The following is a 57,671-nucleotide window of genomic DNA, read 5'->3' as shown; positions in this document are numbered from 1 at the left end:
GCCCGGTCGGCGGATGCCATCGGGCGCCCGCGAAACAGGATGTCTCCGCCGGACAACGGCAGCAGGCCCAGCATTGCCCGTCCGAGCGTGGTCTTGCCGGAACCGGAGCCGCCCACAACTGCGACCACTTCACCGGGGCGCACGCCAAGCGAAACACCCCTCACCGCAAGCTTCTTTTCCGCCGTGCTGAACATGTTGCCGGCGCCCGAGAAGGTCACCTCGACACCGCGGGCCTCGATGAGCGGCTCCGCTTCGGCGGGTGGCGCGCGGCCGTAGTCACGTTTCGGCAGGGCGTCGATCAGCGTGCGCGTATATTGCTCCTTCGGCCGATGCAGAACCTCCTCGACCGGACCCGATTCTATCAGCCTGCCCCGCTCCAGAACGAAGACCTTCTTCGCGTATTGGGCGACGAGACCGAGATTGTGGGTGATCAACAGAACCGAGGTGCCGAAGGTGCGCGTCAGATCGACCATGACCTCCATGACCTCGCGCTGGGTGAGCGTATCGAGCGCCGTCGTCGGTTCATCGGCGATCAGCAGCTTCGGCCGAAGCAGCATGACCGAGGCGAGCATGATGCGCTGGCGCATGCCGCCCGAGAACTGATGCGGAAATGCGGCAAGGCAGGCTTCCGGGTTCGGGATTTTCACCCGTTCCAGCATCTCGGACGCGCGCGCGCGAGCCGCCTCGACGCTCAGCTTCTCATGCAGCCGCAGCCCCTCGACCAGCTGTGCGCCGATCGTCATCGCCGGATTGAGCGATACCATCGGCTCCTGGAAGACCATGCCGATCTCGGCGCCGCGAACTTTGCGGATCTCGCCACCTGTCATCTTCAGGACGTCGTTGCCTTCGAACAGGATCTTTCCGGAGACCGGCGTGATTGCCTTGGGGAGCAGCCGCATGGCTGCGCGTGCGGCGACCGTCTTGCCGCTGCCACTTTCGCCGACCAGCGCAACGATGCTGCCCGCCTCGACATCGAACGACACGTCATGGAGGATAGGGTGCCCGTTCGATGTCGTGACGCGCAGAGCGCGAACGTCGAGCAGTGGCCGGGAAGTCTCTGCGTTCATCACCGTTGCTCCATTCTTGGGTCGAAGCGATCCCGCAGCGCATCTCCGAGCAAATTGATGCCGAGCAGCGTCATCGAGATGCAGATGCCGGGGGCGAGCCCGAGCCAGGGGGCCTTTTCGATATAGGTACGCGCCGCAGACAGCATGTTGCCCCAGGTCGGCGCCGGCGGAGGCACGCCGAGGCCGAGGAAGCTCAGGCCGCTTTCCGCCAGCACCACCCAGCCGAACATCGAGGTAGCGAGCACCACGATCGGCGCGGTGCAATTGGGCAGGACATGGCGAAACATGGTGGCGAATTCGGAATTGCCGATGACGCGCGACGCCTCGACATATTCCCGCTCTCTGGCCGACAGTACGCTTGCCCGCACAACACGCAGCACGGAGGGGGAATAGGCGATCCCGAGCGCCAGGATGATGCCGTATTTGTTGGGGCCGGAAATCACCATCAGGCCGAGCGCCAGCAGTGTGCCGGGAAAGGCGAGGAGCGCGTCGCTGAAGACCATCAGGATCCGATCGGCCAGCCCTCGCGTGTAGCCCGCGATCAGGCCGGTGATCGTGCCGACCGTGATCGCAAAAGCGACCGTCAGGATGGCGACCGTCATGCTCTGCACCGCCCCGGTCATCAGGCGGGAGACGACATCGCGGCCGAATTCGTCGGTGCCGAGCCAGAATTGCGCTGATGGCGGTTTCAGCTTGGCAACGAGCTTGATCGCCGCCGGCTCGTAGGGCGTCCAGAACAGAGCCAGGAGGGCCATGCCGCCGATGAAAATCAAAAGGGCCGAGCCGATGATCAGGTTTGCGGGCTGCCTGATCATGAGGCGGTGACCCGCGGATCGAACAGCGGATAACACAGATCGACGATCAGATTGACGATCACGTAGATCAAGGCCGTGAACAACAGACATCCCTGTACCACCGGATAGTCGCGAGCGAAGATCGAATCGACGAGAAGGCGCCCGAGGCCGGGCAAGGTGAAGACGGTTTCCAGGACCGCGATGCCGCCGAGGAGCCCGCCGAGCACCAGCCCGATCATCGTCCAGGTCGGGGCGAAGGCGTTGGGCAGGACGTGGCGAAGCAGGACCTTTCGTTCCGAAAGACCCTTGGCGCGGGCATGCATGACATATTCCAGCCGCAGGATCTCGATGGCGCTGGCGCGCATCATGCGGGTGAGCACGCCGACCTCGATCAGCATCAACGTCACGACCGGCAGGATGACGTAGGTGATGGCGGTCCAAGGCTTTTCGGTGAACGGCACATAACCGACGACCGGCAGCCATCCAAGCTTCAATCCAAAGACCAGCAGAAGGACGAGGCCGAGCCAGAAGCTGGGAACCGACATCAGCAGCGTCGAGGCGGTGACGATGGCGACATCCACATGCTCGTTCTGCCGCCATGCCGCCACAAGGCCGGCCGGAACCGCGATCAGCGTCGCGAGCGCTACGGCGACCAGTACGATTGTGGCGCTGACCTGGAAGCGGTCGAGCATCAGGGGCAGGACCGGCGCGCCGTTGGAGATGGAATGGCCGAGATCGCCCCGCAGGACATTGCCGAGCCAGTAAAGGAACTGCACCGCCACCGGCCGATCGAGGCCGAGATTGGCGCGCAGGCTGGCAAGCTCGTCCGGGCTGGCGCTATCGCCGAGGATCAACTGGGCCGGGTCGCCGGGGATCATCCGCACCAGGAAGAACACCATCACGGCTACGATCAGTAGCGTCGGAAGCGTCCACAACAGACGCTTCGCGACATATTTCGAAAGGGCGTGCATGAGCTATTTCCCTTGTGCGAAGGAAACGCCCCACATGCGCGGATAACCGACCGGCCATGTCTTGTATCCTTCCACATTGGCGCGCACGGCGCCGATACGGGTGCCGGAATAGAGCGGGATCAACGGGACGTCGGCGCGGATCATGCCTTCCAGCTTGTCGAACAGCGCCTGCCGCTCCTTGGCATCGCCGATCGTTGTGCTCGCGGCGATCAGCTTCAGGCCTTCCGGATTGTCCCACACCTTGTTCGGGCTCTTGTCCTTGCTGCCGCTGACCATGTCGTAGGAGAGCGAGGGATCGAGGCGTGCGGAATAGGTGAACGACATGGCGGAGTAGTTGCCGGCCGTGTAACGGTCGAGCAGCGTCGCCCAGTCGAGTGTCTCGATCTCGATATTGATGCCGGCTTCCTGCGCCATCGCCTGGACGAGAACCGCGGCATCGAAGAGCGACGGATAAAACTTCGTCGCCAGCCACTTGATCGGCTGGCCCTTGTAACCCGCGTCCGCCAACAGCTTCTTCGCCTCGTCGAGATTGCGGCCGGGGATTTCCTTCTGCAGCTTGCCGGAATAGGGGCTCGGGACCGGAATGACCGAGAGGTTCGCCGGCGACTGGCCGTTCGTCAAGGCTTCCGAGATCTGCGCGATATCGAGGGAAAGCAGTAGCGCCTTGCGGATACGGATGTCCTTCAGCAGCGGATCGCGGGTCTGAAAAAGAAGACTGGTCAGGCCCATGCTGGCGACCTTGTCCACCTTCAGCTTGTCGCTGCCGGAGAGTTCCTCGACATCGGCGTTGTTGACGTCGCTCAGCACGTCGATGTCTCCGGAATAGAGCGCGGCCTTGGCCGCAGCATCGTCCGGAATGACCATGAAGCGCGTGGCCGCGATCTTCGGCTGCTTGTCGCCGACATAGCCGGTTCGCTCGCCGCCGGGCGAGACGTAGTTGGGATTGGCGGCGAGCTGCACATACTGGCCGCTGCGCCATTCCTGCAGCATGAAGGGACCGGTGCCGACAGGCTTCACCCACTTGCCCTGTGCATCGAGCGAGCTCCTGTGGTAGATGCCGGTGCCGCCGCAATCGGTGCGGGCAATGGTGGCGAGGAAGAGGGCGGTCGGCTTTTCCAGCGTGAAGACGACGGTTGCGGCATCCGGCACAGCCACGTTGGTGACATTGGCGACGCCGGATCCCGTCACGTCCTTCAGGCACCGCCAGGCGGTCTTGGGATCGACGTAGCGCTGCCAGGAGGACAGGACATCGGCGGAGGTCAGCGGTTCGCCATTGCTGAACTTCAGCCCGTCACGCAGCTTGAACGTGTAGGTCTTGCCGTCGGGGGAAACATCGACAGACTTTGCCAGCAGCGGCGCGATCGAGGCGTCGTCCTTATACCCGACGAGGCCTTCGACCATGTGCAGGACGATGGCGTCACTATTGGCATCGCGGTTGACGCCGGGATCGGTCGAGCGGATGTCCGCATTGATGCGCACCCGCATCGTCTTGTCCTGCGCCATGGCCGTGCCCGCGGCGGTCGTGGCCAGCAGTGTGATCGCTGCCGTCGTCTTCAACAGACTTTGAATGTTCATTGGAGGCTCCCGTATTGTTCCCTTATTGATTTTGGTTAGGCCGCGTTCGTTTGAGCCTTGCGGGGCGCTTCGACGGGCCTGATGCTCATATCAAGGCTGTAGTTCCAGAAATGCGCCCCGAGCGCCGGCAGCAATGCGACCTCCATGCGGCCTTCGCCTGGCACCATGACGATCATGGCGACCGTTGCGGACTGATTGTTGGACAGCGATTTGCGCGGTGGGCGGCAGACCGACCAGGGACTTTCGAACGTATCGGAAAGCGCGCTCTTGACGGTGTCCACCGTGACCTTGCCGACATGCGGTTCGATCAGCTGGCGGACGCGCAGGTCTCGGTAGAGCGAGTCCGGCATGTTGACGACGCCCTTGTCGAGCAGCTTTGACAGCGCAACCTGGCTCTGGAAATGGTTGGCATGCACCAGCACGCCGTTTTCCGGGTGAACCAGAAAAGTTTCGTCGGGCGCACATTCGAAATCGATTGCGATGCCATGGGCGTGGCCGATCATCATGTTGTTCGATGCTGACTTGCGGGTTCCGTAAACCGCCTGCATCGACATCGCCAGATGGTCCTGTTCCAGAACCTTGCGGCGGATGATGGCGAGCGGCACGCCGAGCTCCCGGTAGTCCCGGTCGGTTTCGAGGTAGTTGCCGCTGATCGAGATGCCGGCGGAGTTGAAGCCCGTGCGCGCAAGGCCGCCGGCTTCGGTGAAGGTGATGATGTCCGGCCCATCGCTGCGCTTGATCTTGAGCACGATCGCCGTTTCGGCGCATTCAGCCTTCCAGTCCCAATTCTGGGCGTGGATGAAGACATTGTCACGCGTGGCGGAGGGCATGACGAAAACGCCGGTGCAGCCATCCGACTGGATGAAGTCCGCGTGGCCCTTTTCCCGGCGGCGCGCAAGCTTGAGGATTTCGGTGCGTGCGTTGAGCAGCAGGATTGCAGCCAGATCGGTGTTCACGGCCCTGGCGATGCCGCGCATCTCCTCGATATACTGGGGGCCGTAATCTTCGATCGCGCTGGCGAAACGGTCGATCATCGCCGCAAGGTCGCTGTCTTTCAGGCCGGAGGAATGCAGCTGGTCCTTGTAGTGCCCGATGCCCTTGAGGATACGCTCCGCGGCCTGTTCCCCATATTGTTGGCCGCGCTCGAATGGCGTACCAGAAATCTCGATGAGCGGGCAGGGAAGAGGCAAGGTCATGATGGCGTGATCCAGATGCTGTATGGCGGCAGGCCGAACGGTTGCCTTCGCCTAGAAAGTATTTCATATAACAAAAACCAAAATAATGGGAAAGGCAAGCGGAAATGTCAGACGCGTCCACGCCTCTTCAGCAGGACCTGATGCGTCGCATCATCGACGTCATCCATGAGGACAATCTTCAGCCAGGGGCCAGGCTGCGCCAGAACCAGTTGGCGGACCGGCTGCGCGTGTCCCGCACGCCGGTTCGAATGGCGCTCGAATTGCTGGAATCGCAGGGCTTCGTGCAGCATGAGCAAAACAGGGGGATGACGCTTTCGGCAATTCCTCCCAGGGTGGAGACACTAGAGGCGCCGCCCGCCGATGAAGAACTTCTCGTCGCGATCGCCAAGCTGCGGCGCGACGGCGAACTGTCGGAGCAGTTCGCGGAACTGGAACTGATGCGGCTGACGGGGCAGGAGCGGACGCCTGTCCGTCAGGCGCTGATCAAGCTGGAAGGTCTCGGCGTAATTCAGCGCCGAAAAGGTTATGGATGGCAGTTTTTCGACCCGGTCCGCGATGTGCGTGCTCGAGAAGAAAGCTATGATTTTCGGCTGCTTATCGAATGCGCAGCCATCCTGTCGCCGGATTTTTCGCTTTCCGCTGATTGGATCAAGTCGATGCGATCACGGCACGAGGCAATGCTGAGTGCGGCCTGGACGGACGCATCCAGCGTCACCCTGTTCGAAATGAACGCGGAATTCCATCTCGGCATCAGCGCGGCGTCTGGAAACCGCTATATAGAGGAGGCGATGAACCGCCAGAACCAGCTTCGCCGTCTATCCAACTACAACTGGCAGCATGGCGCGGATCGCGTAGCCGTTACCTGTCGGGAACATCTGGAAATACTCGAGCGACTCGAGGCGGGCGACAACGAAGTCGCAGCGGCTCTCATGCGCAAGCATTTGACCGGCGCCCGCGGGACCTCGAAAGCGAGAAATGGAATTTTGTAACATAAAAACCATAGTGAGGCTATCGCCCGCTACGGTGGCCCAATCTCGCGCTCCGTTCTCAAAAGCCCCTGAAAGAAAAGGTAAAACCTGCCGAGCGCTGTTCCCCCGCTCGCAGCACGAAAAGTCCTGAATCACTGCCAAGAGGAAAACCGAAGGCGCCGGCAACGTGCGACACGGGTTCGAGGCAGACATAGTCCGCGGTGCGATGAGCCACGAGGTGTTTCAGTTCCGGCCCGGCGGTCAAGGTGGCCTCGATGCCTCCGTTGGTGACGACCGTGGCCTGCTGCCAGTCCGAAAGAAAAAGGGTGTGGGTCTCGTTCGGCAGTGTTTCCGCACTCCGGGCTTCAGATCGGGTTCCGTCCGGAACGCCCGCGTCACCTGGCAGCCAAATCTTGCCGGCATCGCAGGATGCCGGCCTGCCGAGATTTGCCGCAAAATACGGATGCCAGCCAAATCCGCCGGGCATGGAGGCCCGTCCTGTATTGGTCATTGAAAGCTCGATATCGAGCCGGTCGTCGCTGAGCACCAAGCGCTGTACAGCCCGGAAGTCGAAAGGCCAGTCCGGATCGGCGCGGTAGTCCAGCACCAATTCGATCCGATCGGTGCCGAGCGATGCCACCTGCCAGGCGCGGCGATGGGCCGGGCCATGCTGGGCATCGGTCCGAAGTGCCGGGTGCGGCAGAACTTCATGACGCTTGCCGTCATGCATGAAAGCCGCACCGACGAGCTTGTTGTGATAGGGAAACAGCGGATAGGCGCCGGCCTTCGGCCAGTTCAGCGGCTCGAACTCCGGACCGGCGGTCGGCACGAGGATATCGCCCAGCCGGTCATGGACGAGATGGGTGATGCGGCCGCCGTTTTCGGGCAGGAAACGGGCCTCAAGCGGCCCGCTTCGAATGCTTGGCCAATGCTTTCCTGTCATTTCAGGCGAAGGCATAGGACCCGTCCGGTCGCTTCGGCACGCGACGTTGCCAATGGACGTAGCCGTCCTCCTGCATCGCCTTTTCGTCCATCTCGACACCCCAGCCGGGACGGTCCGGGCGAAGCTCGAGATAACCGTCCTTTGGCAGGTACGGATCGGCGACGTAACGCGCCGACGCTTCCCGTGTCTCGACTTCGGTCCCGCCATAGACGTAGGCCTGGCCCGTCGGCAGGCGGTATTCGAGGATCTTGAAATTCTGCTGGGCGGCCGAGAAATGCACGTTGACTGCGGTTGCCAGAGGCCCCATCGGGTTGTGCGGGGCCACGCCGACATAAAAGGCCTCGGCAAGCGTCGCGATGCGGCGCATTTCCGAAAGCCCGCCGACGACGCAGATGTCCGGCTGGATCAGATCCGCACCCTTCACCTGCAGCAGCCGCAGGAATTCGTAGCGGCTGTAGAGGCTTTCGCCCGTCGCCAGCGTGCATTCGAGTCCCTGCTTGAGTTCGCCCCATGCCTCGATGTTTTCCGGCCGCAGCGGTTCTTCGTAGAACAGCGGGTCGTAAGGTGCGAGTGCGTTGCCGAGCTGCCGGGCGGCGGCGGGCTCGTAGATCTTGGCATGCGCGTCGAAGGCGATCTCGTAATCGTCGCGAACCGTCTCGCGGAGTTGGCGAAAATAGTCGGCCGACGCCTTCACCACGTTACCCCAGCGATTGGTATGCATATCGATCCGCCAGGGGCTGAGCTTGAACGCAGTGAACCCCCAGCCTTCGTTCAGCCGGTCGAATTCGTCGCGCGCCGCCGGTGCGTCCGGCGCGGTGTAGACGCCGGCATACACCTTGATCTTGTCGCGCACCTCGCCACCGAGCAGCTTGTAGACGGGCAGGCCCGCAGCTTTCGCGGCCAGGTCCCAGAGGCAATGGTCGAGGCCGGCGATCGCCGCAAGTCCCATGGCGCCGGGAGGAAACCGGCTCTGCTGGATCATCAGATTGACGAGGTAGTCCACCCGCGTCGGGTCCTGCCCGGCAACAAAGCCGTAAAGATAGTCCAGAAGCGGCGGCAGCGCCTTGTCCGGCCCGTGGTTGTAGCATTCGCCCCAGCCGGTCAGGCCGTCGTCGGTGTCGAGCGCGACGATGACACGCGGGCGGTCCTTGTCACGGGTCATGAAAACCCGCATCCGGTCGATCTTCATCTTCTGTGTCCTTACTTGCCGAAATACTGCCGACGCGACACACGCGTCTGCACATAGAGATGTTCGCCCCAGGTGCCCGGCGCATAGGCGCCGCTATCCGGCTGAACCTGTACGGAAAGATTGCCCTGGCTCGGGTAGCGGGCAACGAATTCCTCGTCGATATCGCAGCCCAGTCCCGGCGCGTCCGGCACTACGATCAAGCCGTTTTCCTGGACCGGATGCGGCACGATCACGCTCTTGCGTCCCTCCCAGTCGTCGTCGAGGCGTTCCAGGATCAACGCATTCGGGATCGCGGCCATCAAATGCAGAGCGGCATATTCGGCGACCGGCCCGAGCGAGCCGGAATGCGGCGCGAACTGGATGTGGTGCGCCTCCGCCATGGCGGCAATCTTCTTCATCTGGGTAATGCCGCCGGCACGTCCGGTATCCGGCTGGATGATGTCGACCAGTTCCTTCTCGATCAGCTCGCGCTCACCGAAAATCGTGGCGCTCCGTTCGCCGGCGGCAAGCGGCACATGCGCTGCGTCGCGGATGCGGCGGTAGCCATCTACGTTCTCCGGCGCGATCGGGTCTTCCACCCACATCAGCTCATAAGGCTCGAGCTTGCGCACCAGCCGGCAGGCATCGGCGGGCGTCATCCATGGTGCACCGTGAAGGTCGATGGCGATATCCACCTCGTCGCCGACCGCTTCGCGCAACGCGGCGACCTTTCGGACTGGATCGGAAACGCCGCCGCATTTGATCGCCTTGATGCCGCGGCTCTTCACGGCAAGCGCCTGTTCCACGGTATTGGCATGCGAATAGATCGGAATATGGTCGCGAACCTTGCCGCCGAGCAGGTTCCAGACTGGCACGCCGAGCGCCTTGCCCTTGATGTCCCACAGCGCCATGTCGATGCCGGTCATGGCACCGCCGCCGACCGTGCCGAGCATGCCGTGGCCCATCATGGCGATCATCATCTTCTGCCACAGCTTTTCGATATGCGTCGGGTCTTCGCCGATCAGGAGCGGCGCGAGATCCTTGATCGCGGTCTCGATGACGCGAGGCCAGCCGGAGCATTCGCCGATGCCGGTAATCCCCTCGTCGGTATCGATCTTCAGGAACAGCCAGTTGCGGGTGCCGCCGAAATAACCTCGTTCGGACGATCCCGGACCGGAAGAAGCAGATGCGTCGTCGGACGCCCATTTCGAACGGTGCGGCTGACCCACATGCATGAGAAAGGTGCGGATTCCCGTGATTTTCATCGCGCAGAACTTCTATTCTTGACGTTGCTGGGATCGATGTGGGGGCTGGGTTCGATGTACCGGAACCGCTTGGAGCGATCACGATCGCGGGGATCCGGCCGGGGAATGGCCGAAATCAATGCCTGCGTGTAGGGGTGATCAGGGTTGTTGCAGACCTTGTCCGCTTCGCCGACTTCGACGAGCCGGCCGCGATACATGACGCCGACCCGGTCGCACATGTAGCGAATGACGCCGATATCGTGACTGATGAAGATGTAGGCGAGCTTGAGCTCGTCCTGCAGCCGCATCAGGAGATCCAGCACCTGGAAGCGCACCGAGACGTCGAGCGCCGAGGTCGCCTCGTCCGCCACGATGATGCGCGGATTGAGCGTGATCGCTCGCGCGATGCCGATGCGCTGGCGCTGGCCGCCGGAAAAGGCGTGGGGGTAGCGTTCCCGCCCTGCGGGATCGAGGCCGACCTGATCCATCAGGTGGCAGACCCGCTCGTCGAGTTCCTTACCCCTCGACAGGCCGTTGACCAGCAGCGGCTCACCGATCACCTGCGCGACCGTCATGCGCGGGTTGAGCGAGCCGAACGGGTCCTGGAAGACCATGCGCAGCTCGCGACGGGCTGCTTTCAGTTCGCGCCCCTCAAGCCTGGCGAGATCGACCACCCTGCCATCGGCGCGGCGATAGTGCATCTCGCCGGATGCCGGATCGTAGAGCCGCATGATCGAGCGGCCCAGGGTCGTTTTGCCGGAACCGCTTTCGCCCACGATGCCGAGCGTCTCACCGGGCAGGAGAGCGATCGAGACGTCGTTCAGCGCCTTCATCTCCCCGAAATGCATGGAGAGGTTGCGGATGTCGAGGATCGGTTCGGCGGTCGTGTCGAGCGGCGGCCGGGCGAGGCGGATTTCCGCCTTCTGCTCCAGCTTCAGCACGGAGCCGATAAGCATCTTCGTATACGGATCCTTCGGCGTATGGAAGATCTGGTCGACCGGCCCGTATTCCTTGATGACGCCGTGATGCATGACCAGCACGTCATCGGCAATCTGTGCCACCACGCCCATGTCGTGGGTGATGAACAGCACCGCCATTCCGGTCGTCTGCTGCAGGCGCTTGATCAAGTCGAGGATTTCCGCCTGGGTCGTCACGTCGAGCGCGGTGGTCGGCTCGTCGGCGATCAGCAGCTGCGGCTTGCACGCAAGCGCCATGGCGATCATGGCGCGCTGGCGCATGCCGCCGGAATACTGGAAGGCGTAGCGGTCGAGCGCCTGTTCCGGATTGGGGATTTCCACCTGCCGGAGCAGTTCGGCGGCTTCCTTGCGGGCCTGCGCCTTGCTCATGTTCAAATGCAGGCGCAGCACTTCGGTAATCTGGTCTCCGACGGTATGCACCGGCGAAAGCGACGACATCGGCTCCTGGAAGATCATCGCGATGTCGCGGCCGCGGACGGCGCGGATCGCCTTGCTGCGCGGATCAAGCCTCGCCAGGTCGACCGAAGTGCCGTCCTGGCGGTTGAGGATGATCGAACCGGACGCGATGCGGCCGGGCGAGTCGATGATCTGCAAGATCGAGCGGGCGGTGACGGACTTGCCGGAGCCGCTTTCGCCGACCACGCACAGGGTCTTGCCGGGCTCGATCGAAAAGGAGATGTCGTTGACCGCCTTGAAGATGCCGGTGCGAAGCGGAAACTCCGTCACCAGGTTCTTCACGTCGAGCAGCGTCTTGCCCGCTGCCATCGAAGGACGGGGCGTGATGGATAGGATATCGGTCATCCGCGCCTCACTTGTTGTACGGGTCGGCCGCATCACGCAGACCGTCGCCGAAAAGGTTGAGCGCCATGACGGCGATGACGACCGCGAGCCCCGGCATAAACAGCCATGGCGCGGTGGCGATGGAGCGGATGTTCTGCGCCTCGCGCAAAAGAACGCCCCAGGAGACTGTCGGCGGCTGCAGGCCGAGGCCGAGGAAAGAGAGCGATGTCTCCGCCAGGATCATCGCCGGCACGGCCAAGGTCATCGAGGCGATGATATGGCTCGAGAAACTCGGCAACATATGGCGGAAGATGATCCGGCCTTCCGAGACGCCGTCGAGACGAGCAGCGGCGACGAATTCCTCGGTTCGCAGCGACAGGAAGCGGCCGCGCACGACGCGGGCAAGCTGTGCCCAGCCCGTGAACGACAAGATGATGGTGATCATCATGTATTGCAGCGCTGCCGGCCACCCTTGCGGCAGGGCCGCGGCGAGAGCCAGCCAGATCGGAATGGTCGGCAGCGACAGCACGAAGTCGATGACGCGCTGCATGACGAAGTCGATCCGGCCGCCGTAATATCCGGAAATGCCGCCAAGCACGATGCCAAGCAGCAGCGACAGGAAAACGCCGACCAGGCCGATCGACAGCGAGATCTGGGCACCCTGCACCGTACGGCTGTAGACGTCGCGTCCGAGACGGTCGGCGCCGAAGAGATAGAGCGGCTTGGTGTTGTCCGTGGTGGCGACGAGGTGGATGTCGGTCTCGAACAGGCCAAGCACCGAATAGGTGTAGCCACGCCCGAAGAACTGGATCGGGATCTTGGTATTGGTATCCTCGACGAAGATGGCGGCGAGCGTGTTTGGGTCCCGCGTCAGCTTCATCCCGTAATAATACGGGCCAAAACTGAACCCGTCGGCGGTGTCGAGGAAATGAATGCTCTGCGGCGGATGGAAGGTCGAACGGGCGTTTTGCAGGATCGGGTCGTTGATCGCGAAGAAGCCCGGGAAGATCGCGACAATGTACATCGCGACGGTGACGACAAGGGCGGCCATGGCGAGCTTGTGCCGCTTGAAGGCCCACCAGATCAGCTGCCATTGCGCCGCGACGGCGACGCGATCGGGGCGATCGTTGAGGATGGTTGCATCGACCATTCGGGTCTCCTATTCGAGCCGGATGCGCGGATCGACCAGCGCAAGCAGGATGTCGCTGATCAGCGAGCCGATCAGCGTGAGAGCGCAGATCAGGAGCACGAAGGCGCCGGCGAGATACATGTCCTGCGCCATCAGCGCCTGGAGAAGCAGGGGCGCCGCTGTCGGCAGGTTGAGCACGATCGCCACGACGACCGAGCCGGAGATCAGGTTGGGCAGAAGCCAGGCGATCGTCGAGATGAACGGGTTGAGTGCGATGCGCAGCGGGTATTTGATCAGCAGCCGGAACTCCGAGAGCCCCTTGGCACGGGCAGTCGTGACATAGGGTTTGGGCAGCTCGTCCAGCATGTTGGCGCGCATGACGCGGATCAGGCTCGCAGTCGAAGACACCGCGAGGATCGCCACCGGCAGCCACAGACGCGACAGAAGGTCGAGCGTCTTGGCAATGCTCCAAGGCGCCGTCTCGTATTCCGGTGAGAAAAGGCCGCCCACATCCGCGCCGAACTCGACGGCGGCGACATACATCAGCACCAGCGCCAACAGGAAAGACGGGATCGACAGGCCGAAGAACGTGAAGGCCGTGAATGCATAGTCGCCGATCGAATATTTCTTCACCGCCGAATAGACGCCGATCGGCAGCGCGATCGCCCAGGTGGCAAGCAGGCTTGCGAGCGCGAGTACCAGGGTCAGCGCCATGCGCTCCCAGATAAGGCCGGAGACTGGTTGCTGCCATTCGAACGAGATGCCGAAATCACCGCGGGAAAGAATGCCCCAGATCCATTTCAGATATTGCACCAGCATGGACTGGTCGAGGCCGAACCGCTCGCGTAGTGCGGCTGCGGTGTTCTGATCGACCACTTCGTTGGAAGAGGCAAGCGTCGCGATATAGGTGGTGACGAAGTCGCCTGGCGGAAGCTGGATCAGAACGAAGGCGAGGAAGCTCACCGCAAACAGAGACGGGATCATCCATAGCAGACGTTTGATGATAAATTTCAGCATGCAAAGCTCGCAATTCGGATTGCATGGCATGCCAATACGAAAGCCTTCGACCATCGTTCGGGCAGTTGATGCAAATGGGACCGGAAGGGTGCCGCCGCCGGTCGGGCGGCGGCACAGTTGGAGTAGATCAGCTCGTGCCCGCTCAGCTCGTGAACGTGAACTGCTGCGGCAGGGCAGGGCCAGGGTTCGGCCAGGACCAGCTGTCCGGCTGTTTTTCCGGGACGTTGCGCAGATTGTTGCGGATCACGCCGAAGCCCCCCACAGCGAGGCAGATCCCCATGACTTCGAATTCTTCCGCAGCGATATCGAAGACCTGCTTCATGATCGCGCCGCGCTTGTCGACATCGGCCGTAGAACGAGCCTCGTCATAGAGCTTGAAGCGCTTCTTCTGGCTTTCCGGGGGCTCTTCGCCCTTGGCGCCGTTGGACGTGTACCAGAGCGTCCACGGAATGGCGTAACGCGATCCCTGCGGATGGAAGGCAAAGAAGTCGCGCGGATCGAGCATCGGGTCGAGGCCGCCGGGACCCGGCCAGACCTGCGCATCATGGGCATTGTCGTCGCCTCTCGTATAATAGAGCGCGCGTTCGATGGTGTTGACCTTCATGCTCACCCCGATCTTCGTCCAATGCGCCTTCACCAGTTCCAGCACGTCGACGAGGTCGGGATAGAGCGTCGGGATGACGTCGACCGCGAAGAAGAGCGGCTGGCCGTCAGGCCGGAGACGGATGCCGTTGGCATTCTTCTTGTCGAGGCCAGCCTTGTCGAGCATGGCATTGGCCTTGTCCGTCGCAAATTCGGTGAACTGCCGTGCCAGCTTCTCGTGATACCACGGGTGGCCGGGGCGCGGGCCGGTCTGGTAGCCCTCGCTCTGCCCGAAGTAGACGATGTCGATGATTTCCTGGCGATTGATGCCCATCGACAGCGCTTGGCGGAACGACTTGTCTGCAAAGATCTTCCGCAGCACCGGGTCCTTGTGGGTCATGTTGAGGTAGAGCGAGCACTGCTGCGCCGCGGACGGCACGAGCGACAGCAGTCGGTAATCGCCCTTCTTCATGTTCTGCGACAGCGTCGGCTTGTTCGCGAGCGAGTTGATATGACGCTCCTGAATGTCGATTTTGCCGGAGATGACGTTGAGCATCAGCGACTCGACGTCCTGCGAGATGCCGAAATTCAGTTCGTCGACATAGGGCAGCTGGTTGCCCTCGGTGTCGACCTGCCAGAAGTAGGGATTGCGAACCATCAGCACCCGGGTCGCGCCGCCGGAATAGGCCTCCTTGATCATCCACGGATCGAGCACCGGCTTCTCGGCATTGCCCCAGCGCTGCGGAATTTCGATATCGCCGCACTTGGCGCGGAAGAGGTCCGGCCAGCTCGATGAGCCGGCTGCCTTCACGTCCGCATCGAGGTTCGGGTTGTACTTCGGCAGGAACTTGCTGCAGTAGTGCTTGGCAAACAGCGTCGGATGCTGGCCGAGCGGGGTCGCAAGGTTTTCCAGATAAAGCGCGTTGGCTGCGGCGAAGGTGAACTTGACGGTGTAGTCGTCGATCTTTTCGACCACGACCGGCTTGCCGGCCACGGAAATCTGCGCCGGCGTCGAGCTGTAGAGTTCCTTGTTCTTGACGACATCCTCGATGGCGAACACCACGTCGTCGGCCGTGAACGGATGGCCGTCCGACCACTTCGCGCCCTTCAAGAGGTAGAAGGTAAACTGCGAAGCATCCGCATTGACTTCCCACCTCTCCGCGAGATTCGGCAGAGCTTGGGTGAAGTCCATGTTCCAGCGTACCAGGCCCTGATTGCCGACCATGCGCAGGATGCCGTTATGGTCAGACGAGCCGCGAAGGCCGCGCCGCAGCGTGCCGCCGTAGGTACCTATCTTTTCCCAGGGTTTCACGACCATCGGGTTCTTCGGAAGACGTTCGGCAAGCGGCGGAAGCTTGCCGTCCTTGACGAGAGCCGCAAGCTGCGGCGCCTCCTTGGTCGCAGCCGCGCTGGCGCTGCCGCCCGCAACTGACAGGGCAACGGCCCCGCCAACGCCTGCGAGGAACGTCCGGCGGGTAACGCCGGAAGACATATTTTCGTCGTCGCGCATTAATTTCCTCCCAAATGAACCGCCGACCTGAAAGGCGATCGATGACAGGTTCCCTACCGCCACGACCGCCGAGGACCTCCATCCCATCGGCTAAAACGACCATAAGCAGGTTTTCAGATGATTACAAGTATTGACAGATTTTTACAGGTTACATACTGCTGGTTTAAAAGAGCCATGTCGACAGGGAGGAGACGCATGACTTTCAGCGAAGACTCGCGCCAAAAATTGAAAAGCGTCTCGACAGCCACGCTTACGTCGGTGCTTCTGAAGCACCGCCTGCGGAACGTCTTCATTCGCAACGTGCACAAGATCAACAAGGGTGCTCCGCGCCTTGTTGGGCCTGGAGCCTTCGAGCAGACCGTTTTCGAGGATTTCGCCGAAGAGCGTGTGAGGGCGGGCGAGGGCATTTTCGGGCTTTATCCACCGGAAGCCGAAGCCGAGCAGGCCTTTCGCGAATGGAGACGTGAAAAGGGACGTTGATGAACCAATCGGGCGTGATAGCGGCCGCGAAGGCGGAACCTCGTTTCAGCGACATCATCTACGAGAAGATCGTAGGCATGATCGCCGACGGCCGTTTTCCCATCAACGAGCGCCTTCCCTCCGAGCCGAATCTTGCAGTCATGTTCGGGGCATCGCGGCCCGTGGTGCGCGAAGCCCTGGAGCGGCTTCGCAGGGACGAGTTGATCGTGTCTCGCAAGGGATCCGGCTCCTATGTCCGACAGCGGCCGGACTCGTCGGTGCTGAAGCAGGTTCCGGTCGGATCGCTTGCCGACGTGCAACGGTTCTTCGAGTTCCGCGCCGGACTTGAGGCGGAAGCGGCAGAACTGGCGGCACGCAACTGGCAGGCCAATGACAGGATTCGTATCCTTTCGGCGCTTGCGGCCCTCGAACACTGCCTGGAGATCGGCGAACTTGGTGCGGAGGAGGACCAGTACCTGCACGACGCCATCGCCGCGGCGACCGGCAACCAGTTCCACGTCACCGTCCGCGATTGGTTCAGGCCACATTTTTCGATCGGCATGTCGGTGACCCGCAGCCTCAGCCTGAAACGGACGCCGCTGCATGTGCGGCACGTGCAGGACGAGCATCAGGCGATCGTGGAGGCGATCCTGGCACGGCGGGAAACGGCGGCCCATGACGCCATGAAGAACCATATACTGAATGCGCGCGCCCGCATGTTTCAGGGTGTGGGAGGCTAGGAGACCTTCGATTTCATGCGATGCGAGGCATCGCGAGGAGGGGTGTTGAAACGGATTGCGATAACAGGTGGTGCGGGCAATATCGCCACGCAGCTTAGGGGATTTCTGCGCCCCGAGGCGGAACACATCAGGCTGATCGACATCAGGCCGGCGAAAGAACTCGCGTCGAACGAAAGCTTCTTCGAGGGCGACCTCGCGGATGCCGCCTCTATGCGTGCCGCGCTCGAGGGCATGGACGGCGTCATTCACCTCGGCGGGCTTCCCCGCGAGGCCGAGATCGGCGACATGCTGCAGAGCAATATTCTTGGCACCTACAATCTGTACGATGCCGCCCGCGCCAATGGCACGAACCGCGTCGTCTTCGCGTCCAGCAATCACGCCACCGGCTTCTATCCCCGGTCCCGGACGATCACGCCCCTCGACGTGCCGCGTCCCGACACGCGCTACGGCCTGTCGAAATGTTGGGGCGAGATGGTCGCCGGATTTTATTACGACAAGGCGGGTATCCGCACGCTGTCGATCCGCATCGGCAATGCCGGTCCTTATCCGAACAGCGAACGGGCGGCGGCGATCTGGATCAGCCCGCGCGACCTGTTCCAGCTTGTGAAGATCGGCCTCACCCATCCCGACATCGCTGCGGCGGTCGTCTACGGCATGTCGCGCAACGATGCCGGCTGGTGGAAGGATGAACTAGCCGAGCGGCTCGGCTACCGGCCACAGGATTTCTCCCGCGATCATCTGCGCCTTGAGCCGGTGGATGAAAGCCCGGCCGCCGCATTCTTCCAGGGTGGAGGTTTCTGCGATCCGCAACACGACGGTACAATCCGGCTCCGGGACGAGAACGGACTGATCGTATTCACGGAGGCTGCGCGTTGAGCGAAACAAAGATCATTACACCGAAGGTTCGCCGCGTCATCGACTTTCCCCTTAAGGTCGGAGAGTCCCCCACCTGGGACGAGCGCACCGGCGATCTCTGGTTCGTCGACATCCTGGCACCCGCGGCAATCTGCCTGCGGGCCGGCGGCGCTGTCGATCGGTTCGAGATGCCGGTGAAGATCGGCTGCCTGGCTCTTTGTGAAAATGGCGAGGTCGCGGTGGCGCTGGAAAGCGGCGTATATCTGCTGAACCCCCAAACCGGTTCGATGAAACTGCTCTGCAACCCGGACGGCGGACGGCCGGACAGTCGGCTTAACGACGGAAAGGCCGGGCCGGACGGTTGCTTCTGGGTCGGCACCCGCGACGAGGCGATGCCGCAGACGGGCAATGCCCGCCTTTACCGGGTGAAGCCGGACGGGTCGTTCGACACAATGATCGATGGCGACCTGATGACCTCCAACGGTATCGCCTGGAGCCCGGATGGGCGGACGATGTACCATTCCGACAGCAGTGGGCTCTACGCGCAGATCTTCGATTTCGATCCGGCGCACGGCGTCACAGGCCCTCCTCGCCGCCTGCATGATTTCACACCGGAGGAAGGACGGCCGGACGGCGCCGCCGTGGATGCCGATGGATTCTATTGGATCGCCGGCCAGCAGGGGGGACGGCTCAACCGCATCTCGCCGGATGGAACGGTTGTCGAGGCCTATCTGATGCCTGCCAAGGGGCCGAGCATGCCCTGCTTCGGCGGACCCGATCTCGCTACTCTCTACGTGACCACGCTCTCCACCGACAACAACGGCACTTTCGAAGACGGCACGATCTACGCCTTCGAGCCGGGGGTCCGCGGCACGCCTGTTCATCGCTTCGCAATCTGAGGAAAAGCTCATGGATATCCAGACATTTCGCGAAATCCTGACCGGCATTTCCGGCGTACCGATCACCGCCTACGGAGCGGATGGCGAGGTCGACATCGCTGTCACCCGTGCGATTTACGCGCGGGTGGCGAAAGCCGGCATCCACAACATCGTCGCGGCCGGCAATACCGGTGAGTTTTATGCGCTCACTCCGGCGGAAATCACGGTCGTTACCGAAGCGGCAGTGGCGGGCGTTGACGGCAAGGCGCCGGTGACGGCTGCCGTAGGGCGCTCGTTGCGAGAGGCGATTGCCATGGCAAGGACAGCCAAGACGATCGGTGCGTCCGCCGTCATGTCGCATCAGCCGGTCGATCCTTTCGCAGCGCCCGCCGCCCAGATCGATTATTTCCGCAATCTCGCCGATGCCTCCCCGCTGCCGATGGTCGCTTACGTCAGGGCGGATGGTTTCAGCCTTGACGACATGCTGCGGCTCGCGGCTCATCCGAACATCGCCGGCATCAAGTTTGCGACGACTGACATCCTGCTTCTATCTCGGGTCGTCGCGGCATCCGCTGCGGGCAACGCGCTGTTCGTTTGCGGCCTGGCGGAAAGCTGGGCGCCAGCCTTCACCGCTGCCGGCGCCCGGGGGTTCACTTCCGGTCTCGTCAATGTCGCGCCTCAAATTTCGCTGGCGATTCATGCCGCACTTGAGTCCGGAGATTATCAGGAGGCTCGCCGGATGATCGGAATCATCGAGCCCTTCGAGCGGATGCGCACGCAATACCGCAACGGCGCAAACGTTACGGTCGTCAAGGAAGCCGTGGAGATAGAGCTTGGCATTTCCGTCGGCGAAGTGCGGGTCCCGGGCCTGCCGCGGCTCGCTCCGGAAGACCGGATAAAATTGACCGAAACGCTCGGCAAATGGCCATCCCTGATTGGCCGAGCATCCGGATATTGAAGTCGGCTCGGGTGGAGCAGGTTTAATCGGAGGTTTAGCCGGTCTCTGGAGCATGAACTATCAGACAGTTCCGGCCGGCCTTCTTGGCAAGGTAGAGCGCGGCGTCCGCCTGGCGCTGAAGATGCTCCGCCGATACGAGTTCGCGGTCCTGCATCAGCGCCGCTACCCCGATGCTGACCGTGACATAAGGAACGACGCGGGAGGTGGGGTTGGGAAGCGACGCAGCTTCTACGCGGCTGCGAACTCTTTCAGCGACAATCCTGGCCTCCTGTTCATCAGCGCCTGGGAGGAAGACGAGAAATTCTTCGCCTCCGTAACGGGCGACCTGGTCCCGCTCGTCTCTCATGCTGCTCTGGATGATGCCGGCAACCTTCACCAGGCAGCGGTCGCCTTCGGCATGCCCGAGACTGTCGTTGAGGCGCTTGAAATCATCGACGTCGCACATCAGCATCGCCGCGCCTCTGGTTCGTGTTAAGTCCTCGTTCCAGAAACGATAGAGCGTTTCCATCATCGAGCGCCGGTTGGCGACACCGGTCAGCGGGTCGGTTCGTGCAAGCAGTTCCAGCTGGGAATTGGCGTCAGCAAGCTCGGCGAGGCGACTTCGGTCTCGCAACTCGAGCAAGAAACTCTTGTGAGCCAGGATCGTTGCGGTGCGTCGGGCAACAATGGTTGCTGCCACGCCGCTCGCGAAAAACAGAGCGCTGGCCAGCGCACTTCCCACCTCGATACCTGGATTGTGCAGTTGAAACACGAGGTAGATACCAAGGGCCGAAGCACCGATCGCCATCGCCCAGCCAAGCAGGATGGGGAATATGATGATGGCGGTGACGGCCACGAAAAGCATGATGGTCAGATGGCGCTCATAAAACTCGCCACCGGCGTTGACGCCCACCAAGGCTACGGACAGGAGGATGAAAAAGACAGCCGAGAGGAGGAAAACTCCCTGCAGCCACAAAGGGCGTGGCCGCAGAAAGACCATCGCGGCGACGAGAGCCGCGGGGGGAAGGATGGATGCCGGCCAAAGCATCGACATCACGGTTTCGGTCGGAAGCAAGATCGCGTAGAGGCCCAACGTCAGGACGTCGAGCACGCTGACCCAAATCATCCACGCGCGGATGATCTTGGCGGTCTGCGGCCAGGAGCGTTCGCGAAAAAGCCGGGCCAGCTCGCCGTTGAGCCGGATATTCCGCGTGCGCCCACCCAGTAGGCGCTCGACTTGTTCCACAATGGCCGGGCTCGGCCTTTGGAGAGGTTTCCGCGAAGACGGTCTTGCCGGTTTGGTAGAACCTGTGATTCGCTCAGCGTCCATGTGCCGGATTTAGGGCCCCGATGACCGGGGACAAGGCGGGCCATTGAACCGATCGGAGCCGGGTCCGCAATCCACCTCGAGCTTGCCTGTTGTTACTTTAGGGCTGAACCTCGATCGGCAGGCCTATCTGGTCGGTCAACGTTTGAGCCGCGTCCTTCTCCGTTTGCTCAGGCCTCGCGATCGGCAGCTTGATTGTAAACACGGTTCCTTCACCCTTCACGCTGTCAACGTGAATTTCGCCGTTATGCAACTCAATCACCTGCTTCACTAGGTTGAGGCCGATACCCGTCCCCGCGATGCCGGATGAACTTCTCGCCCGGAAATAGCGCCCGAACATCTTGGGCAAGTCGTCCGCGTCGATGCCGATGCCCTCGTCGCGAACGGTAATCTGGACACAGTCGTTTTCCTGCCACCCCGTCACATAGACGTCTGGAGAGTCCGGCGCGTATTTTACAGCATTTGAGAAGAGATTGGTGAACACCTGCTCCAGCGCCGCACCGTCGCCGTAGATCGTCGAGGGAAGCCGCTCCAGATCGAGCAGGAACCGGTGCGATTTGCGTATACTTTCCTGCCGCGCAATGCAGGTCCCAATGATGTCGCCCAGTGCGCATGGCTTGCGGACGATATCGATGTGGCCGTGATCCAAGCGCCCGACTGCGAGGATGCTTTCCATCAATTCCAGCATTCGCGAAACTGCGCTGCGGATCTGCTCCGTCTTCTCACTGATGAATTCCGAGGTCACCGCGTTCTTGCGGCGAACGAGACGCTGCGCCGCGCCGTCGATGATCGAAAGCGGCGTCCGGAATTCGTGAGACGCCATGGAGACGAATTGCCGCTGCAGCTCGTTGACCTGCCGCTCTTGATCGAGCATCCGTTCCAGTTCCGTAGCCTGACGCGCAATTTCTGCAGTTCTGCTGCGCACTGTTTCCTCAAGATCATCGCGATGCTGAAGCAGTGCCCTTTCCGCACGTTTTCGCTCGGTGACGTCGACTGCGGCAATCAGGGACGCCGGATGAGCGTCGAAGGCAAGTTGGCTCGAATAGATAAAGGCCTCGATTTCGGCTCCGCAAGCCGTCCGGTGCCGCTGAGACCGATTGACGTCGCTCACCTGCTCCGCATCGGTGACCGCGGCTTTCATTCTTTCCCGATCCTCCGGGGGAAGGATGTCCAGGAGTGTCATGGAAAGAAAAAGGTCACGATCATAACCGTAGTGATCAAGAGCCGCCTGGTTGACGTCGAGAAATTGAAGGCTCTCCCGGTCCTGAACCCACATCGGCAGGGGGTTTCCTTCGAATAGCAGCCGGAAGGAAGCCTCACGCATCTTGAGATCCGTGATGTCGACGCGAATCCCCACGCTTCCGCCGCCCGAGACGCGTCGCTCCTCTATCCGGACCCATCGGTTCCCCGGGAGGCGCTGCTCATGGGCGCTCTTCGGCTCCGCATGACGAGCCAATCGATCGGCCAGCCATTCCTCCTCACGGCCGATCGCTTCGGGATACTGGCCACGCTGCAGCCCGCTGCGAAGTCTTTCCTCGAAACCCATGCCCTTGACGATGGGAGCACCGCTTTCAGCGTAGAGCTGTTCGTAGCGGCGATTCCACATCACATATCGATCATCTTCATCGAACAGTGCCAGGCCTTCCGGGACGACTTCGAAGGCGGCCAGCAGCCGCGCATGGGCTGCTCTTGCCTCCTGCTCTGCGCGCTCGGCCAGCGCATGAGCTTGAGCAAGAGATCGTTCGGCTAGTCGCGCCTCGGTCACGTCCTCATGCGTCGACACCCAGCCCCCGTCAGCAGTACGCTGATGGCAGCCTCGGATGACCTTGCCCGATTTAAGTTCCTTAATCCACACCTGCGACGAAGCGCCAGCGTTGGTGTCTTCCGCCCATGCGAGGTATTCCTCTGTGGACATCGTTGGAAAGGCTCCGACTTCGTCCCTCAACTTTATAATGTCTTCGAGCGACTGCCCGGGGTGGATCAGGGCCGGATCGACCCCGTAAACCTCGGCGTAGCGACTGTTGGACAAGGCCAATGTACCGTCCGCGTGGAAGAGGCAAACACCCTGGCTCATGCTGGCGAGTGCGGTTCGAAGCTGTTCGTCCTGACTAACAATCTGCTTGCGAATGCGGCTCGATGCGAGTTGTGCGTTCACGCGCGCGCCAAGTTCCCTGCTGTCGATCGTGCTTGAGACACAGTCAGCCGCACCGGCCTCAAAACCAGCGATCCTTCCATCGATATCGCCTTCGGGAGTGACCAGGATTACCGGTATTTCAGACGTCGCCGAACTGCGTTTCAGCTGGCGGCAGATTTGGACGCCGCACAAGTCTGCGAATTGAATGTCGAGCAGGATCAGGTGGGGTTGTGACTCCTCCACGATCGTTTGGAGGTCCTCCAAGCGGTCGCACGCTGGAACAGCCGAGATCTCGATGTTTTCTGCCGGAAGCCGATCGAGGTCCAGCTTGGCCGCATCCGCGCCCATGACGAGAACAGCCGTCCGTCGATGAGTGATGTTCTGGGCGACCAGCATCGGAGCGGCCCGACCGTCCGGAGCCGCGGGCAGCGACGATGAATGCAATCGAAGGGGAACCGCTGTCGTCAATGAAGGTCGCCTACCATTCCGCGCTGGCCTGTTGCACGCCCACAATACGTATTGAGCGTTAAGGAGAGCTTATGCGCGCTGTTGCGGGACCCGGTGGCGCCCGAAGCCTCTCAGCTTTTGTGCAGGACGTAGTCGCGCATGACCGTGCCGAGCCTGGCGAGATTGACCTTCAACTCATTATAATCGGTTATTTTCTCTCGGGTATCCTCGTCCATGTAGAGTTTGCGGTTGAGCTCGATCTGGATGCTGTGGCGGTTTTTGCCAGGCGCGCTGTAGGCAGAAACCAGCTCGGCGCCCTTGAAGGGTACGTTGAGCGACACCGAGTATCCAAAACCTTCCAGCGTTTCGACGACCAGTTTCACGAAATCCGGTTCGCTCGCCACGCCTTCGTAATCCCCGACCACGATATCCTTGCGGACCGTGCCGGCCGGATCGGGCGACAGCACGTGGCCGATCGCCGGCATCGAATGGCAGTTGATGTGATAGACCTTTCCGAAGGCCGCATAGGTCTCGTCGAGCAGCCGCACCATTTCGCGGTGGTAGGGCCGCCAATAGGTGTCGATGCGGTCCTCCAGCTCCTTCACTGTCAACTTGCGGCCATACATCGGTGTGTCGCCCCAGGCGTAACGCCAGGTGAGACCCATGCCGCGGCGGGCCGAGGCGCTGTCGCGCGTCGGATGAGGCCATTTGCCCTCGACCATTTCCAGGTCGACATCCTTCATCGACCGGTTGAGGTCGAGGAAACTGCGCGGAAAATGGGCGATCAGCAGCGGAGCCCCGATCGAGGGGGCGAAGCCGAAGAGATCGTCCACATAGGTGTCGGAAGCGGCGCGCACCAGCTCGTCGGAAGCGGTGCGCTCGAAATCCGGCAATGTCAGGCCGCTATGGGGCGAGTCGAACACCATGGGGATGGTCGGCGCAGTCGGCGGAATGATCTCGAGAACGCCGTCGATGTCGACGGGGGCGAAGGTCAGGTCGGTCATGGGAGCCTCGTTCAGGCCGTGGCGGCGTAGGCAGCGGGGTAGGTGATGTCGGGCATGCCGATAAAGGCACTGCCGCGCCTGCCGATCATGCCGGGAGCGGCAAAGGGCCGGGGATAGACGACGGCCGCTGCGGGCTTCACCTTGGCGATCTTTTCGAGGGCTTCGATCTGATCGGCCGGCATGTCGACATTGACGATGATGTCGCTATGCGGGCCGGTCGTCATGCGCGGCATGTTCATCGCCTCCTCGATATCGAGCCCCGCATGCAGGATCATGCCGGTAAGCTGGGCAAGCGAAGGAACGATCTGGTTGCCGCCGGCCGCACCGAAAGCTGCAAAAGCGCCGTTCTCGTCGGTGATCGCCACCGGGCACATGTTGCTCGGCGCATAGGCGTTCGGCGTCAGCGAGTTGGCGCGGCCGGGCGTCGGGTCGAACCAGGACATGCCGTTGTTCAAGAGAATGCCCGTCGATGGCGACAGCGCGCGGGCGCCAAAACGGTTGAGCAGCGTGAAGGTGATCGCCACCATCCGGCCTTCGGAATCCACCGCGTTGACCTGCGTCGTGCTGGTCTTGTTGGTCGTCTCGGCCGGGTTGAGGCGTTTGCGATGGGCGCCGAAACTCTCCCAGAGGGCTTCGGCCATGGCTGTAAAGAAACCAGCGTCGACCGGGCCTTTTCCGCGCTTCCTGTCGAAGTGATCGAGCGCGTCGAAGAGCCGCTGGCCGGCGCTGGTTTCTCCCGCCACATGCACGGTCTTGCCCTGCAATGGCATGGTCCGGGACGGGTAGAGGAGGGGAGCGTAGTTGCTTAAGTCCTCCAAAGTCATCGAACTGCCGCCGGCATTGAGGTCGGTCACCAGCTTCTCGCCGATCGCGCCGCCATAGAGCGAATCCGGGCCTTCGTTGGCCAGCTGCTCCAGTGTCTTCGCAAGCTGCGCGAGCGGCAGGGTGGCGCCGGGCTCTGGCGCGTGGCCGCTCGGGAGAAAGATCGACCGGGCGCCGGGATCCATGGCGAGCTCGCCTTCGGCGATCGCTATCGCCAGCGTCGTGTGCCAGTCGACATACATGCCCTTGCGTGCACGATCGATTGCCGGCTGAAGTGCCCGGTCGAAGCCGATCGTGCCGTAACGTTTCAGCGCTTCCGCGAAGCCGCGCACGCAGCCGGGCACGACGGCCGCGGTAAAGCCGCGGACGTTGCGGTTGTCGATCGACGCCGGGTGGCCGATGAAGGTCTTGATGCTCGGATCGGGCTTATAGAATTCCTCGTCAAAATACGAAGGCACGCGCCCCGTGAATTCGACGACCTCGACCTTTCCGTCCGGCTGGGCGACCAGCATGTAACCGCAGGCCGCCAGACTGGTCATCCAGGGTTCGACGGTCTGCAAGGTGAAGGCGGCGGTCACGGCGGCGTCGACGGCATTGCCGCCCGCCGACAGGACCGCCGCCCCAGCCTCGGCCGCCGCGTAGTGCTGGGAGGTGACGACGCCGCGTTCGCTGACGCCGGCCACCTTGCGATAGATGCCGCGCTCGACGCGCAGGTGATTGTATTGCAGATTTTCCATCATTTCGGCTCCAGCGCGGCAGCAACCAGGCGGCTTGCGCCCGATAAGTCGCCAAGCTTTTCGCCGGCAGCGACCTTGTCCTTGTTGCGGCCCGCGCGCGCCTGTCGCGCAATCGCTTCCTCGACGACCTCCTCGGCCTCGTCGACCGGGATCACCACGATGCCACTCGCATCAGCGACGACAACATCGCCCGGAAGCACCGGAACGTTGCCGCAGGAGATCGGCAGGTTGAGCGAGCCGCCGAGATCGTTGAGCCTGGTGGTGATGCCGGAGACACCACGTGACCAGAACGGCAAATCGAGTTCGAGGATCTCCTCGACATCGGTGCACGGACCGTCGAGCACGACGCCGATGGCGCCCGCCGTCTTGATCGCGAAGGCGACGCCGCCGCCGATGCAGGCATGCCGGTCGTCGCCGAGCCTGTCGACGAACAGGAAATCGCCGGGGCGGATGAAGCCGATCGCATGATGCAGCAGGGTGGAGTCGGTCGCCGGGATCGCCACCGTCACCGCCGTGCCGACCAGCGTCCTGCCAGGCTCGACCACCGGCGTGATCGAATGGTGCACGAAACCGCGGTGGCGAAAATGGCCGATGGTCGCGACTTCGACGCTTTCGAACTTGGCGATGAGTTCCGGATCGACCTGTTTCGGCGCACTGCCGATATGATATTTCTTCATGGGGTTTCCTCCCGGGACTTTGCCGTCCCGGTCTCGTTTTCACTGGCGTGGTGCTGCCAGCCCTTGCCGGGCACGGCGGCGAGCAGTTCCTTCGTGTAGGTTTCCTTCGGCGCACCGAACAGCGAGGCGGGATCGCCCCGTTCGACGATCCGCCCGTTGCGCATCACCGCGATATTGTCGCAGATCTGGCTCGCGACCCTGAGGTCGTGGGTGATGAACAGGATGCCGAAGCCGAGCCGTTCCTGCATGTCGGCGAGCAGTTTCAACACCTGCGCCTGCACAGAGACGTCGAGGGCGGAGACGCTCTCGTCGGCGATCAGCAGTTCCGGCTCGACGGCAAGCGCCCGGGCGATGCAGATGCGCTGCCTCTGGCCGCCGGAGAACTCGTGCGGGAAACGGGTCGCCGAGGCGCGGTCGAGGCCGCAGGCTTCGAGGAGGTCGAGCGCGCGGGCCATCGCCGCCTTGCGGTCGAGGCCGTGGATGACCGGGCCTTCGGCGATGGAGTCGCCGACCTTCTGGCGCGGATCGAGCGCGGTATACGGATCCTGGAAAACGATCTGAACCTTGCGGCGTGCCTCGCGCAGCGCCTTGCCGTTGAGGCCGGCGAAATCGCCGCCGGAGATCAGGATGTCGCCGCTTTCCGGCTGCACGAGGCGGATGACGCATTGCGCCAGCGTCGACTTGCCGGAGCCGGATTCGCCGACCAAGCCCAGCGTCTCGCCGCGGCGGATGGTGATATCGACGTCGTCCACGGCCTTCACCGTGCGGCCGCCGCCGAAAAGGCCGGACCGGGAGAAGGTCTTGACGATATTTTTGGCGATCAGCACCGGACTGCCGAGGCCTTCGCGTTCCTTGCGCGGTGTCAGCGTCGGCACGGCCGCGAGCAGGCGGCGGGTGTAATCCTGTTGCGGATGGTTGAGGATTTCGTCACGCGTGCCGATCTCGATCAGCTTGCCCATCTGCATCACCGCGACGCGGTCGGCGATCTCGGCGACGACGCCGAAATCATGGGTGATGAAGATGATGCCGGTATCGTGCCGGGCGCGCAGGTCGAGCATCAGCTTGAGGATCTGCGCCTGGGTGGTGACATCGAGTGCGGTGGTCGGTTCGTCGGCGATCAGCACGGACGGATCGAGCGCAAGTGCTGTCGCGATCATCACGCGCTGGCACTGGCCGCCGGAAAGCTGGTGCGGATAGGAATGGAAGATCTGCTCCGGATTGGGAAGCTGCACTTCGCGGAAGAGATCGATGACCTTCTTGCGGATCTCCGCCTGTGAGAACGATGTGTGGATCCGGAACGTCTCCGACACCTGCTCTCCGACCCGGAAGATCGGGTTGAGGGCGGCGGTCGGCTCCTGGAAGATCATCGCAATACGCCGCCCTGTGATGTCCCGGCGGGTCGCTTCATCGAGGGTCAGCAGGTTCTTGCCCTCGAACATTACCTTGCCTTGGGGCTTGCCGAGGTTGCGGGGCAGGAGCCCCATGGCGGCGAGCGCCGTCAGCGATTTTCCGGAACCGGATTCTCCGACGATGCAGAGGATCTCGCCCTTGCTGACCGACAGCGACAGGTCTTCGACCGCAAAGGCGCGATCGGCGCCGCGTGGCAGCGGCACGTTCAGGCGCTCGATGGAAAGCCGCTCGTTGCTCATGATGCCGCCTTTTCCGTCTGCGGTGAAAAGGCCGTCACCGAGCGCATGTCGCAGCGGCGCAGATGTTCGACGAAACGGGCGCAGAAGCCGACGAGATGTTCGACCATCTTTTCGCCCTTCTCGGCGCTGGCAAGCAACGGGTCGCCGCCGAGCATGCCGTCGGCATTCACCTCGTCGCAATTGAGCGGCACATGCACCGGCATGCCCTCGAACTGGACGTTGTTGACGCCGCCGGTCGGCAGGCCGAAGGCCTTTTCACGCACCGAGGGGCGGGCGAGGTCCATACGCATCAATTCGGGGAAGAGATGCAGGTAGATCGAGGTCAGCGGATCGCCGCCATGGCCGCGGACCGCAGCGACCGAGGGACCGTGCAACTCCTTCCAGAGCGCATCCGGGATCGCCTGCCAGAGATTGATGAAGGCGACCGAAACGCCGCGCTCGGCGCGGATGCGGCGAAGCGTCTGGTCGAAAAGCGGCGCATTGCTGGTATGGCCGTTCAGGATCAGGATATGCTCGATGCCGTGATCCAGAAAGGCGGTCACGGTATCCTCGACCACGGCCGAGAAGGTCGACGCACGGAACTGTATGCCGCCCGGGATGGTCTTGAAGAAATCGGCGTAACCGAAGGGGATGATCGGCGCGACGATCGCGTAGGAGGCTTCCGCCACTTTTGCCGCCACCGCTTCGGTCAGCATGAAATCGCCCATCGGGGCATGGGGTCCCTGTTCCTCCTGGCTTCCGAAGGGCAGCAGGATGACGGGCTTTTCGGAAAGAAGTTCGCGGAACTCCGCGAACGTCATGTCCTTCAGCGCATGCTTGCGTTTGATGCTCATCATACGAACTTGAAGTAATCGCCGTAGATGCGCATCTCGCCGTTCGGCTTGAACTTGAACTGGATGCCGGCGCGGTGGGCGCAGTTGTAGACGCTCTTCCACATGTAGTAGCCGGGCGTCACCTTCTGCCAGGCATCCGAAAGTTCCAGATAGGCTCGTCTGCGGTCCTCGAACTCGATCGCCTCGTCGAACTTCTTGCCGGCGGCCAGATATTCCGGCGTCGGATCCCAGGTCTTCCAGGTGGCGGTGGAGCGCGATGCGGTCGGGCCCCAATCGAGCCACAGCGGCTGGTAGGGGTCGCCGGGGATGAAGTCCGAGCTCATCGACATGTTCATCAGATGGTAGGGGCGGCGATAGACGAGTTCGAAATTGTCGAGGATCTGCGCCTCGACATTGATGCCGACCTCGCGCCATTGCTCGACCATGATCTCGGCTGCCGCCTCGTAGTTCGGATAATACTGGCGGGTGATGTGCCAGATGAGCTTCTCGCCCTTGTATTTGGTCTTGGCGACCAGCGCCTTGGCGGCCGCGACGTCGTAGGGAAGCTTCACCGGCGCCTTCGGATCGTAGAACTTGCCGTATTCCGTGAAGTTGAAGGGTACCGCCGGATGTTCCGTGGTGCCGTTGAACAGCGCCTGGACGATCGCGTTCATGTCGATCGCCTGGACCATGGCGTAGCGCAGGTTCGGATCGACCAGCGGATTGTCGACCGGATCGGGGCGGGTGTTGAAGGCGAAGGCCGGATAGTTGTCGGCCAGAACGCGCTTCAGCGTCACGCCCTGGTATTTCTCGAGCGCTGCTTCCTGGTCGGTCGGAATGTTGACGATAAAGTCGAATTCCTTGGAGACGAGACCAGCCATGCGGGCGGCGAATTCCGGAACGATCTTCCATGAGATCTGCTTGACCGGCGGCGGGCCGCCCCAATAGTCGTCGAAGGCTTCCAGGACCATGATCTCGCCGGAGCGGAAGGTCGTCACCTTGTAGGGGCCGGTGCCGATCGGTTTCTGGCCGAAGGCGTCGACGCCGACTTCCATGTAATATTTCTTCGGCACAACGAAGCCGATATAGCCGGTGAGCTTGCTCGGGATATTCGGGTCCGGCCGCTCGGTCTCGATCTCGAACGTGTATTTCCCGGTTGCCTCGACGCGCTTGAAGCCGGCGGTGAAAGTCTTGCCGCGCGGCTCGAATGGTTTTGCGCCCCAGAGACGTTCGGGGGACAGCGTGAAGACCGCGTCTTCCGCCGTCATCTCGGTACCGTCGTGGAACTTCACTCCCTCACGCAACGTGAAGGTCCATATATTGCCCTTCTGCTCCCATTTCGTCGCGAGCTTCGGCGCGAAGATCAGGCCGTTCTCGTCCTTGATGTAGTCGCGGTCGACGAGGTTGTCGTAGAAATTCGGGAAGATACGGCGCGACGTGGTCGAGATGCCGTTGATCGTCGCCATATTGACCCAGAGATTGTCGACCGCGATATTGAGCGACGGCCGGTCGGCGGCATTTGCCTTCGGGAGGCTGCCCACCATCGACAGTGCCCCCGCTCCGAGGATGAGATTTCCCACTTCACGTCTTGTAAACATCGTTCCACCTTCCCTTGTTCATTTATGTTCGAGCGGCATTTTCAGGTTGTTCGGGCACGCAGCATCGGATCGAGGCGGTCACGCAGCCAATCGCCGACGATGCTCATCGAAAGAGTGACGAGAAAAATGACCAACCCGGGCCAGACCGAGATCCACCAGGCGGTCGAGAGGTAGTCGCGGCCGTCGCCGAGGATCTGGCCGAGGCTGGTCTGGGGGGCCTGGATGCCGAGGCCCAGGAAGCTGAGCGAGGTTTCCAGGAGGATGATCTGCGGGAACGTCAGGGTCACCTGGACGATCAGGGCACTCGCCACGTTCGGCAGCACATGCTTGAGATAGAGCCGGCCGTTGCCGGCGCCGAGCGCGACGATCGCCTTGGCATAAGGCTGGTTGATCGCCGAAAGAACCACGCCACGGGAGAGGCGGGCGTATTTCTCCCATCCGAACAGGCCCATCAAGATGATGAACAGCGTCATGCTGTTGCCGAAGAAGGCAAGCAGCGTCAGGGTGATGAGGATGAATGGCAGCGACGCCTGGAAGTCGACCAGCATCATCAGCACCTCCTCGACCCAGCCGCGGAAATGCGCGGAGATGAAGCCGACAACGGAGCCGAAGACGGCGCCGATGATCGTGCCGGCAATCGCCACCGAAAGCGACATCTGCAGACCGGCAATCACTCTTGCGACCATGTCGCGGCCGATGCGATCGGTGCCGAGCGGGAAGCTCGGATTGCTGCCTGTCATGAAGGCCGGCGGCTTCAGGCGGGCCAGCAGGTTCTGTTGCGACACGCCGTGCGTCGTGAAGACATTGCCGATGATGGCGACGATTACCGTGATCGCCAGGATGACGATGGCGAAAACGAGAATGGGGGAAACGCGCTTCATCTGCCGGCCCTCAATTCTGCACGCGGATGCGCGGGTCGAGGAGGCCGTAGAGCAGGTCGACGACCAGATTTGCGAGCACCATCGTCACCGCCATGACCAGCACCAGCCCCTGAACCACGGCAAGGTCACGCGAGGACACGGCCGTCACCAGCAGCCGCCCGACGCCCGGCCATGCGAACACGGTCTCGACGACGATGGCGCCGCCGATCAGTTCACCGAGATTAAGGCCGATAATGGTGACGAGCGGGATGCTGGCATTCGGTAGCGCGTGGAAGATGATGCGTTTCCAGTAACCAACGCCCTTGGCGGCCGCGGCCCGGATATAGAGCTTGTCCAGCACTTCCAGCATGGCCGAGCGGGTGAAGCGGGCGAGGGTGCCGGCCGTGAAGGTCGCAAGCGTGATCGCAGGCATGATCAGGTGCCAGACGGTGCCGGTGCCGGAACTCGGCAGCCATTGCAGGCTAAGCGAGAAGAGCAGGATCATCAGGATGCCGAGGAAGAAGTTCGGCAGGGCGAAGCCGAACACGGCGGTCGCCATGATCAGGTTGTCGAAGGTCGAACCGCGCTTGATGGCGGCGAGGATGCCGGCCGGAACGCCGATCAGGATGGCCCCGATATAGGAGAAAAGGCCGAGGATCAGCGTCCACGGAACCCGTTCGGCGATGATGTCGATGACCTCGCGGCCGTCGCGATAGGAAATGCCGAACTGGCCGGTCGCCATCTGGATGACGTAGCGGAAATACTGGATCCAGAGCGGGTCATCGAGACGCCAGAGCTGGCGAAACTGTTCGACTTCCTCAGGGGTGGCATCGGCGCCGACAAGCGCCACGACCGGATCCCCGGACGTTCTCAGCACCACGAATACGAAAGTCACCACGAACCAAAGCGTCAACACGGTCCGCAAAATTTTTAACACCCAGAAACGCGTCATTACGCTCCGTTTCGGAAGCCGAAGCTCCAGCTGTTCCAATTTTATTGTCGTTTTTTTTAAAACTAATCACGGGAATAGATTATTATCTATTACAAAATCATGGGAGTATTGATATGTTTTGGATATGAAATACGGCATCGAATTTCGTCACCTCCACTATTTCGCCTGCGTCGCCGAAGAGCTGCATTTCAGCCGCGCCGCCGACAAGCTCGGAATGGCGCAGGCGCCGCTCAGCCAACAGATCCGGCAGCTCGAAGATCGCCTCGGCACCAAGCTTTTCCGCCGCACGACGCGCCGCGTGAAGCTGACGCCTGCCGGCGAGATCTTCCTGCGTCACGCCCAGGAAATCCTAGGAGGTATCGACAGGGCGGTCACGCATACCCGTTCCATTTCCGGTGACGATAGCGGAACGATTTCCGTCAGCGGGGTGCATGTGGCGCTATCGCATGTCCTGCCGCCGGTAATTTCGGACTTTCGAAAACGCTATCCGGCGATGACCGTCGACGTGCAGGTGCTCGGCACCGCACAGCAGCTCGAACTGCTCCAGAGCAGTAAAGTGCAGGTGGCCTTCATCCGCCCGACCAACCCGACAGGTTTCTTGAAGACCGAGCATATCTTGCAGGAAGGTTTCGTGGCGGTGCTGCCCAGGGAGCATCGGCTGGCGCAGAAGGAAGACCTGACTGTAAAAGATTTCGCCGGCGAGCCCATCATCACCTATGCCCCGACCGTGGGAGCGAGCTACTACCACGCGATCATGGGCGCACTGCGCCGGGCCGGCGTCTACCCGGTCATCGTGCAGGAGGTCTCGCATACCCTGGCGATCGGCACACTGGTGGCGGCCGGCGTCGGGATTGCGATCGCGCCGTCCTGGCTCGCCCACAATCCAAGCCCATACCTCGTGTACAGGCGGCTCGACGACATCCCCGCCGAAGTCGAACTGCTCGTCGCCTGGCATGCGGAGGAAAAATCGAAGATCGTGCTCGATTTTGTCGAGACGACGCGTCGGATTGCAGCAACGAAGGACGTGAGGACCGCTATCAAGTGGCCAGCCAGGTCCATCCCGCCGGCACAATTGGAAACGATCGACGGACGGTCCGAATAGCCAGCTGGGGCAGGCAAGCGGCGCAGCCATTGATTGACAGGGAGCCTGAAATCTGGTGCGATTGCGGCGCGGCTTGAGGAGGCTGCGTCATGGAGGAGGACGATCGGATATGATCAGGCTGGTTGTAGCCACAGCGTTTGTTGCCCTCATGCCCGGCTTGACGCCGGCCGTCGCCGCGGATTCTTCGCCCGAAGCGAGATGCTCGGCGGCGAAGACCCTTCAACTGGCCGGGTTCGACATGAAGGTCGCGAGCGCCGATCACATCAAGGACAAGGGACCGGGACATTGTCTCGTCAGTGGTTCGTTCGAACAGCGCACCGGCGCGGACGGCAAGGCTTATGCCATCGGGTTTTCCATTGCTTTGCCGGACAGTTGGACAGGAAGGTTTCTGGTGCAAGGCGGCGGAGGCCTGAATGGCGTGGTGCGGCCGGCCCTGGGAGACGTGGCCGCCGGAACGCAAAATGGTCTTTCCCGTGGTTTCGCCGTCATTTCGCATGACAGCGGCCACAAGGGCGAAGCCTGGGACGCCTCCTTCCGGGCGGATCAGATTGCCACGTTGAATTTCGCCGGCTGGTCGGTCGAGAAGGTCACGGTGCTCGGCAAGGCATTGGTCGCCACCTATTACGGCAAGGTCGCTGATCGCTCCTATTTCGCAGGATGCTCAACCGGCGGGCGCGAGGCGATGGCCTCGGCGCAACGATTTCCCACGTTGTTCGACGGCATTATCTCCGGGGCTCCGGCCATGCGAACAAGCCGTTCGAACATGTCGCTCGCTGCCAAGAACGTTGCGATGAACAAGATATCGCCGGCCGGCGCTGACGGCGCTCCGGACCGAACGAAAGCCTTCTCGGACGGTGATCGCGATCTGGTCCTCAAGGGGATACTGAAGTCCTGTGATGGTCTCGATGGCATCGAGGACGGGATGATCGCAAACGCAGCCGCTTGCAAATTCGATCCGGCGAGCCTCCTTTGCCCTGCCGGAAAAGCCGACGGGTGCCTCACGAAGCAGCAGGTGGACGTGGTGGCTGAGACGTTTTCGCCGACACTCGATGCATCAGGTCGGCCCGCCTATGTGGCGTTTCCCTACGATACGGGCGTCATGAGCACGGCAGATCCCATTCCAGGGCTCATGCGGTTCGATGACAAGCGCAACCGGCAGTTCAAGAATAACGCCATGAGTTTCGATGTGGACGATGCCGTTCAGAAGGCCGACATCGACGATCCGCAGCAAAGGCTGATCAACGCCGATCAATGGACGGATCTCAGTTCCTTCGCCGCCCGGGGAAGCAAGATCATTTTCTTCCATGGAGTGAGTGATCCGTGGTTCTCCTCCAACGATACGGTCGATTTCTTCAACCGGATGAGCACGGCGACCAAGACCAGCAAGCGGGTGGAGGACTGGGCCAAGCTCTATCTCGTTCCGGGCATGGCCCATTGCCGTGGCGGCCCCGCCGGTCTCGATCAGTTCGACATGTTGACCGAGTTGGTCGACTGGGTAGAAAAGGATGAAGCTCCGCGGAGTGTCGAAGCTTCGGGCAAGGCTTTCCCCGGTCGGACCCGTCCGCTATGCCCCTACCCGTCCTACGCGCAATACAAGGGGGACGGAAATATCGACAGCGCGGCAAGTTTCGACTGCCGGAACCGCTAACATAAGTCCCTTGGTCTTGCACGATTGAGCGCAAGCGACTGGATTCCGGACTCCAGTCGCAAGGCGGGACCATTGCTGATGGTGGGGGTCTTCCCGCATCACCATCATTGTTCACCGCTCGTGATTCGCATATCCGCCAGACGATCTATTTCCGCGTCCATATGGGGGAGAAAGCCGCGCCTGCCGCGGAACAGGAGCTTGTTGTGGACATGTCCACTCGGCACCACCGAAAGGAGCAGCCGGGCCTACCTCGTTTTCTCGATTTGAAATGATGCATTCCGCTCGATCTTATGGGCTATCCGAAGATGGCGTGGAGTTCTGAATGTTTTTGGTGGCAGTCGAGGACAGTGACGATTTTTTTGCTGAAGACATCAGGATTGAAAACGGAAGATTATACACACGTGTGAACGACGGTGTCCGGTCGTTTAAGTTGTCAAGCGTGCTGGAGGTCGTACCGGTCGAGCCGGAGAGCCGCAGTCCCGTCGAACGGATCGAGGATGTGGTCGCATCGATCAAAGATCTCTTTCGCATCGAGGTCGCCGGCACAGGACCGGATGCCGGAGAAGTCTCTTTCAGACCTTGAGGCGACTTCCCCGATGTCGCGAGGAAGCCGCTCGAGGGACTTAAGTAAGCCCGTCAGTCCACGGATTACTCCGCGCTGATATTGCCCTTTTCGATGACGTCCTTCCAGCGCGCCATCTCCTTGTTGAGATAGGTGCCGAATTCCTCGTTCGAATTGGCGACGACGTCGAAGCCCAGCTTGTTGAACTTGGCAACGACCTCGGGGTCCTTGAGCGACGCCTGGATCGCCTGGTTGAGTTTTGCCTTGACGTCGGCCGGCAGGCCCTTCTGGGGCTGCCACGCCCTGCCAGGCGTTGACGACGATATTGGTGTATCCGAGCTCGGTGAGCGTCGGCACGTTCGGCAGCAGCGGATGGCGTTTCTCGCCCGTCTGTGCGAGCGCCTTCATCTGCCCGCCCTGCACGAAATTGATGATCGCACCGAGGTTCTGGAAGGACACGTCCACATGGCCGCCGACGAGATCGGCCTGTGCCGCGGAGCCTCCCTTGTAGGGCACATGCACGCCCTTGGTGCCCGTCGCCTGCCAGAAGAGTGCGGCAGTCAGATGATCGGAAGAGCCGGTGCCGGAATTTGCGAAGGTGACGCTTTCCGGCTTTTCCTTCATCGCAGCCACGAGCTCCGGTACGCTGCCCGGCTTGAATTTCGGCGTGGCGACCAGGACATTGGGCGTGCTCACCGCGACCGTCAGGAGATCGAAGTCCTTCACCGGATCGTAGGAGAGCTTCTTTTGAAGATAGGGGTTGGTGGCGAAGGTGCCGAGCGAGGCGACCATCAACGTCTGGCCGTTGGCTTCGGCATCGGCGACCAGGCCTGCGCCGATCGCGCCGGTGGCGCCCGGCTTGTTTTCGACAACGATGTTCGCTCCCAATACCTTGGACATGTGCGGCTCCATGAACCGCGCAGTCGTATCGGTCGCGCCACCTGGCGGGAAGGGCACGATAATTGTGATCGGGCCGTCCGGGAATGCCTTGGCAACGCCTGCGGCAAGAGCGATGCCGAGGCTAAGCGAAATGGCGAGCAGTGTTTGTGCTTTCATGGTTCATCCTCCTCAATGATCCTTGACGCCGCTTCCTGGTGATGGCCGCCGCGGCGCAGGGCGGCCCTGTGGTTCTTTCGTCAGCGCACCAGGCACGGCCGCTTGTTGTCGAAGCGCCAGTCCTTGATGAGATATTGCATCGCGGTCGCGTCGTCGCGCGCGCCGAGCCCGTGCTTCAGGTAGAGTTGGTGGGCCTCCTCGACGCGCTCCATATCCAGCTCCACGCCGAGCCCCGGCCGATCCGGCACTGCGATATGTCCGTCCTCGATCTTCAGCGGCTCGCGGGTCAGCCGCTGTCCGTCCTGCCAGATCCAGTGGGTGTCGAGTGCGGTCACGCGTCCGGCGCGCTGCCGCGCCACATGGGTGAACATCGCCAGGGACACGTCGAAATGGTTGTTGGAATGCGAACCCCAGGTCATGCCGAAGGTCTGGCAGACCTGTGCGACGCGCACGGAGCCCTGCATGGTCCAGAAATGCGGATCGGCGAGCGGGATGTCGACCGATTGCAGCTGGATCGCGTGTGAGAGCTGGCGCCAATCGGTGGCCACCATGTTGGTGGCGGTCGGCAACCCGGTGGCGCGGCGAAACTCCGCCATGATCTCGCGGCCGGAATAGCCCTGCTCTGCGCCGCAGGGGTCTTCCGCATAGGCGAGCACGTCGCCGCGTCCCTTGCAGAGACGAACCGCCTCCTCCAGCGACCAGGCGCCATTGGGGTCGAGGGTGACGCGCGCTTCGGGGAAGCGGCGGGCGATGGCCGTCACCGCCTCGATCTCCTCGTCGCCTCGCAAGACGCCGCCCTTCAGCTTGAAGTCGCGAAAACCGTAGCGCTCCTGCGTTGCCTCGGCGAGCCGGACGATCGCTTCCGGCGTAATGGCCTCCTCGTCGCGCAGCCGCAACCATGCGTCGGTCTCGCCTTTGCCATCACGATAGAGGAGGTCCGTCTTTTGGCGATCACCGACGTAGAAGAGGTAACCGAGCATTTCGACGCGGTCGCGCTGCTGGCCGTTGCCGAGAAGGGCTGCCACCGGCACGCCGAGATGCTGGCCGAGAAGGTCGAGCAGCGCCGATTCCAGCGCCGTCACCACATGGATTGTCGTGCGCAGATCGAAGGTCTGCAGTCCGCGGCCGCCGCTGTCACGGTCGCCGAAAGTCTTGCGCACCTGGTCGAGCAGGCCGTTATAACCGCCGATCGTCTGGCTGATTAGAAGAGGGCCTGCTTCCTCGATCGTCCGGCGGATCGTCTCGCCGCCCGGAACCTCGCCGATGCCCACATGACCCGAATCGTCTTCGACGATCGCGAGGTTGCGGGTGAAGAAGGGAGCGTGCGCGCCGCTGAGGTTGAGCAACATACTGTCGCGTCCCGCAACCGGGATCGCCCGCACGGAAACGATGCGCGGCGTATGCCGGGCGAGATGGCTGTTTGCGGCGTGTGTCGACGAATTCGGCTCGATGAGCATCCGGTCCTCTGTCATGTCGGGCACTTCTCAGGTCATGCGGGTTTCAGGCCACCTCGGCGCGGCAATCCTCAAATAAGTCGCGCAGGCGAACTCATTTGTCAATATAAGTAAATATTAGTAATCGGTCGACCCACTTGGAAAGGGCGGATGCCGGGGATAGGATGTGGCGATGGATGAGATAATTCAGCAAACCCGCGCCGTTAAGGACCTGTCGTCGCATGTGCTCGCCCGGCTGGAAGCAATGCTGGAGGCGCCGGCCTGGCAGGGGGGCGGACGCTTGCCTCCGGAGGCGGAGCTTGCCCGGCAATTCGGCGTATCGCGTCCGGTGCTGCGAAAGGCGCTGGTGAAGATGCGCGACGCCGGCCGGATCATTTCCCGGCGAGGCTCGGCCAATTTCGTGCAACCTCGGGCGGATGTCGTGCCGTCGGCCGCCGACATTCAGGGGCTGTCGATCCAGACGGTGTTCGACATGAAGCGCTGCATGCGGTTTCGCCAGGTGGTGGAATGTGCGGCAGCGGAGGACGCGGCGCGGCTTTGCGATCCCGAAGGGATTCGCGGTATCGAGGAAGCGCATCGGCGGATGCTGACCCTGCCGCCCGGCGAGGGCGTCTTTGAAGCAGACTTCGCCTTTCACATGGCCGTGGCGCAAGCCACTCGCAACCCGTATTTCCCCTTTGCGCTCGGTACGATGCGCAACCAGATCAAGCTGATGATGGAGTTCACCCGCAAGCTGCAAGAACGGCCGCCCGACCAGGTGGCGCCGCGTGTCGTCGAAGAGCATCAACGCGTCCTTGACGCCATCAAGGCCGGCGACCCGGTGCAGGCACACGAAGTCATGAGTTTCCACATGAAGCAGAGCGTCATTCGACTTCTGGTCGAAGACGGCGCGTGAAGCGACATCAAGTCCCTGCGCGAAGGTACCCGGCGAAGTGGCCCGGTCGCAGGTGCTGTTGCTTCGTGCGGAGGTTCAGTCGAGCTTTTCCAGATAGGGCAGGTCATGCGGATGCACTTCGCGGGTTACCCGCGTGATGCGGTCGATCGCCCGCTGACGCGAAATCTGCAGGTGCTGTCGCAGCGAGGCCGCGGCGTCTGCCACCCTGCCGGCCTGAAGCCGCTCGTCTTGCCAAAAATCAAATGACGTCTAGTGTGCACACTAGACGTCAGACTGCTGACAAACCCTCGACACCCTTCCAATCGAGCAAGGATTCACGGAACGTCCCTGAATCGAAGCGTGAACGGATGGGAATCAAAGTCGCTGAATCGAAGTCCAAAGGGACTTTGTCAGCAAGCTGACGTCTAGTGTGCACACTAGACGTTTGTTGTGCGCCTGTGGAAGAGGTTCCCGAACCGGGTCGCCTATGGGCACGACGCTTTCGCCTGGCTTGCTGGGTCGGATCGACGAGGCGGCCGATCCCGAAGAGATGCGGCGCAGCTTCATTTCCCGTCAGCCGATAGGCCGGCTGGGCGCGGTGGAAGAGATGGCGGCGGCCGTTTTCTCTCCAGCGACGAAGCAGCATCCGTGACCGGCCAGATACTCGTGATCGACGAAGGACAGACGCTTTGAGCCAGACTTCAGCTACCGAGGATGCGGTCCGTGCGGAAATCGGCGATGTCGAGCGGTTCTGCCGCGCCGTTTTTCTCGCCGCCGGGACGGATGAGGCGACCGCGGATGCCGCGACCCGGGCGATGATGCATGGCTCGCGGCTCGGCGTGGACAGCCACGGGGTGCGCCTGCTTGACCATTATATCACCGCAATGACCGGCGGCCGGGTGAACAAGCGCCCGAACATCACGGTGACGCAGTCCGTGCCCGCGGTGGCCTTGCTCGACGCCGATCACGGCCATGGGGCGCTTGCCGCCTATCGCGCCATGGACAACGCGATCGAGCTTGCCGACACATGCGGCATCGGTGCCGTCTCGATCCGCAACAGCTCGCATTTTGGCCCGGCAGGCGCCTATGCGCTGGATGCGGCGCAGAGAGGGTATATCGGCGCCGCTTTCTGCAATTCGGACAGTTTCGTCCGTCTGCACGACGGAGCGATGCGGTTCCACGGCACCAATCCGATCGCGTTTGCCGTGCCTGTCGCCGGTCAAAGGCCCTGGCTGCTCGACATGGCGACGAGCGCCATTCCCTATAACCGCGTGAAGCTCTACCGCAGCCTCGGCCGAGAGCTTCCGGCGGGCGTCGCCTCGGATGTCGAGGGCCGCGACATCCGAGATCCGTCGCTGGCCGAGATGCTGGCGCCGGTCGGCGGCGAGTTCGGGTTCAAGGGCGCGGGGCTGGCGGGCCTGGTGGAAATCCTGAGTGCGGTTCTGTCGGGCATGCGGCTGAGCTTCGACCTCCTGCCGATGAACGGCCCGGATTTTTCCACGCCCCGCGCCCTTGGCGCTTTCGTATTGGCCATGAAGCCCGGCGCTTTCGTGCCCGAAGAGGTCTTCACCGCCGGCATGCAGCGTTATGTCGAGGTGTTGCGCTCTTCGCCGCCGCGCGAGGGCATGCGGGTGATGGCGCCGGGCGACCGCGAATGGATGGTCGCCGAAGAGCGTGAACAGCGTGGCGTTCCACTGGATCCGGCAACGCGCGAGGCGTTCGTGAAGCTTGGCGAACACTTCGGGTTGGAGACCCCCGCGCTTCTGCGGTTCTGAATGATCATGCCCCCAGGCCATAGCGGGGATGCGTGAGAGTTCGCTCGATACCACGGAGCTCCGCCAGCCCCTTGAGCCGCCCGATGGCGGGATAGCCCGGCTGCGCACCGCGGGTCAGGTCGTCGAGGATTTCCTGCCCGTGATCCGGTCGCATGGGGATGCGGTGATCCTCGCGGCCTTCCCCGCGCCGACGGGCCTCCTCCGAAAGCAGCGCGGCGATCACGGCAACCATGTCCGTTGCGCCTTCCAGGTGCTCGTCCTCGAAGAATGAGCAGGGGACCGTGTCGGTGTCCCGCGTCACATTCCGCAGATGCACGAAATGGATGCGGTCGGCAAAGCGCGAGGCGATAAAGGGCAGATCGTTATCGGCCCTTGCGCCGAGCGAGCCGGTGCAGAGCGTCACGCCATTGGCACGCGCGCCGACCTGATCCAGCATATGTGCGTAATCGGCTTGGGTCGACAGGATGCGCGGAAGGCCGAGCAGCGGCCAGGGCGGATCGTCGCCATGGGCGCAGATGTTGATGCCGGCCTCTTCCGCCACGGGCGTGACTTCCGTCAAAAAGTCGATGAGGTTCTGCTGCAGCCGTGCCCGGTCTATACCCTGGTAGGACCGAAGCTTTTCCAGCAGCTGATCGAGCGTATAGCCATCCGCCGAGCCCGGCAGCCCCGCCCCGATGTTCTTGCCCAGGGCTGCGATCTTCGCATCCGCCATTTTGGAAAACCGCTTCGCCGCGTCCTCCTGCAGCCATTCCGGATAATCACCGGAAGCGTCGGGACGTTTGAGGATATGGATATCGAAGGCGGCAAAATCGGTCAGGTCGAACCGCATGGCCTTGGCGCCATGGCGGGTGTCCCAGCGCAGGTCCGTGCGTGTCCAATCGAGGATCGGCATGAAGTTGTAACAGACCGTGCGGATGCCGGAGGCCGAGAGACGCCGCAGCGTTTCCTGCCAGTTGGCAATATGGCGCTTCCAGTCGCCGGTCTGCGTCTTGATGTCTTCAGAGACCGGAACACTCTCCACGACATCCCACACCAGGCCGCCGGCCCTGATCTCGTCGTGCCGCCTGGCGATCTCGTCGACCGGCCAGACCTCGCCGGTCGCAATGTGGTGGAGCGCCGAAACGATGCCTTCCGCGCCGGCCTGCGCGGCATCTCTTACGCTCACTTTGTCGATCGGGCCGAACCAGCGCCACGTATGTCTCATGTCCCGTCCTTCACGATTTTTTGGTCTGTCCGAATGTGATCTGCACCTTGCAGGCCTTGGAACGATCCGCAGCCTGCTCGAAAGCCGCGGTCACCGCATCAAACGGGAAGCTGTGCGAAATGATCGGCCGCACGTCGATGTGGCGCCTGGCGATCAGATCGACCGCCTCGGCGAATTCCGCATGGAAGCGCTGCGAGCCGCGCCAGACGATCTCCTTGCCGACCAGCGCATTGAGCGGGATGGTCATGTCACCGGTCACGCCGACCTGGACGAGGATGCCGCGCGGCCTGATCGCGGCAAATGCCGAGCGCAGGGCCGCACCTGAAGCCGAACATTCGAACACCACGTCGAAGCTGCCCTTGTTCTCCTGGAAAGGGAGAATCCCGTCCGGATTGGCAGCCACGTTGATCGTCTCGGTCGCGCCCATGGACGGCGCGCGCGACAGTGCCGCATCGGCCAGATCCGTCACCACGATCCTGGCCGCGCCCGCATGCCGGGCCGCGGCGACCGTCAGAAGCCCGATCGGACCCGCCCCCGTGACCAGCACGTCGCGACCCGACAGGTCTCCGGCCTGGGCGACAGCATGCAGGCACACGGCAAGCGGTTCCGCACAGGCGGCCTCGCCCGGCGTCACATCCTGTCCCACCGGATGGCACTGGATCGCCGGGACGACCAGCCTCTCGCGGAACATGCCGTTTTCGTGCGGCAGGCGCATCGCCGAGCCCATGAAACGCATATCGAGGCAATGGATCGGCTGGCCGGTCCGGCAGTATTGGCAATGGCCACACGGCTGCGACGGATTGACCGCAACCAGTTGCCCGAGCTCGAGCCCTAAAACCCCCGCGCCCAAGGCTTCGACGAAGCCGGAGGCCTCGTGGCCGGCGATGATGGGCTCGCGAACGCGAACTGGGCCGAAGCCACCATCCTGATAGTAATGCAGGTCCGAGCCGCAGATGCCGCCCGCCGCCATGGCCAGCAGCACCTCGCCCGGGCCGGGCATGCGGTAGTCAAGATCTTCGGTCCTGAGGTCACGGATACCGTGGAGACGAGCGACGCGCGTCTTCATGCTTGGATGCCTTTCCCTATCGGAGAGATCGTGCCCCGTACGCTTCAGACAGCCGTACGGGACCGGGTTTCAGCGGATCAGTCCCATCTCCGTCGGCAGCCAGAGGGTGATGGCCGGGATGAAGGTAATCAGCAGCAATGCGACGATGAGCGGCACCAGCCAGGGAATGATCGCCATCGTCGTGCGCTCGACGGACAGTCGCGCGACACGCGACAGAACGAAGAGCACCATGCCGAGCGGCGGATGCAGGAGGCCGATCATCAGGTTCAGCGTCATTATCAATCCGAAATGCACCGGATCGATATCGAACTGCTTGACCAGCGGCAGCAGGATCGGGACGAGGATGGTGATCGCCGCAATCGTATCGAGGAAGCAGCCGACGAACAGCATCAGCAGATTCACCAGGATGAGGAAGAGCCATTTGTTGCTGGTGACGGAGAGGATCGCATCCGACAGAAGCTGCGCCGTCTGGCTGACCGTCAAAAGCCAGGCAAACACGGAGGCTGCGGCCACGATGAACAGGACGGATGCCGTCGTTTCAATCGTGTCGAAGGTCGCCTTTGCTATCTTCCTGAATGTCATGGTCCGGTAGCGCACCATCCCGAGGAACAGTGACCAGAGAACGGCCGCGACGGCTGCTTCCGTCGGCGTAAACCAGCCCATGGTCATGCCACCGATCAGGATGACCGGGGTCATCAGCGCCATCACCGCGGAAAAGTTGAAATACCAGTCGCACATCAGCAGCACGGCCAGTGCAATGAAAATGGCAAGGTTGAGCGATAGGCCGAGCGTGAGCAGAACCCAGATGCCGGCCGGGACCATCATCACGACGAGGACCTCCGACGACGCGCCCATCAGGCCCCTGATGCTGAACGGGGCATCCGAGCCCCAGCGTTTGACATAGGCAAAGACCGCGACGGTGATCATCATCAGCACCGTCATGACGACGCCGGGCACGATGCCCGCCATGAACAGGGCGCCGATCGAGACATTCGCCATCATGCCGTAGATGACGAAGGGCAGCGATGGCGGAAAGATTGGCCCGAGCGTGGCAGAGGCCGCGGTAACGCCGACGGCCGCTTCCACCGGATAGCCGTGATCGCGCATGGCCTTGATCTCGATAGTGCCGATTCCCGCGGCATCTGCCAGTGCCGTGCCCGACATGCCGGAAAACACCACCGAGCCGATGATGTTCACCTGCGCGAGGCCACCCTTCATCCAGCCGACAAGAGAAACGGCGAAGGCGTAGATGCGGCCGGTGACGCCGGCGATATTCATCAGGTTGCCGGCGAGGATGAAGAACGGAACTGCCAACAGCGGAAAGCTTTCGACGCCGGCGATCAGTCGCTGCGCGGCAATGATGTCGGGCGCGACATCATAGAAGACAATGTACAGGACCGATGACACGGCCATGGAGACGGCGACCGGAAGTCCGATCAGCATCAGGACAAGAAACGAGCCTATGAGCAACAACATGGCGTCAGTCCTCCACGCTCTGGAAAGCTTCCGGTCGCTCCAGAACGGAGTAACCCCGGCGCATGTTGGCGATGAAGACCTGGATCGAGCGCAGCAGCATCAGCACGAAGGCGGCAAGCACGGAATAGAAGACGATGTTACGCGGCAGTTGCACCGTCACCATCTCCTCGTCCGCCACGATCTCCATGTAACGCCACATCAGCCATGATCCGTAGAGGAAGAAGCCGATGCGGATGAGATCCACCGCCGTCGCCATCACGCGGGTCAGGCGGGCGGGCAGATAATGATAGAGGACATCCACCTGGATATGCCGTGATGTGCGCACGCACATCACGGCGCCCAGAAACACCACGCCGATCAGGCAGTTGACGGCGATTTCCTCTGTCCAGGCATAACTGTTGTTGAGGACGTAGCGCGTGAAGAACTGGAGGAAGACGCAACCCGTCATCAGCCAGAAAAGGGCCAAGGTGATCCAGTCCTCGAAGGCATAGGTGCTGAGATCGGCCTCGGCCGGCGCCTCGTCGAATGTATGGGCAAGTTCTTCAGGCGTGACCTGGGTATGAATTTCCTGCGACGCTGACATCGATAGCATCCTGTCCGGATATGAACCTCACTGCGCCGGGAAAACGTTCGCCGGCCGGGCGAGCCGCCGCAGCCTTCGCAAAGGTGCGGCGAGCATGCCTGATGACCAGCCAACGGCAGGTCCCATGCGCAATGGAAGGAATTGTCGAACAGGCGCGGCCCGCAGACCGCGCCACGGCTTACTTGATTGCGCGGACTGCTTCCCAGTCGGCCTTTTCATAGCCGAACTCTTCGAGCTTGACCTTTTCGACGACGTTCTTCAGGAAGTCTGCCTTGTCGACTTCCGTCACGGTCAGGCCCTTCTTCTTGAACTCGTCGACCAGTTGCTTTTCACGGGCGTCGATCGATTTCGACGAGCGCACGCTGGCTTCCTGCGCGACGTCGGAAAAGATCTTCTTGTCCTCGTCGGACAGGCTGGTCCACAGCTTCTTTGAAAAGAGCGTGTTGAGGTGGTCAACGATATGGCCGGTCAGGACGATGTTCTTCTGCACCTCATAAAACTTCTTCGCCTCGATCGTGGTCAGCGGATTTTCCTGCGCGTCGACCGTACCATTCTGCAGGGCTAGGTAAACTTCGGCAAAGGCGATCGGCGTTGTATTGGCGCCGCAGGCCCGAGGCATGGCGAGGTAGGCCGGAACATCCGGCACGCGCATCTTCACGCCCTGAAGGTCGGCGCATTTGGAAATCGGCTTGTTGGATGTGGTGTGGCGCGTTCCGTAATAGGTTACGGCGGCGATATGGTTGCCGGTCTTGTCTTCATAGCCCTTGGCAAGGCGCTTGAAGATATCGCTCTTGGTATAGGCGATCAGATGGCTCGGATCGCGGAAGATATAGGGATAATAGGTGACGCCGATCGGCTTGTAATCGCGCGCCGCAAAACTGGAGCCGGAGATGATGATATCGACGGTGCCGAGCTTGAGGCCCTGGTTGATGTCGGCTTCTTTTCCAAGCTGTGAAGCGGGATAGACGTCGATCTTGTAGCGGCCATTGGTCCGCTTGGCGATCTCGCCGGCAGCCCAGACCGAGTCGGTGTGGAAAGGCTCGGATGTCTCATAGACATGAGCCCATTTCAGTACGGTCTCGGCATGCGCCGAAAGCGTCGATGCAACGATGACTGCGGCGGCGCCCAGCAATGTCTTCAGTCGGTGTTTCATTTTTTCCTCCCAGGTGAAACGGAACTGTATGGTCGATCCGGCCGCAATCGCGGACGGTCAGTCTTCTCTGGTCGGCTCCTCCCCGAAGCTTTCCGAGAATCTCTTTTGCGCCAGCGTCAGGTGACGACGCATGGCCTCGCGCGCCGCGGCGGGATCCCCCGCGGCAATGGCGTCACGTATGACACGGTGCTCCTCGAGCGCCAGCTTCCATGTGTGCGGTCCCTCGAAGTAGCTGGCGAGCTTCGTGAAATAGGGCGACATCCGCGTATCGTAGATCAGCCCCGTGAAGTGCTTCAGCGCCGAATTGCCGATAATGTCGGCGATCGCCGTGTGAAAATCGCGGTCGCAGGCAAGAGCGACCGGGCCGTCGTTCAGCGACTGCTCCATGCGCTCCAGCAGCAGATCGATGCGGGCGATACTGGCGGGCGTCACGAGCCGCGCGGCCTCTTCCGCGATGCCGCTTTCGATCAGGCAGCGCGCCTGAAGGATTTCGAGGGGGCCACCACCTTCGTCGTTTGGCAGGACACCGGTAGGCTGTTTCGGGGCGCTGCTGATGTAGACGCCGGATCCCATGCGGATCTGGATACGACCTTCGACCTCAAGCACGATCAGTGCCTCGCGGACTGTCGGCCGGGAAACCGAGAAACGCTCGGCAAGCTCCCGTTCGGGCGGAAGCCTCGAACCCGGCTTCAGCTCCCCCGTGTCGATCAGCACACGAATCTGCTCCGCGACCTGGCGATAAAGCCGGCGCGGCTCCAAAGCCACGAACATCGAACTCCTCCGAGCGCATCACTCCCTTGATGCGCAGGCGGTCAGATTGTCTGACCAATTTCTACTATGAGTTAATTGGAAAATCTGTCAAGCCGCAGATGGCCAAGAACTGGATTTCATTCTGCGCGCGGTGTTTCGGTTCTGAGCGCCGCTATCAGCATTTCCACGAATGCAGAGACTTTGGGCGGACGGAAGCGTGCCGCCGGATAGACCGTGAACACGCCGCCCGAGGGCAGCTGCCAATCGGGCAGGACGTGAATCAGGCGTCCACTGGCCAGTTCAGCGTTGGCGAGGAAGTCCGGCAGGACCGACAATCCGCCACCTTGCCTCGCAGCTTGCATGACCGCCGGCGTGGTATTGATCGCGATCGACGCCCTGAACCGCACCGTGAACGTCTCCTGATCGCCGCGCGTGAACGTCCATTCCAAAGGCTCTCGCAGCGCGTTGTTGGCAACAAAGGGCAGGGCGGTTAAATCGGCGAGCCCATCCAGTTCTGTTATTCTGCCGGCAAACTGAGGCGGACCGACCAGATATTGCTGAAACGAGCCGATCCGCCTGGCCTGCAGGCTTGAGTCGGCCAGCCAGCCGACACGAATGGCGAGGTCCATATTGTCGGCGACCAGATCGACCATCTTGTCGCTGAGGTTCAGTTCGACCTTGCAATCCAGATAGCGGGACGTGAAGGCGGTGACCACCGGCACGATGACCGAGGTGCCATAATCATAGGGCGCCGTGATCCTCAACAGGCCTTTGGGTTCTGACCTGGCCTGTGCCAGTTCCCCCAGGGCATCCTCGGCCTCTCTCAGGATCGATACGCATCGGGCGTGAAACACCCGGCCCGCCTCCGTCGGTTGGAGACGCCGCGTCGTGCGCATCAGCAACGTCGTGCCGACCTCCTGCTCGAGCCTCGCAACCTGCTGGCTGACGACCGCCTTGGTAATGCCGAGATACTCGGCCGCCCGGGTGAAGGATCCGGCATCGATGACAGCCACAAAATAGGCGAGCCGATTGAGGTTGGTCGCATCTTGCATGAAGGTTTCCCCTGTGATTGTCAGTTTTTAGCATACATTCTGTCGCGTTTGTTGGTCTTCCTGGTTCTATCTCGTCATGCCATCTGTGGCTTCACAAGGAGCGCGGCATGAGCGGCAAGATCCACATCCCCTATCACCTGGATCCGGTGCCGGGAGCAGACCGGCATCCATCAGGCTGCCAGCCCAGTCGTCCGTCATAACCTGAATTCCAGAAGCTGAACGCAACACCAGGAGACAGCCATGTTCACAAGGAGAACGATCATGAAAACCACTCTCGCCGCAGGTGCCACCGCCGTCTTTGCACCCGCGGGTCTCGGCCATGCCGCCACCGGCCTGACGTGGAAGCACTTTCCTGCCGGACAGAACGGTTTCTTCCGCAGTCCGGTCCTGGTCTCCGGCGCAACGGAAGCCATATTGATCGACGGCGGCTTCACGCTTGCCGACGGCAAGGCTGTAGCCGAGGCGATCAAGGCCACGGGCAAGACGCTCACCACGATCTATGTCAGCCAGTCCGATCCGGATTATTATTTCAGCCTTGGCCCGATCAAGGCTGCCTTCCCCGGTGCCAAGGTTATCGCGGCCTCGGCAACTGTCGCGGCCATCAGGAGCAGTGTCGAGAAGAAGCTTGCTGTTTGGGGGCCGCAGCTCAAGGAGAATGGCCCGCAGTCGCTGGCCGACGTCGTCATGCCGGAAATCTTTGACGGCAAGACGCTGACGGTTGACGGCGAAATCGTCGAGATCGTTGACGCGGAAGGCTTGTCCAATCGCCGCTATCTCTTCGTCCCGTCGCTGAACGCCGTGTTCGGCGGCGTGATGATCTTCAACGGTGTTCACGTCTGGACGGCCGACACCAACAGCGCGGAACTGCGGGCCGCTTGGATCGCCAATCTCGAGAAGATCGCTGCGCGCAAGCCAGCGATCGTGGTCGCCGGCCATATGACGCCGGAAGCACTGAGCGACCTCTCAGGCGTCGCCCATACCATCGCTTATTTGAAGGCGTTCGAGGAAGAACTGGCAAAGGCCAAGGGTTCGGCCGGCCTGAAGGCGGCGATGGAAGCACGCTTCCCGGGCCTCGGCATGGGCATCGCGCTCGACATTGGCTCCAAGGTCGCCACTGGCGAAATGAAGTGGGGCTGACCGGCAACGAGTGAAAATCTCGATCCCGTCCCGGCCATGATAGGGGGTAGGTGGTCTCAAGATAAGGGGTCGCAATCTTGTTGCGGCCCTGCATCCGAAGCCGCAGGATGTACCCGCGATCCCCTCTTGATCAGCATCAATCCAAGCAAAGCCGAGACGCCAGGCGTCTCGGCTCCACATCAACTCACGGCGACAAACTTCCAGCAGATTCCCAAAACCGCTGACCCGAGAAGCGTCGTGATGACCGAGAGGCCGAAGCGGAAGATGGATATGGCGGCGATGGCCGTCAAAACGAGCGAGGGCACAATGACCGAGCTCAAGACAGGAATATCCATAGACCACAGGCCCGCCGATATCTGCCGAACTTCGCCAAACAGGACGTGGAGGCCGAACCAGACCGCGAGGTTGAGGATCACGCCAACAACGGCCGCGGTAATTGCCGACATTGCCCCCGTCAGGGCGACGTTGCCCCGCATTTTTTCGATGAATGGTGCGCCAGCAAAAATCCAGAGGAAGCTTGGGAGGAACGTAACCCAGGTCGTCAGGACGGCGGCGAGGGTAGCTGCGGTCAGTGGATTGAGAGCTCCCGGATCACGATGGCCCGCCAGGAACCCGACAAATTGCGTGACCATGATCAATGGACCGGGTGTCGTCTCTGCCATGCCGAGGCCGTCGAGCATTTCACCCGGACGGAGCCAGCGGAACTGCTCGACGGCCTCCTGCGCGACGTAGGCGAGCACGGCATACGCACCGCCGAAGGTGACGACGGCCATCTGACTGAAAAATACGCCGATTTGCGAAAATACGTTGTCACGGCCGAGCGTCAGCAGCAGAACGACGACCGGAAGGAGCCACAGCGCCGCAAGGACGCCTGAGGTCTTCAGCGACCAGGCCAAGTTCGACCGTGCATGGAGGGGGATGTCCTCGCCGAGAACGGAGTCCCGATCTTCCAGGATTTTGCCCGAACCAGATTTGTGCCCGCCGCCGACCCTGAATGCAACGGCCCCGGCACGGCCACCAAGATATCCGATGGCACCCGCACCTATGATGATCAGCGGAAACGGCACGTGAAGGAAGAAGATCGCGACAAACGCGACAGCGGCAATCGCCATCATCACCTTGTTCTTGAGGGCGCGACTGCCGATTCGGAAGACCGCCTGAATGACGACTGCGAGAACGGCGCATTTCAGGCCGAAGAACATCCCCTCAATGACGGTCACGTCGCCGAAAAGGACGTATATGTAGCTCAGCGCCAGGATCGAGATGAAACCGGGTAGAACGAATAGAAGGCCGGCAATCATGCCGCCCTTCGTTTTGTTGAGCAGCCAGCCGATGTAGATGGCGAGCTGATGGGCCTCGGGACCAGGCAGAAGCATGCAATAGTTGAGGGCGTGAAGAAAACGGTGCTCTCCGACCCATCGTTTTTCGTCGACGATGATCCGGTGCATGACCGCGATCTGGCCAGCTGGACCGCCGAAGCTGAGTGCGGCGACCCGTGTCCAGACCTTGACTGCTTCGGAGAGAGGCACGACGTCGCCGCCAGCGACTGGCTGACTGACGATGAGGCTTTTTGCTATATCGGTCATGGCCGCTACCCCTTCCTCGGATTTGGCCAGTTATGTGTTTCCTCCGTGGCGTCGCGGCACCAGCGATACATCGCGTCATAGACCAACAGGCCTGCCTGCAGTTGCTCAAGGTCGTCGTTGAACATCCGTGACAATCCGAGCGAGATGGCCAGCAGGCCCTGCACTTCAGGGGCCAGCTCGGGTCGGGCCGTGTCGGCACCCCGCACAATGGTGGCGAGATGCAAAAGAGCGTCGCTCTTCAATCCGAACTCGTCGATCATCACGTCAAAGGTGCACAGTTCCCCGCGATGGCTCCAGAAGACGTCTTCGATGTCAAAGGGTGTCGCGTTGAAGCGGTCGCCCACCAGCGCGACTTCGCTGGCCGGAACGAACAGAAAGATCGCGGAAGGATCGACGAACCGCCGGATCAGCCAAGGACAGGCGATGCGGTCTATCTTTGGGCGGGACCTCGTCACCCAGACGGTACGTCCGCTTGCGTCACGCGTGGGAAGCCTGTCTTCGGGGACCAGCATGCCGTGGGCATCTCTCCATGCTTCGAAGCCTCCCTCGAGAGTCTCCGCTTGTTTCCCCATCGCCCGCAGGTGTGCCGCAACGCCATGGCCAAGCTTCTGTCCTCTCTGACAAAGAACGATGGCGGGGCCATTGATCTCGGGACCCCATTCGGCGATACGACGGAAATCACGCCGGACCGATCCGGGAATGAGGCGAGGATCGCTATCGAAGTCCTGATCGATCCGGACATCGATAATGGCTGGCAGGTTCGGGGTGCCAATGATGCGGGCAAGCTTGTCAGGTGTGATTTCTAGAAATGACGGCATAACGCGTCCTCCGTTCCAGCGGGTTTGTGGACGCGATTCTTCGGCCGTGGCCTCGTGGGGCGATCGCAACCCCATGGCAGAGAATTTGCCTCAGCCGATCCGGATGTCAAGCGTTTTGCGAAACTCGTCCGTCCGAACAGCGAGGTCCCCCAATTCCAATTCTCCTTAGGCACAAGCTGCTGAGACGTCTTCTCCCGCGACAACCTGGATATCCGCCGAGCAAGCCGTTCAGCCGCTTGTACCTTCGATCAATGTCATGGGCCAGATCACGCGGGGTGTCTGTCCAACGTAGTGTGACTGATAGGCTGGCATGACTGACAGCAGATGCTCCGCCAGGCTGATCCCCAGATCGCGAAGCGACAACGTAAAGCAGGTCAACGCCGGAGAGAGGAACTGGGTCTGAGGGCTGTAGCGACCGATAATCGCAATGTCCTTGCCCGGCTTGACGCCAGCGTCCTCAAGGCCTTTGTAGAGCCCTGTCACCAATATCTCATTGACCAGGACGATTGCCGACGGGCGTGGAGATCTGGATGCGATCTCGTGTGCCACAGCGTAGCCCCCCGCTTCGCTCGGTTTTGCCCGGAAGACATGATCCTCCCTGAGGACAAGCCCATGTTCTGCGAGCACCTCGCGGCATCGATCGGCGAACAGATAACCAAGGTTGAGATCGCCATGGGGCCAGATGATCCCGATGTCTCTGTGGCCCGCCTTCACCAGCCGTTTGATCGCGACCTCCGCCATCCCCTCGAAGTCCAGATCGATCCACGGCTGGCCGACATCGGTCAGGCTGCGGCCGAGCGAGATGAACGGAATGTCGTGCCGGTGCAGCAGTTCGAACCGTGCATCATTGCGCCGAGTGGCCGAGAGGATGATGGCATCCGCAAAACCGCGTGCCACGGTGCGTTGCAGATAGGCATAGGGATCTTCGTTGGAAGAGCAGAGCAGGGCGACGAGATCGAGCTTGTGGCGGCTAAGCACGGTCTGCACCCCGTCGAAGACGCTCATGAAGAAAGCGTCTCCCTGGCTGGTGATCTCAGGTCCTGTCTGCATCATGAAACCCACCACGCCGGTCGAGCCCTTGCGCAGCGAGCGGCCCGACTGGTTCGGCACATAACCCAGCTTCTCCGCCGCCGCCAGCACACGCCTGCGGGTTTCCGCATTTACATCCGCCTTTCCATTGAGCGCGCGGGAGACGGTGCCAATGGAGATATCCAGATAATCGGCAAGTTGGCGGATGCCTGTCACAGGGGGAGCCTTTCAAGGGTTCGACATACGACCGTAATCGTTTTCGGAAGCAGTATTGACAAAAAAATCGATGTGTTCATAGTACCGTAAACGTTTACGGTTGCACAGGAGGTGTCGTGCCGTAAACATTGCATGGGAGGATGTCGGTGACATACAAGGTCGTTTTGTGTGGCTGCGGAGCCATGGCCAAAGGGTGGCTGCGTGCGCTCCAATCCACACCGAAGCTGAGGCAAGCACTGACTGTCGTGGGTCTCGTCGATCTCGATGTGTCGGTCGCGCAGGCCTTGGCCGCGGAGTTTTCTCTTCAGCCCGTTTCTATCGGATCCGATCTCGCCACCGTGCTGAGCGAAACCGGTGCGGACATCGTGTTCGACGTCGTCATTCCCGCCGCCCGCCATTCCGTCGTGAAAGCCGCGCTTTCCCACGGATGCCATGTGCTGAGCGAAAAACCCATGGCCACCTCGATGGAGGAGGCGACAGACCTCATCCGCGCCGCCGAGGCTGCCGGGCGCATTCATTCCGTCGTGCAGAACCGGCGTTTCATTTCCGGTGTGCGGCGCATGCGACGCTTCGTCGAGAGCGGCGCGATTGGCGATATCACCGCGATCCATTGCGATTTCTTCATCGCGCCGCATTTCGGCGGCTTCCGGGAGCAGATGGACAATGTCCTGCTTCTGGACATGGCGATCCACACCTTCGATGCGGCCCGTTTCGTCTCCGGCAAGACGCCGCTTTCCGTCTACTGCCTGGAAACGAATCCGCCCGGCTCCTGGTATGCCCACGGCGCCAGCGCCAATGCCGTATTTCAGTTCTCCGACGACGTGGTTTTCACCTATCGCGGCTCCTGGTGCGCGGAAGGCCAGCGCACCAGTTGGGAAAGCGAATGGCGCATTGTCGGCTCGAACGGAATGCTGACCTGGGACGGCGAAGACGCCTTCCGCGCCTCCGTTGCGGGAAGCGACAGCGGCCTGCTGCGCGGGGCGATACCGATCGAGGTTCTGCCGCCCGTCCGGGAGGAGGAAACCCACGGCCATGCCAGCGTCATCGCCGATTTCCTCTCGGCGATCGAAACCGGGGGCGTGCCGGAAACCGCGGGACAGGACAACATCAAGAGCCTTGCCATGGTGTTTGGCGCGATTGAAAGCGCCAGGTCCCGGCAAACCATCGACCTTGCAGCATAAGGGCCAGCAATATGACCGGACAGGTAAACCATTCCATCCGCATCGGCACCATGGTCAGCGCCACGAAAGGGCAGGCGGCCGAGCGGATTTCCCAGATTGCCGATATGGGCTTTGAAAGCTTCCAGCCATTTTTCTGGCAGACCACCAACGGGCAGGACATCGCCGAGCTTGGCAAGCGTTGCCGCGACGCGATCGGTTCGCGGGACATTACCATCTCCACCATCGGCATGTTCGGCAATCCGCTGGAAGAAACGGACCTCGATCTCCAGACGCTTCAGGGCTGGAAGGATTGCATCGACAACGCCCACCACTTCGGCGCCACCTGCGTTGCGGGCTTCACCGGGCGCATCCGTAACAGGCCGCTGACGGAAAGCCTGCCACGTTACCGGCAAATCTGGAGCGAGCTTGCCCGCCGCGCCGCCGACAAGGGCATCCGCATTGCCTTTGAAAATTGCGCCATGGATGGCAACTGGGCAACCGGCGACTGGAACATCGCCCATAACCCCGATGCCTGGGAACTCATTTTCAACGAGACGCCGGACGAGCATATCGGGCTTGAATGGGAGCCTTGCCACCAGATGGTCTATCTCATCGAGCCCTTGCCGCAAATCCACAAATGGACACAGCGGATTTTCCACGTCCACGGCAAGGATGCCACCATCCGCTGGGACGTGATCCGCGAGCACGGCATCTTCGGAAAACATCCCTTCGTTTTCATGCGCACGCCGGGTTTTGGCGACAGCAACTGGACCGACATTATTTCGGAACTGCGGCTGGCCGGCTGGTCGGGCTCCATCGACATCGAGGGATGGCACGATCCCGTCTATCGGGATGCATTGGAAATGACGGGCCAGATCCACGCCTTGAACCATCTGAAACAGGCAAGGGGCGGCACATTCGTCGTCGATCCGGTCTGATGCGCAGGCCGGCTGGACAGAGAAGGAGCTCTGCGCCGGCCGGATAAGAAGTGAGGATAACCAAGAAGGAGGAGAACCATGGGTATCCGCAGGACTATGATTTCCATTGCATTGGCTCTGGCCAGTGCGTCACTTGCCGGCACGAGCGCGAAAGCGGAGGATGTGAAACTCGTTCTCTGGTCGCTGGACCGCGATATCCAGCCCGCGCCGAACCTCATCAAGGAATTCAACGCGCAGAAGAACGGCATCCAGATCGAATATCGCCAGCTTCAGTTCGACGACGTGGTGAGCGAGGCGATGCGCGCCTATTCCACGGGCAAGGCACCGGACATCATTGCCATCGACAATCCCAACCATGCGATGTTCGCCTCCCGCAAGGCCTTTCTGGATCTGACCGACATGATCCGGCAATCCAAGGTCATCAAGCCGGAAAACTATTTTCCCGGCCCGCTGAAATCGGTGACCTGGGACGAAAAATATTACGGGGTGCCGAAGGCGACCAACACGATTGCGCTTTATTACAACAAGGATCTGTTCAAGGCCGCAGGTCTCGATCCCGAAAAGCCGCCGCAGACTTGGACCGAACTGGTGGCGACGGCGAAAAAGCTCACCAATCCCGCAAAGAACATCTACGGACTCACCTTTTCCGCCAAGGCCAACGAGGAGGGCACTTTCCAGTTCCTGCCCTGGGCGCAGATGGGCGGCGCCACCTATAAAACGATCAACAGCGACGGTGCCGTCAAGGCTCTTTCGGTCTGGAAGCAGATGCTGGATGAAAAGCTGGCATCGCCGGATACGCTCACCCGAAGCCAATGGGATTCGACGGCCACCTTCAATGCCGGAAATGCGGCCATGGCGATTTCCGGTCCCTGGGAAATCGACCGGATGTTGAGCGATGCCAAATTCCAGTGGGGCACCGCGCTTCTGCCGGTGCCGAGCGAGGGCGCTCAGCGTTCATCCGCCATGGGCGACTTCAACTGGGCGATCTTTTCCAGCACCAAGCATCCGAAGGAGGCCTTCAAGGCCCTGGAATTTTTCGCGTCCAAGGATGTGACCATGTACAAGGATTTCGGCCAGCTTCCGGCCCGGTCCGACCTTCCGGTTCCGCCGACGGGCAATGCCCTGAAGGATTCAGCGCTCGCGACCTTCGTGGAACAGCTGAAATATGCGCAGCCTCGCGGCCCTTCGCCGGAATGGCCGAAAATCTCGAAAGCCATCCAGGACGCGATACAGGCAGCCCTGACAGGCCAGATGGAGCCGAAGGCCGCGCTCGATCAGGCGTCTGCGAAGATCAAGTCGATCGGGGGCTGAGGCCGCCGCCATCCGCAGTGACGGCCCGGCACCCACCGCCGGGCTGTCATCCAGGCTTCAGCGAGGTTCCGATGAAAAGAGTGTTCTCCAGCATCACGGATGGCCGTGGCTTCGACCTTGTTCTGGTCGGGGTGCCCTTCACGTTTCTCCTGGCGCTGTCAGGACTTCCGCTGCTCTACAACATCCTGATGAGCTTTCAGGAAGTGGATATGTTCAGCCTTGGCAGCGTCATCCGGCCTTTCGTCGGCTTCAAAAACTATGTGGACCTGTTCACCCAGCCTGAAACCATGTCCATCCTCAGGAACACGATTGTCTTCGTGGTGGGGTCGATCACGGGGCAGTTCCTCGTCGGCTTTGCGCTCGCCTTGTTCTTCTGGATCAATTTTCCCGGCGCATCCTGGCTGCGGGGCCTGTTTCTGGTTTCCTGGGTCATGCCTGGCCTCGTCGTCGGAGCCATCTGGAACTGGATCCTGTCGGGCGATTTCGGCGTACTCAATTTTCTGTTGCAGCAAACCGGCCTCATGAGCGGCAATATCTTCTGGCGGTCTGACCCGAATTTTTCGCTTTGGGCGGTCATCCTGGCCAATATCTGGCTTGGCACCTCCTTCAACATGATCCTGCTCGCCACCGGTCTTTCCGCCATTCCGGCAGATCTCTACGAAGCGGCGGAAATGGATGGCGCCAATGCCTGGCAGCGCTTCTGGACCATCACTCTGCCGATGATGCGCTCCACCATCGGCGCCATCATAGCGCTCGGCCTGATCTTCACCCTGCAACAGTTCGATCTGTTTGCCGCGATTACCGACGGGGGCCCGAACAATTCCTCCAATGTCGCACAATACTGGGCTTGGGATCTTTCCTTCCGGCAATATGATTTCGGCAAGGGTGCCACCATTTCCGTCATCATGACCG

51 protein-coding genes and 1 pseudogene (2 of these 52 only partly in view) are annotated in these 57,671 nt (G+C 61.7%); 17 read left to right on the top strand and 35 right to left on the bottom strand.

Annotated elements, in window-relative coordinates; all coding sequences use genetic code 11:
• The 5 genes in view from LZK81_RS24145 to LZK81_RS24125 are tightly spaced (at most 35 nt apart) and all read right to left on the bottom strand, a layout consistent with a single transcriptional unit that may run on beyond the window.
• A protein-coding gene (locus LZK81_RS24145) for an ABC transporter ATP-binding protein (protein ID WP_233957580.1) crosses the window boundary here: on the bottom strand, positions 1-1,067 show its 5' portion. Its footprint begins 541 nt before the window's first position; the window shows 1,067 of its 1,608 coding nt (coding positions 1-1,067); its start codon is at positions 1,065-1,067; its stop codon lies off the left edge, out of view.
• Positions 1,067-1,882, bottom strand: a complete 816-nt coding sequence (locus LZK81_RS24140) for an ABC transporter permease (protein ID WP_046610514.1) — start codon at positions 1,880-1,882, stop codon at positions 1,067-1,069. Before LZK81_RS24140 ends, LZK81_RS24145 begins: the two co-directional genes overlap by 1 nt.
• A complete protein-coding gene (locus LZK81_RS24135) occupies positions 1,879-2,832 on the bottom strand; it encodes an ABC transporter permease (RefSeq protein WP_233957579.1) in 954 nt (317 codons plus the stop codon). The genes LZK81_RS24140 and LZK81_RS24135 overlap by 4 nt, the downstream gene beginning before the upstream one ends.
• Before the next feature lie 3 nt (positions 2,833-2,835).
• Positions 2,836-4,407, bottom strand: a complete 1,572-nt coding sequence (locus LZK81_RS24130; protein WP_233957578.1) for an ABC transporter substrate-binding protein — start codon at positions 4,405-4,407, stop codon at positions 2,836-2,838.
• 35 nt (positions 4,408-4,442) lie between these two features.
• The gene (locus LZK81_RS24125) at positions 4,443-5,603 is read right to left on the bottom strand and encodes a C45 family autoproteolytic acyltransferase/hydolase (protein WP_233957577.1); all 1,161 of its coding nucleotides are present in this window, start codon (positions 5,601-5,603) and stop codon (positions 4,443-4,445) included.
• Between the two features lie 104 nt (positions 5,604-5,707).
• Between LZK81_RS24125 and LZK81_RS24120 the strand changes: the two genes are divergently transcribed.
• Positions 5,708-6,592, top strand: coding sequence for a GntR family transcriptional regulator (locus LZK81_RS24120; RefSeq protein WP_233957576.1), 885 nt, complete (start codon positions 5,708-5,710; stop codon positions 6,590-6,592).
• 58 nt (positions 6,593-6,650) lie between these two features.
• On the opposite strand, the gene LZK81_RS24115 is transcribed toward LZK81_RS24120, so the two are convergent.
• The 7 genes from LZK81_RS24115 to LZK81_RS24085 form a co-directional block, all read right to left on the bottom strand.
• Positions 6,651-7,529: an aldose 1-epimerase gene (locus tag LZK81_RS24115; protein ID WP_233957575.1), complete on the bottom strand. Its 879-nt coding sequence runs from the start codon at positions 7,527-7,529 to the stop codon at positions 6,651-6,653.
• A complete protein-coding gene (locus tag LZK81_RS24110) occupies positions 7,516-8,703 on the bottom strand; it encodes a galactarate dehydratase (RefSeq protein WP_037086004.1) in 1,188 nt (395 codons plus the stop codon). The genes LZK81_RS24115 and LZK81_RS24110 overlap by 14 nt, the downstream gene beginning before the upstream one ends.
• A gap of 11 nt (positions 8,704-8,714) precedes the next feature.
• Positions 8,715-9,947 carry a mandelate racemase/muconate lactonizing enzyme family protein gene (locus LZK81_RS24105; RefSeq protein WP_233957574.1) on the bottom strand — a complete coding sequence of 411 codons (1,233 nt, stop codon included), beginning with the start codon at positions 9,945-9,947 and terminating at the stop codon, positions 8,715-8,717.
• On the bottom strand, positions 9,944-11,704 hold the full coding sequence (locus LZK81_RS24100; RefSeq protein ID WP_046626989.1) for an ABC transporter ATP-binding protein: 1,761 nt from the start codon (positions 11,702-11,704) through the stop codon (positions 9,944-9,946). Before LZK81_RS24100 ends, LZK81_RS24105 begins: the two co-directional genes overlap by 4 nt.
• A 7-nt stretch (positions 11,705-11,711) precedes the next feature.
• Positions 11,712-12,833: an ABC transporter permease gene (locus LZK81_RS24095; protein ID WP_233957573.1), complete on the bottom strand. Its 1,122-nt coding sequence runs from the start codon at positions 12,831-12,833 to the stop codon at positions 11,712-11,714.
• A 9-nt stretch (positions 12,834-12,842) separates the two neighbouring features.
• Positions 12,843-13,829: an ABC transporter permease gene (locus LZK81_RS24090; RefSeq protein WP_046606607.1), complete on the bottom strand. Its 987-nt coding sequence runs from the start codon at positions 13,827-13,829 to the stop codon at positions 12,843-12,845.
• 142 nt (positions 13,830-13,971) lie between these two features.
• A complete protein-coding gene (locus tag LZK81_RS24085) occupies positions 13,972-15,921 on the bottom strand; it encodes an ABC transporter substrate-binding protein (protein ID WP_046606506.1) in 1,950 nt (649 codons plus the stop codon).
• 195 nt (positions 15,922-16,116) lie between these two features.
• Between LZK81_RS24085 and LZK81_RS24080 the strand changes: the two genes are divergently transcribed.
• The 5 genes from LZK81_RS24080 to LZK81_RS24060 are packed head-to-tail and all read left to right on the top strand — an operon-like array spanning position 16,117 to position 19,811.
• Positions 16,117-16,401 (top strand): hypothetical protein, encoded by a 285-nt coding sequence (locus LZK81_RS24080; protein WP_233957572.1) that lies wholly within the window; start codon positions 16,117-16,119, stop codon positions 16,399-16,401.
• A complete protein-coding gene (locus LZK81_RS24075; protein ID WP_046606503.1) occupies positions 16,401-17,120 on the top strand; it encodes a FadR/GntR family transcriptional regulator in 720 nt (239 codons plus the stop codon). Before LZK81_RS24080 ends, LZK81_RS24075 begins: the two co-directional genes overlap by 1 nt.
• Before the next feature lie 45 nt (positions 17,121-17,165).
• A complete protein-coding gene (locus LZK81_RS24070) occupies positions 17,166-17,996 on the top strand; it encodes an NAD-dependent epimerase/dehydratase family protein (protein ID WP_233957571.1) in 831 nt (276 codons plus the stop codon).
• Positions 17,993-18,874 (top strand): SMP-30/gluconolactonase/LRE family protein, encoded by an 882-nt coding sequence (locus LZK81_RS24065; protein WP_233957570.1) that lies wholly within the window; start codon positions 17,993-17,995, stop codon positions 18,872-18,874. Before LZK81_RS24070 ends, LZK81_RS24065 begins: the two co-directional genes overlap by 4 nt.
• Positions 18,875-18,884: 10 nt before the next feature.
• Positions 18,885-19,811, top strand: a complete 927-nt coding sequence (locus LZK81_RS24060) for a dihydrodipicolinate synthase family protein (protein WP_233957569.1) — start codon at positions 18,885-18,887, stop codon at positions 19,809-19,811.
• A gap of 34 nt (positions 19,812-19,845) precedes the next feature.
• On the opposite strand, the gene LZK81_RS24055 is transcribed toward LZK81_RS24060, so the two are convergent.
• The 10 genes from LZK81_RS24055 to LZK81_RS24010 form a co-directional block, all read right to left on the bottom strand.
• Positions 19,846-21,120 (bottom strand): GGDEF domain-containing protein, encoded by a 1,275-nt coding sequence (locus LZK81_RS24055; RefSeq protein WP_233957568.1) that lies wholly within the window; start codon positions 21,118-21,120, stop codon positions 19,846-19,848.
• Between the two features lie 97 nt (positions 21,121-21,217).
• The gene (locus LZK81_RS24050; protein WP_233957567.1) at positions 21,218-23,647 is read right to left on the bottom strand and encodes a PAS-domain containing protein; all 2,430 of its coding nucleotides are present in this window, start codon (positions 23,645-23,647) and stop codon (positions 21,218-21,220) included.
• 182 nt (positions 23,648-23,829) lie between these two features.
• A complete protein-coding gene (locus LZK81_RS24045) occupies positions 23,830-24,702 on the bottom strand; it encodes an N-formylglutamate amidohydrolase (RefSeq protein WP_233957566.1) in 873 nt (290 codons plus the stop codon).
• Positions 24,703-24,713: 11 nt separating this feature from the next.
• On the bottom strand, positions 24,714-26,261 hold the full coding sequence (locus LZK81_RS24040; RefSeq protein WP_233957565.1) for a gamma-glutamyltransferase: 1,548 nt from the start codon (positions 26,259-26,261) through the stop codon (positions 24,714-24,716).
• On the bottom strand, positions 26,261-26,938 hold the full coding sequence (locus tag LZK81_RS24035; RefSeq protein WP_233957564.1) for an RraA family protein: 678 nt from the start codon (positions 26,936-26,938) through the stop codon (positions 26,261-26,263). Before LZK81_RS24035 ends, LZK81_RS24040 begins: the two co-directional genes overlap by 1 nt.
• A complete protein-coding gene (locus LZK81_RS24030) occupies positions 26,935-28,587 on the bottom strand; it encodes an ABC transporter ATP-binding protein (RefSeq protein ID WP_233957563.1) in 1,653 nt (550 codons plus the stop codon). Before LZK81_RS24030 ends, LZK81_RS24035 begins: the two co-directional genes overlap by 4 nt.
• On the bottom strand, positions 28,584-29,420 hold the full coding sequence (locus LZK81_RS24025; protein WP_326491527.1) for a creatininase family protein: 837 nt from the start codon (positions 29,418-29,420) through the stop codon (positions 28,584-28,586). Before LZK81_RS24025 ends, LZK81_RS24030 begins: the two co-directional genes overlap by 4 nt.
• Complete coding sequence (locus LZK81_RS24020) at positions 29,420-30,997, bottom strand: ABC transporter substrate-binding protein (protein ID WP_233957561.1); 1,578 nt, start codon at positions 30,995-30,997, stop codon at positions 29,420-29,422. The genes LZK81_RS24025 and LZK81_RS24020 overlap by 1 nt, the downstream gene beginning before the upstream one ends.
• A 41-nt stretch (positions 30,998-31,038) precedes the next feature.
• Positions 31,039-31,878, bottom strand: coding sequence for an ABC transporter permease (locus LZK81_RS24015; RefSeq protein WP_046606490.1), 840 nt, complete (start codon positions 31,876-31,878; stop codon positions 31,039-31,041).
• A 10-nt stretch (positions 31,879-31,888) separates the two neighbouring features.
• Entirely contained in the window at positions 31,889-32,809 is a 921-nt protein-coding gene (locus tag LZK81_RS24010) for an ABC transporter permease (protein WP_046606488.1), read from the bottom strand.
• 124 nt (positions 32,810-32,933) lie between these two features.
• Here LZK81_RS24010 and LZK81_RS24005 point away from each other — a divergent pair, with 124 nt between their 5' ends.
• The 3 genes from LZK81_RS24005 (at position 32,934) to LZK81_RS29480 (ending at position 36,142) form a co-directional block, all read left to right on the top strand.
• Positions 32,934-33,911: a LysR family transcriptional regulator gene (locus tag LZK81_RS24005; protein WP_233957864.1), complete on the top strand. Its 978-nt coding sequence runs from the start codon at positions 32,934-32,936 to the stop codon at positions 33,909-33,911.
• Positions 33,912-33,972: 61 nt separating this feature from the next.
• Entirely contained in the window at positions 33,973-35,559 is a 1,587-nt protein-coding gene (locus LZK81_RS24000; RefSeq protein WP_233957560.1) for a tannase/feruloyl esterase family alpha/beta hydrolase, read from the top strand.
• 322 nt (positions 35,560-35,881) lie between these two features.
• Complete coding sequence (locus LZK81_RS29480; RefSeq protein ID WP_046606486.1) at positions 35,882-36,142, top strand: hypothetical protein; 261 nt, start codon at positions 35,882-35,884, stop codon at positions 36,140-36,142.
• A gap of 65 nt (positions 36,143-36,207) precedes the next feature.
• On the opposite strand, the pseudogene LZK81_RS29475 reads toward LZK81_RS29480, so the two are convergent.
• Together LZK81_RS29475 and gudD are read right to left on the bottom strand one after the other, a co-directional pair.
• Positions 36,208-37,177 (bottom strand): annotated as a pseudogene (locus LZK81_RS29475) (Bug family tripartite tricarboxylate transporter substrate binding protein).
• Positions 37,178-37,257: 80 nt separating this feature from the next.
• A complete protein-coding gene (gene gudD, locus LZK81_RS23985; RefSeq protein ID WP_233957863.1) occupies positions 37,258-38,634 on the bottom strand; it encodes a glucarate dehydratase in 1,377 nt (458 codons plus the stop codon).
• A gap of 169 nt (positions 38,635-38,803) precedes the next feature.
• Between gudD and LZK81_RS23980 the strand changes: the two genes are divergently transcribed.
• A complete protein-coding gene (locus LZK81_RS23980) occupies positions 38,804-39,526 on the top strand; it encodes a FadR/GntR family transcriptional regulator (protein ID WP_233957559.1) in 723 nt (240 codons plus the stop codon).
• A gap of 75 nt (positions 39,527-39,601) precedes the next feature.
• Here the strand turns inward: LZK81_RS23980 and LZK81_RS29280 are convergent, their stop codons facing one another.
• The gene (locus tag LZK81_RS29280; RefSeq protein WP_267967625.1) at positions 39,602-39,730 is read right to left on the bottom strand and encodes a hypothetical protein; all 129 of its coding nucleotides are present in this window, start codon (positions 39,728-39,730) and stop codon (positions 39,602-39,604) included.
• A gap of 262 nt (positions 39,731-39,992) precedes the next feature.
• Between LZK81_RS29280 and LZK81_RS23975 the strand changes: the two genes are divergently transcribed.
• Positions 39,993-40,157, top strand: coding sequence for a hypothetical protein (locus LZK81_RS23975; protein ID WP_233957558.1), 165 nt, complete (start codon positions 39,993-39,995; stop codon positions 40,155-40,157).
• A 37-nt stretch (positions 40,158-40,194) separates the two neighbouring features.
• Positions 40,195-41,280, top strand: a complete 1,086-nt coding sequence (locus LZK81_RS23970; protein ID WP_233957557.1) for an Ldh family oxidoreductase — start codon at positions 40,195-40,197, stop codon at positions 41,278-41,280.
• Between the two features lie 4 nt (positions 41,281-41,284).
• Here LZK81_RS23970 and uxuA read toward each other — a convergent pair whose 3' ends face one another.
• The 7 genes from uxuA to LZK81_RS23935 form a co-directional block, all read right to left on the bottom strand.
• On the bottom strand, positions 41,285-42,484 hold the full coding sequence (uxuA, locus tag LZK81_RS23965) for a mannonate dehydratase (protein ID WP_233957556.1): 1,200 nt from the start codon (positions 42,482-42,484) through the stop codon (positions 41,285-41,287).
• Between the two features lie 10 nt (positions 42,485-42,494).
• On the bottom strand, positions 42,495-43,550 hold the full coding sequence (locus LZK81_RS23960) for an L-idonate 5-dehydrogenase (protein ID WP_233957555.1): 1,056 nt from the start codon (positions 43,548-43,550) through the stop codon (positions 42,495-42,497).
• A gap of 69 nt (positions 43,551-43,619) precedes the next feature.
• Positions 43,620-45,026, bottom strand: a complete 1,407-nt coding sequence (locus LZK81_RS23955; protein WP_233957554.1) for a TRAP transporter large permease — start codon at positions 45,024-45,026, stop codon at positions 43,620-43,622.
• 4 nt (positions 45,027-45,030) lie between these two features.
• Positions 45,031-45,609 (bottom strand): TRAP transporter small permease, encoded by a 579-nt coding sequence (locus LZK81_RS23950; protein WP_370649311.1) that lies wholly within the window; start codon positions 45,607-45,609, stop codon positions 45,031-45,033.
• Between the two features lie 178 nt (positions 45,610-45,787).
• Positions 45,788-46,762 (bottom strand): sialic acid TRAP transporter substrate-binding protein SiaP, encoded by a 975-nt coding sequence (locus LZK81_RS23945; RefSeq protein ID WP_233957553.1) that lies wholly within the window; start codon positions 46,760-46,762, stop codon positions 45,788-45,790.
• A 57-nt stretch (positions 46,763-46,819) separates the two neighbouring features.
• Positions 46,820-47,533: a FadR/GntR family transcriptional regulator gene (locus tag LZK81_RS23940; protein ID WP_046606469.1), complete on the bottom strand. Its 714-nt coding sequence runs from the start codon at positions 47,531-47,533 to the stop codon at positions 46,820-46,822.
• A 116-nt stretch (positions 47,534-47,649) separates the two neighbouring features.
• Complete coding sequence (locus tag LZK81_RS23935; protein ID WP_233957552.1) at positions 47,650-48,564, bottom strand: LysR family transcriptional regulator; 915 nt, start codon at positions 48,562-48,564, stop codon at positions 47,650-47,652.
• Positions 48,565-48,804: 240 nt separating this feature from the next.
• Here LZK81_RS23935 and LZK81_RS23930 point away from each other — a divergent pair, with 240 nt between their 5' ends.
• The gene (locus LZK81_RS23930) at positions 48,805-49,701 is read left to right on the top strand and encodes an MBL fold metallo-hydrolase (protein ID WP_233957551.1); all 897 of its coding nucleotides are present in this window, start codon (positions 48,805-48,807) and stop codon (positions 49,699-49,701) included.
• 179 nt (positions 49,702-49,880) lie between these two features.
• Here the strand turns inward: LZK81_RS23930 and chrA are convergent, their stop codons facing one another.
• The 3 genes from chrA to LZK81_RS23915 form a co-directional block, all read right to left on the bottom strand.
• Positions 49,881-51,287, bottom strand: coding sequence for a chromate efflux transporter (chrA, locus tag LZK81_RS23925; protein WP_233957550.1), 1,407 nt, complete (start codon positions 51,285-51,287; stop codon positions 49,881-49,883).
• Between the two features lie 5 nt (positions 51,288-51,292).
• Complete coding sequence (locus LZK81_RS23920) at positions 51,293-52,105, bottom strand: chromate resistance protein ChrB domain-containing protein (RefSeq protein WP_233957549.1); 813 nt, start codon at positions 52,103-52,105, stop codon at positions 51,293-51,295.
• Between the two features lie 228 nt (positions 52,106-52,333).
• Positions 52,334-53,350 carry a LacI family DNA-binding transcriptional regulator gene (locus LZK81_RS23915; RefSeq protein ID WP_233957548.1) on the bottom strand — a complete coding sequence of 339 codons (1,017 nt, stop codon included), beginning with the start codon at positions 53,348-53,350 and terminating at the stop codon, positions 52,334-52,336.
• Between the two features lie 146 nt (positions 53,351-53,496).
• Between LZK81_RS23915 and LZK81_RS23910 the strand changes: the two genes are divergently transcribed.
• From LZK81_RS23910 to LZK81_RS23895, 4 genes are all read left to right on the top strand, one after another.
• Positions 53,497-54,531 (top strand): Gfo/Idh/MocA family protein, encoded by a 1,035-nt coding sequence (locus tag LZK81_RS23910; protein ID WP_233957547.1) that lies wholly within the window; start codon positions 53,497-53,499, stop codon positions 54,529-54,531.
• Positions 54,532-54,542: 11 nt separating this feature from the next.
• Positions 54,543-55,448, top strand: a complete 906-nt coding sequence (locus LZK81_RS23905; protein WP_233957546.1) for a sugar phosphate isomerase/epimerase family protein — start codon at positions 54,543-54,545, stop codon at positions 55,446-55,448.
• A 78-nt stretch (positions 55,449-55,526) separates the two neighbouring features.
• Positions 55,527-56,759, top strand: coding sequence for an ABC transporter substrate-binding protein (locus LZK81_RS23900; protein ID WP_233957545.1), 1,233 nt, complete (start codon positions 55,527-55,529; stop codon positions 56,757-56,759).
• Positions 56,760-56,830: 71 nt separating this feature from the next.
• Positions 56,831-57,671 carry the 5' portion of a carbohydrate ABC transporter permease gene (locus LZK81_RS23895; protein WP_046606457.1) on the top strand. 62 nt of this gene lie beyond the right edge of the window, so the window shows 841 of its 903 coding nt (coding positions 1-841); its start codon is at positions 56,831-56,833; its stop codon lies off the right edge, out of view.

It is taken from the genome of Neorhizobium galegae (assembly GCF_021391675.1).
Classification (GTDB): Bacteria; Pseudomonadota; Alphaproteobacteria; order Rhizobiales; family Rhizobiaceae; genus Neorhizobium; species Neorhizobium galegae_B.
The sequence above is the reverse complement of the archived record's forward strand: the minus strand, read 5'-3'. Positions and strand labels throughout refer to the sequence as shown.

Excerpts from the sequence above, each read along its gene's own strand:
- LZK81_RS24140 (WP_046610514.1), bottom strand. The coding sequence starts at position 1,882 with ATGATCAGGCAGCCCGCAAACCTGATCATCGGCTCGGCCCTTTTGATT.
- LZK81_RS24135 (WP_233957579.1), bottom strand. The coding sequence starts at position 2,832 with ATGCACGCCCTTTCGAAATATGTCGCGAAGCGTCTGTTGTGGACGCTT.
- LZK81_RS24130 (WP_233957578.1), bottom strand. The coding sequence starts at position 4,407 with ATGAACATTCAAAGTCTGTTGAAGACGACGGCAGCGATCACACTGCTG.
- LZK81_RS24125 (WP_233957577.1), bottom strand. The coding sequence starts at position 5,603 with ATGACCTTGCCTCTTCCCTGCCCGCTCATCGAGATTTCTGGTACGCCA.
- LZK81_RS24120 (WP_233957576.1), top strand. The coding sequence starts at position 5,708 with ATGTCAGACGCGTCCACGCCTCTTCAGCAGGACCTGATGCGTCGCATC.
- LZK81_RS24115 (WP_233957575.1), bottom strand. The coding sequence starts at position 7,529 with ATGCCTTCGCCTGAAATGACAGGAAAGCATTGGCCAAGCATTCGAAGC.
- LZK81_RS24110 (WP_037086004.1), bottom strand. The coding sequence starts at position 8,703 with ATGAAGATCGACCGGATGCGGGTTTTCATGACCCGTGACAAGGACCGC.
- LZK81_RS24105 (WP_233957574.1), bottom strand. The coding sequence starts at position 9,947 with ATGAAAATCACGGGAATCCGCACCTTTCTCATGCATGTGGGTCAGCCG.
- LZK81_RS24100 (WP_046626989.1), bottom strand. The coding sequence starts at position 11,704 with ATGACCGATATCCTATCCATCACGCCCCGTCCTTCGATGGCAGCGGGC.
- LZK81_RS24095 (WP_233957573.1), bottom strand. The coding sequence starts at position 12,833 with ATGGTCGATGCAACCATCCTCAACGATCGCCCCGATCGCGTCGCCGTC.
- LZK81_RS24090 (WP_046606607.1), bottom strand. The coding sequence starts at position 13,829 with ATGCTGAAATTTATCATCAAACGTCTGCTATGGATGATCCCGTCTCTG.
- LZK81_RS24085 (WP_046606506.1), bottom strand. The coding sequence starts at position 15,921 with ATGCGCGACGACGAAAATATGTCTTCCGGCGTTACCCGCCGGACGTTC.
- LZK81_RS24080 (WP_233957572.1), top strand. The coding sequence starts at position 16,117 with ATGACTTTCAGCGAAGACTCGCGCCAAAAATTGAAAAGCGTCTCGACA.
- LZK81_RS24075 (WP_046606503.1), top strand. The coding sequence starts at position 16,401 with ATGAACCAATCGGGCGTGATAGCGGCCGCGAAGGCGGAACCTCGTTTC.
- LZK81_RS24060 (WP_233957569.1), top strand. The coding sequence starts at position 18,885 with ATGGATATCCAGACATTTCGCGAAATCCTGACCGGCATTTCCGGCGTA.
- LZK81_RS24055 (WP_233957568.1), bottom strand. The coding sequence starts at position 21,120 with ATGGACGCTGAGCGAATCACAGGTTCTACCAAACCGGCAAGACCGTCT.
- LZK81_RS24050 (WP_233957567.1), bottom strand. The coding sequence starts at position 23,647 with ATGCTGGTCGCCCAGAACATCACTCATCGACGGACGGCTGTTCTCGTC.
- LZK81_RS24045 (WP_233957566.1), bottom strand. The coding sequence starts at position 24,702 with ATGACCGACCTGACCTTCGCCCCCGTCGACATCGACGGCGTTCTCGAG.
- LZK81_RS24040 (WP_233957565.1), bottom strand. The coding sequence starts at position 26,261 with ATGGAAAATCTGCAATACAATCACCTGCGCGTCGAGCGCGGCATCTAT.
- LZK81_RS24035 (WP_233957564.1), bottom strand. The coding sequence starts at position 26,938 with ATGAAGAAATATCATATCGGCAGTGCGCCGAAACAGGTCGATCCGGAA.
- LZK81_RS24030 (WP_233957563.1), bottom strand. The coding sequence starts at position 28,587 with ATGAGCAACGAGCGGCTTTCCATCGAGCGCCTGAACGTGCCGCTGCCA.
- LZK81_RS24025 (WP_326491527.1), bottom strand. The coding sequence starts at position 29,420 with ATGAGCATCAAACGCAAGCATGCGCTGAAGGACATGACGTTCGCGGAG.
- LZK81_RS24020 (WP_233957561.1), bottom strand. The coding sequence starts at position 30,997 with ATGTTTACAAGACGTGAAGTGGGAAATCTCATCCTCGGAGCGGGGGCA.
- LZK81_RS24015 (WP_046606490.1), bottom strand. The coding sequence starts at position 31,878 with ATGAAGCGCGTTTCCCCCATTCTCGTTTTCGCCATCGTCATCCTGGCG.
- LZK81_RS24010 (WP_046606488.1), bottom strand. The coding sequence starts at position 32,809 with ATGACGCGTTTCTGGGTGTTAAAAATTTTGCGGACCGTGTTGACGCTT.
- LZK81_RS24005 (WP_233957864.1), top strand. The coding sequence starts at position 32,934 with ATGAAATACGGCATCGAATTTCGTCACCTCCACTATTTCGCCTGCGTC.
- LZK81_RS29480 (WP_046606486.1), top strand. The coding sequence starts at position 35,882 with ATGTTTTTGGTGGCAGTCGAGGACAGTGACGATTTTTTTGCTGAAGAC.
- gudD (WP_233957863.1), bottom strand. The coding sequence starts at position 38,634 with ATGCTCATCGAGCCGAATTCGTCGACACACGCCGCAAACAGCCATCTC.
- LZK81_RS23980 (WP_233957559.1), top strand. The coding sequence starts at position 38,804 with ATGGATGAGATAATTCAGCAAACCCGCGCCGTTAAGGACCTGTCGTCG.
- LZK81_RS23975 (WP_233957558.1), top strand. The coding sequence starts at position 39,993 with ATGGGCACGACGCTTTCGCCTGGCTTGCTGGGTCGGATCGACGAGGCG.
- uxuA (WP_233957556.1), bottom strand. The coding sequence starts at position 42,484 with ATGAGACATACGTGGCGCTGGTTCGGCCCGATCGACAAAGTGAGCGTA.
- LZK81_RS23960 (WP_233957555.1), bottom strand. The coding sequence starts at position 43,550 with ATGAAGACGCGCGTCGCTCGTCTCCACGGTATCCGTGACCTCAGGACC.
- LZK81_RS23955 (WP_233957554.1), bottom strand. The coding sequence starts at position 45,026 with ATGTTGTTGCTCATAGGCTCGTTTCTTGTCCTGATGCTGATCGGACTT.
- LZK81_RS23950 (WP_370649311.1), bottom strand. The coding sequence starts at position 45,609 with ATGTCAGCGTCGCAGGAAATTCATACCCAGGTCACGCCTGAAGAACTT.
- LZK81_RS23945 (WP_233957553.1), bottom strand. The coding sequence starts at position 46,762 with ATGAAACACCGACTGAAGACATTGCTGGGCGCCGCCGCAGTCATCGTT.
- LZK81_RS23940 (WP_046606469.1), bottom strand. The coding sequence starts at position 47,533 with ATGTTCGTGGCTTTGGAGCCGCGCCGGCTTTATCGCCAGGTCGCGGAG.
- LZK81_RS23935 (WP_233957552.1), bottom strand. The coding sequence starts at position 48,564 with ATGCAAGATGCGACCAACCTCAATCGGCTCGCCTATTTTGTGGCTGTC.
- LZK81_RS23930 (WP_233957551.1), top strand. The coding sequence starts at position 48,805 with ATGTTCACAAGGAGAACGATCATGAAAACCACTCTCGCCGCAGGTGCC.
- chrA (WP_233957550.1), bottom strand. The coding sequence starts at position 51,287 with ATGACCGATATAGCAAAAAGCCTCATCGTCAGTCAGCCAGTCGCTGGC.
- LZK81_RS23920 (WP_233957549.1), bottom strand. The coding sequence starts at position 52,105 with ATGCCGTCATTTCTAGAAATCACACCTGACAAGCTTGCCCGCATCATT.
- LZK81_RS23905 (WP_233957546.1), top strand. The coding sequence starts at position 54,543 with ATGACCGGACAGGTAAACCATTCCATCCGCATCGGCACCATGGTCAGC.
- LZK81_RS23900 (WP_233957545.1), top strand. The coding sequence starts at position 55,527 with ATGGGTATCCGCAGGACTATGATTTCCATTGCATTGGCTCTGGCCAGT.